At 72.0% G+C, this 56,881-nt stretch carries 51 protein-coding genes, 1 tRNA gene and 1 pseudogene (1 of these 53 running past the window's edge); 33 read left to right on the top strand and 20 right to left on the bottom strand.

Annotated features, from left to right (window positions below):
• A protein-coding gene (locus tag ACZ4V1_RS13155) for a hypothetical protein (RefSeq protein WP_468334816.1) crosses the window boundary here: on the bottom strand, window positions 1-740 show its 5' portion. Its footprint begins 286 nt before the window's first position; 740 of the gene's 1,026 nt are visible here — the first part of the coding sequence; the start codon lies at window positions 738-740; its stop codon lies beyond the left edge, outside the window.
• A 401-nt stretch (window positions 741-1,141) separates the two neighbouring features.
• A complete protein-coding gene (locus tag ACZ4V1_RS13160) occupies window positions 1,142-2,719 on the bottom strand; it encodes an oxidoreductase (RefSeq protein WP_468333839.1) in 1,578 nt (525 codons plus the stop codon).
• A 221-nt stretch (window positions 2,720-2,940) separates the two neighbouring features.
• On the opposite strand from ACZ4V1_RS13160, the gene hisD reads away from it, so the two are divergent.
• The 11 genes from hisD to ACZ4V1_RS13215 all read left to right on the top strand — a co-directional run bounded on the left by hisD (window position 2,941) and on the right by ACZ4V1_RS13215 (window position 10,642).
• Window positions 2,941-4,266 carry a histidinol dehydrogenase gene (gene hisD / locus ACZ4V1_RS13165; RefSeq protein WP_468333842.1) on the top strand — a complete coding sequence of 442 codons (1,326 nt, stop codon included), beginning with the start codon at window positions 2,941-2,943 and terminating at the stop codon, window positions 4,264-4,266.
• On the top strand, window positions 4,263-5,375 hold the full coding sequence (locus ACZ4V1_RS13170; RefSeq protein WP_468333845.1) for a histidinol-phosphate transaminase: 1,113 nt from the start codon (window positions 4,263-4,265) through the stop codon (window positions 5,373-5,375). Before hisD ends, ACZ4V1_RS13170 begins: the two co-directional genes overlap by 4 nt.
• Window positions 5,372-5,965, top strand: coding sequence for an imidazoleglycerol-phosphate dehydratase HisB (gene hisB, locus ACZ4V1_RS13175; RefSeq protein WP_031031032.1), 594 nt, complete (start codon window positions 5,372-5,374; stop codon window positions 5,963-5,965). The genes ACZ4V1_RS13170 and hisB overlap by 4 nt, the downstream gene beginning before the upstream one ends.
• 3 nt (window positions 5,966-5,968) lie before the next feature.
• Window positions 5,969-6,133, top strand: a complete 165-nt coding sequence (locus tag ACZ4V1_RS13180) for a hypothetical protein (protein WP_031031034.1) — start codon at window positions 5,969-5,971, stop codon at window positions 6,131-6,133.
• Window positions 6,130-6,783 carry an imidazole glycerol phosphate synthase subunit HisH gene (hisH, locus tag ACZ4V1_RS13185; protein ID WP_468333850.1) on the top strand — a complete coding sequence of 218 codons (654 nt, stop codon included), beginning with the start codon at window positions 6,130-6,132 and terminating at the stop codon, window positions 6,781-6,783. Before ACZ4V1_RS13180 ends, hisH begins: the two co-directional genes overlap by 4 nt.
• 35 nt (window positions 6,784-6,818) lie before the next feature.
• Entirely contained in the window at window positions 6,819-7,544 is a 726-nt protein-coding gene (gene priA, locus ACZ4V1_RS13190) for a bifunctional 1-(5-phosphoribosyl)-5-((5-phosphoribosylamino)methylideneamino)imidazole-4-carboxamide isomerase/phosphoribosylanthranilate isomerase PriA (RefSeq protein WP_307653596.1), read from the top strand.
• Window positions 7,541-7,936 (top strand): RidA family protein, encoded by a 396-nt coding sequence (locus ACZ4V1_RS13195; protein WP_468333853.1) that lies wholly within the window; start codon window positions 7,541-7,543, stop codon window positions 7,934-7,936. Before priA ends, ACZ4V1_RS13195 begins: the two co-directional genes overlap by 4 nt.
• A 25-nt stretch (window positions 7,937-7,961) precedes the next feature.
• Entirely contained in the window at window positions 7,962-8,717 is a 756-nt protein-coding gene (gene hisF / locus ACZ4V1_RS13200; protein ID WP_468333856.1) for an imidazole glycerol phosphate synthase subunit HisF, read from the top strand.
• A 67-nt stretch (window positions 8,718-8,784) separates the two neighbouring features.
• Window positions 8,785-9,003 carry a hypothetical protein gene (locus tag ACZ4V1_RS13205; RefSeq protein ID WP_468333859.1) on the top strand — a complete coding sequence of 73 codons (219 nt, stop codon included), beginning with the start codon at window positions 8,785-8,787 and terminating at the stop codon, window positions 9,001-9,003.
• Window positions 9,000-9,374, top strand: a complete 375-nt coding sequence (locus ACZ4V1_RS13210) for a hypothetical protein (protein ID WP_468333862.1) — start codon at window positions 9,000-9,002, stop codon at window positions 9,372-9,374. Before ACZ4V1_RS13205 ends, ACZ4V1_RS13210 begins: the two co-directional genes overlap by 4 nt.
• Window positions 9,371-10,642 carry an MFS transporter gene (locus ACZ4V1_RS13215; protein WP_468333865.1) on the top strand — a complete coding sequence of 424 codons (1,272 nt, stop codon included), beginning with the start codon at window positions 9,371-9,373 and terminating at the stop codon, window positions 10,640-10,642. The genes ACZ4V1_RS13210 and ACZ4V1_RS13215 overlap by 4 nt, the downstream gene beginning before the upstream one ends.
• A 90-nt stretch (window positions 10,643-10,732) precedes the next feature.
• Here the strand turns inward: ACZ4V1_RS13215 and ACZ4V1_RS13220 are convergent, their stop codons facing one another.
• Complete coding sequence (locus ACZ4V1_RS13220) at window positions 10,733-11,368, bottom strand: TIGR03085 family metal-binding protein (RefSeq protein ID WP_468333868.1); 636 nt, start codon at window positions 11,366-11,368, stop codon at window positions 10,733-10,735.
• Between the two features lie 81 nt (window positions 11,369-11,449).
• Here ACZ4V1_RS13220 and hisI point away from each other — a divergent pair, with 81 nt between their 5' ends.
• The 11 genes from hisI (at window position 11,450) to lgt (ending at window position 20,505) form a co-directional block, all read left to right on the top strand.
• Window positions 11,450-11,869, top strand: a complete 420-nt coding sequence (hisI, locus tag ACZ4V1_RS13225) for a phosphoribosyl-AMP cyclohydrolase (RefSeq protein WP_468333871.1) — start codon at window positions 11,450-11,452, stop codon at window positions 11,867-11,869.
• Between the two features lie 20 nt (window positions 11,870-11,889).
• The gene (locus tag ACZ4V1_RS13230) at window positions 11,890-13,380 is read left to right on the top strand and encodes an anthranilate synthase component I (RefSeq protein ID WP_468334819.1); all 1,491 of its coding nucleotides are present in this window, start codon (window positions 11,890-11,892) and stop codon (window positions 13,378-13,380) included.
• Between the two features lie 106 nt (window positions 13,381-13,486).
• The gene (locus ACZ4V1_RS13235) at window positions 13,487-14,128 is read left to right on the top strand and encodes a TIGR02234 family membrane protein (RefSeq protein WP_468333874.1); all 642 of its coding nucleotides are present in this window, start codon (window positions 13,487-13,489) and stop codon (window positions 14,126-14,128) included.
• A gap of 173 nt (window positions 14,129-14,301) precedes the next feature.
• Window positions 14,302-14,553, top strand: a complete 252-nt coding sequence (locus ACZ4V1_RS13240; protein WP_468333877.1) for an HGxxPAAW family protein — start codon at window positions 14,302-14,304, stop codon at window positions 14,551-14,553.
• Window positions 14,554-14,648: 95 nt separating this feature from the next.
• Window positions 14,649-15,107: a DUF2752 domain-containing protein gene (locus ACZ4V1_RS13245; RefSeq protein ID WP_468333880.1), complete on the top strand. Its 459-nt coding sequence runs from the start codon at window positions 14,649-14,651 to the stop codon at window positions 15,105-15,107.
• A gap of 164 nt (window positions 15,108-15,271) precedes the next feature.
• Complete coding sequence (gene trpC, locus ACZ4V1_RS13250) at window positions 15,272-16,081, top strand: indole-3-glycerol phosphate synthase TrpC (protein ID WP_468333883.1); 810 nt, start codon at window positions 15,272-15,274, stop codon at window positions 16,079-16,081.
• Between the two features lie 21 nt (window positions 16,082-16,102).
• Window positions 16,103-16,297 carry a tryptophan biosynthesis modulator TrpM gene (gene trpM / locus ACZ4V1_RS13255; protein ID WP_468333887.1) on the top strand — a complete coding sequence of 65 codons (195 nt, stop codon included), beginning with the start codon at window positions 16,103-16,105 and terminating at the stop codon, window positions 16,295-16,297.
• 114 nt (window positions 16,298-16,411) lie between these two features.
• Window positions 16,412-17,695, top strand: a complete 1,284-nt coding sequence (trpB, locus tag ACZ4V1_RS13260; RefSeq protein ID WP_468333890.1) for a tryptophan synthase subunit beta — start codon at window positions 16,412-16,414, stop codon at window positions 17,693-17,695.
• A complete protein-coding gene (trpA, locus tag ACZ4V1_RS13265; protein WP_468333893.1) occupies window positions 17,692-18,507 on the top strand; it encodes a tryptophan synthase subunit alpha in 816 nt (271 codons plus the stop codon). The genes trpB and trpA overlap by 4 nt, the downstream gene beginning before the upstream one ends.
• Window positions 18,508-18,593: 86 nt before the next feature.
• Window positions 18,594-19,367: a DsbA family protein gene (locus tag ACZ4V1_RS13270; RefSeq protein ID WP_468333896.1), complete on the top strand. Its 774-nt coding sequence runs from the start codon at window positions 18,594-18,596 to the stop codon at window positions 19,365-19,367.
• A gap of 127 nt (window positions 19,368-19,494) precedes the next feature.
• A complete protein-coding gene (lgt, locus tag ACZ4V1_RS13275) occupies window positions 19,495-20,505 on the top strand; it encodes a prolipoprotein diacylglyceryl transferase (protein WP_468333899.1) in 1,011 nt (336 codons plus the stop codon).
• A gap of 60 nt (window positions 20,506-20,565) precedes the next feature.
• On the opposite strand, the gene ACZ4V1_RS13280 is transcribed toward lgt, so the two are convergent.
• From ACZ4V1_RS13280 to ACZ4V1_RS13305, 6 genes and pseudogenes are all read right to left on the bottom strand, one after another.
• Window positions 20,566-21,390: an HpcH/HpaI aldolase/citrate lyase family protein gene (locus ACZ4V1_RS13280; RefSeq protein WP_468333902.1), complete on the bottom strand. Its 825-nt coding sequence runs from the start codon at window positions 21,388-21,390 to the stop codon at window positions 20,566-20,568.
• Window positions 21,387-22,610, bottom strand: coding sequence for a CaiB/BaiF CoA transferase family protein (locus tag ACZ4V1_RS13285; RefSeq protein WP_468333905.1), 1,224 nt, complete (start codon window positions 22,608-22,610; stop codon window positions 21,387-21,389). The genes ACZ4V1_RS13280 and ACZ4V1_RS13285 overlap by 4 nt, the downstream gene beginning before the upstream one ends.
• Window positions 22,592-23,965 (bottom strand): ADP-ribosylglycohydrolase family protein, encoded by a 1,374-nt coding sequence (locus ACZ4V1_RS13290; protein ID WP_468333908.1) that lies wholly within the window; start codon window positions 23,963-23,965, stop codon window positions 22,592-22,594. The genes ACZ4V1_RS13285 and ACZ4V1_RS13290 overlap by 19 nt, the downstream gene beginning before the upstream one ends.
• On the bottom strand, window positions 23,953-25,131 hold the full coding sequence (locus ACZ4V1_RS13295) for an ADP-ribosylglycohydrolase family protein (protein ID WP_468333911.1): 1,179 nt from the start codon (window positions 25,129-25,131) through the stop codon (window positions 23,953-23,955). Before ACZ4V1_RS13295 ends, ACZ4V1_RS13290 begins: the two co-directional genes overlap by 13 nt.
• Window positions 25,128-26,318, bottom strand: a complete 1,191-nt coding sequence (locus tag ACZ4V1_RS13300; RefSeq protein WP_468334822.1) for an ADP-ribosylglycohydrolase family protein — start codon at window positions 26,316-26,318, stop codon at window positions 25,128-25,130. Before ACZ4V1_RS13300 ends, ACZ4V1_RS13295 begins: the two co-directional genes overlap by 4 nt.
• Window positions 26,319-26,983: 665 nt before the next feature.
• Window positions 26,984-27,982, bottom strand: a pseudogene (locus ACZ4V1_RS13305) (ADP-ribosylglycohydrolase family protein); the annotation flags it as partial.
• Window positions 27,983-28,227: 245 nt separating this feature from the next.
• Between ACZ4V1_RS13305 and ACZ4V1_RS13310 the strand changes: the two are divergent.
• The 3 genes from ACZ4V1_RS13310 (at window position 28,228) to ACZ4V1_RS13320 (ending at window position 35,398) form a co-directional block, all read left to right on the top strand.
• Window positions 28,228-28,959, top strand: a complete 732-nt coding sequence (locus tag ACZ4V1_RS13310; RefSeq protein ID WP_468333914.1) for a VIT1/CCC1 transporter family protein — start codon at window positions 28,228-28,230, stop codon at window positions 28,957-28,959.
• Between the two features lie 429 nt (window positions 28,960-29,388).
• On the top strand, window positions 29,389-33,942 hold the full coding sequence (gene gltB, locus ACZ4V1_RS13315; RefSeq protein WP_468333916.1) for a glutamate synthase large subunit: 4,554 nt from the start codon (window positions 29,389-29,391) through the stop codon (window positions 33,940-33,942).
• Window positions 33,935-35,398 (top strand): glutamate synthase subunit beta, encoded by a 1,464-nt coding sequence (locus ACZ4V1_RS13320; RefSeq protein WP_468333919.1) that lies wholly within the window; start codon window positions 33,935-33,937, stop codon window positions 35,396-35,398. The genes gltB and ACZ4V1_RS13320 overlap by 8 nt, the downstream gene beginning before the upstream one ends.
• Before the next feature lie 103 nt (window positions 35,399-35,501).
• Here ACZ4V1_RS13320 and ACZ4V1_RS13325 read toward each other — a convergent pair whose 3' ends face one another.
• Window positions 35,502-36,404 (bottom strand): chitosanase, encoded by a 903-nt coding sequence (locus tag ACZ4V1_RS13325; protein ID WP_468333922.1) that lies wholly within the window; start codon window positions 36,402-36,404, stop codon window positions 35,502-35,504.
• Window positions 36,401-37,330 carry a rhomboid family intramembrane serine protease gene (locus tag ACZ4V1_RS13330; RefSeq protein WP_468333925.1) on the bottom strand — a complete coding sequence of 310 codons (930 nt, stop codon included), beginning with the start codon at window positions 37,328-37,330 and terminating at the stop codon, window positions 36,401-36,403. The genes ACZ4V1_RS13325 and ACZ4V1_RS13330 overlap by 4 nt, the downstream gene beginning before the upstream one ends.
• 152 nt (window positions 37,331-37,482) lie before the next feature.
• Between ACZ4V1_RS13330 and ACZ4V1_RS13335 the strand changes: the two genes are divergently transcribed.
• Window positions 37,483-38,208, top strand: coding sequence for a VWA domain-containing protein (locus ACZ4V1_RS13335; protein WP_468333928.1), 726 nt, complete (start codon window positions 37,483-37,485; stop codon window positions 38,206-38,208).
• A gap of 7 nt (window positions 38,209-38,215) precedes the next feature.
• Here the strand turns inward: ACZ4V1_RS13335 and ACZ4V1_RS13340 are convergent, their stop codons facing one another.
• Both ACZ4V1_RS13340 and ACZ4V1_RS13345 read right to left on the bottom strand, forming a co-directional pair.
• On the bottom strand, window positions 38,216-38,851 hold the full coding sequence (locus ACZ4V1_RS13340) for an SIMPL domain-containing protein (protein WP_468333931.1): 636 nt from the start codon (window positions 38,849-38,851) through the stop codon (window positions 38,216-38,218).
• A 40-nt stretch (window positions 38,852-38,891) separates the two neighbouring features.
• Entirely contained in the window at window positions 38,892-39,794 is a 903-nt protein-coding gene (locus ACZ4V1_RS13345) for a hypothetical protein (protein ID WP_468333934.1), read from the bottom strand.
• A gap of 138 nt (window positions 39,795-39,932) precedes the next feature.
• On the opposite strand from ACZ4V1_RS13345, the gene ACZ4V1_RS13350 reads away from it, so the two are divergent.
• The 5 genes from ACZ4V1_RS13350 (at window position 39,933) to ACZ4V1_RS13370 (ending at window position 46,456) form a co-directional block, all read left to right on the top strand.
• On the top strand, window positions 39,933-40,406 hold the full coding sequence (locus ACZ4V1_RS13350; protein ID WP_468333937.1) for a GNAT family N-acetyltransferase: 474 nt from the start codon (window positions 39,933-39,935) through the stop codon (window positions 40,404-40,406).
• Window positions 40,407-40,450: 44 nt separating this feature from the next.
• Window positions 40,451-40,807 carry a chorismate mutase gene (locus ACZ4V1_RS13355; protein ID WP_468333940.1) on the top strand — a complete coding sequence of 119 codons (357 nt, stop codon included), beginning with the start codon at window positions 40,451-40,453 and terminating at the stop codon, window positions 40,805-40,807.
• A 144-nt stretch (window positions 40,808-40,951) separates the two neighbouring features.
• Complete coding sequence (gene pepN / locus ACZ4V1_RS13360) at window positions 40,952-43,450, top strand: aminopeptidase N (protein ID WP_468333943.1); 2,499 nt, start codon at window positions 40,952-40,954, stop codon at window positions 43,448-43,450.
• A gap of 193 nt (window positions 43,451-43,643) precedes the next feature.
• Window positions 43,644-45,002 (top strand): pyridoxal phosphate-dependent decarboxylase family protein, encoded by a 1,359-nt coding sequence (locus ACZ4V1_RS13365; protein WP_468333946.1) that lies wholly within the window; start codon window positions 43,644-43,646, stop codon window positions 45,000-45,002.
• Window positions 44,999-46,456 carry a lysine N(6)-hydroxylase/L-ornithine N(5)-oxygenase family protein gene (locus tag ACZ4V1_RS13370; protein ID WP_468333949.1) on the top strand — a complete coding sequence of 486 codons (1,458 nt, stop codon included), beginning with the start codon at window positions 44,999-45,001 and terminating at the stop codon, window positions 46,454-46,456. Before ACZ4V1_RS13365 ends, ACZ4V1_RS13370 begins: the two co-directional genes overlap by 4 nt.
• A gap of 22 nt (window positions 46,457-46,478) precedes the next feature.
• Here the strand turns inward: ACZ4V1_RS13370 and ACZ4V1_RS13375 are convergent, their stop codons facing one another.
• Complete coding sequence (locus tag ACZ4V1_RS13375; protein WP_468333952.1) at window positions 46,479-48,284, bottom strand: bifunctional metallophosphatase/5'-nucleotidase; 1,806 nt, start codon at window positions 48,282-48,284, stop codon at window positions 46,479-46,481.
• Between the two features lie 213 nt (window positions 48,285-48,497).
• Between ACZ4V1_RS13375 and pyk the strand changes: the two genes are divergently transcribed.
• Window positions 48,498-49,934, top strand: coding sequence for a pyruvate kinase (gene pyk / locus ACZ4V1_RS13380; protein ID WP_468333955.1), 1,437 nt, complete (start codon window positions 48,498-48,500; stop codon window positions 49,932-49,934).
• A 196-nt stretch (window positions 49,935-50,130) separates the two neighbouring features.
• Here pyk and ACZ4V1_RS13385 read toward each other — a convergent pair.
• Window positions 50,131-50,213 (bottom strand) — tRNA-Leu (locus tag ACZ4V1_RS13385).
• Between the two features lie 97 nt (window positions 50,214-50,310).
• On the opposite strand from ACZ4V1_RS13385, the gene ACZ4V1_RS13390 reads away from it, so the two are divergent.
• Entirely contained in the window at window positions 50,311-50,967 is a 657-nt protein-coding gene (locus tag ACZ4V1_RS13390; protein ID WP_468333958.1) for an ANTAR domain-containing response regulator, read from the top strand.
• A gap of 75 nt (window positions 50,968-51,042) precedes the next feature.
• Here the strand turns inward: ACZ4V1_RS13390 and ACZ4V1_RS13395 are convergent, their stop codons facing one another.
• From ACZ4V1_RS13395 to ACZ4V1_RS13415, 5 genes are all read right to left on the bottom strand, one after another.
• Window positions 51,043-51,759 carry an ABC transporter ATP-binding protein gene (locus ACZ4V1_RS13395; protein ID WP_468333961.1) on the bottom strand — a complete coding sequence of 239 codons (717 nt, stop codon included), beginning with the start codon at window positions 51,757-51,759 and terminating at the stop codon, window positions 51,043-51,045.
• Window positions 51,756-52,688, bottom strand: coding sequence for an ABC transporter ATP-binding protein (locus ACZ4V1_RS13400; protein WP_468333964.1), 933 nt, complete (start codon window positions 52,686-52,688; stop codon window positions 51,756-51,758). The genes ACZ4V1_RS13395 and ACZ4V1_RS13400 overlap by 4 nt, the downstream gene beginning before the upstream one ends.
• A 5-nt stretch (window positions 52,689-52,693) precedes the next feature.
• Window positions 52,694-54,520 carry a branched-chain amino acid ABC transporter permease gene (locus tag ACZ4V1_RS13405; protein WP_468333967.1) on the bottom strand — a complete coding sequence of 609 codons (1,827 nt, stop codon included), beginning with the start codon at window positions 54,518-54,520 and terminating at the stop codon, window positions 52,694-52,696.
• A gap of 5 nt (window positions 54,521-54,525) precedes the next feature.
• Window positions 54,526-55,458 carry a branched-chain amino acid ABC transporter permease gene (locus tag ACZ4V1_RS13410; RefSeq protein WP_468333970.1) on the bottom strand — a complete coding sequence of 311 codons (933 nt, stop codon included), beginning with the start codon at window positions 55,456-55,458 and terminating at the stop codon, window positions 54,526-54,528.
• A 116-nt stretch (window positions 55,459-55,574) separates the two neighbouring features.
• Window positions 55,575-56,813: a branched-chain amino acid ABC transporter substrate-binding protein gene (locus tag ACZ4V1_RS13415; RefSeq protein WP_468333973.1), complete on the bottom strand. Its 1,239-nt coding sequence runs from the start codon at window positions 56,811-56,813 to the stop codon at window positions 55,575-55,577.
• Window positions 56,814-56,881 lie beyond the last annotated feature (68 nt).

Below are 56,881 nucleotides of genomic sequence, written 5' to 3' on the forward strand. Positions count from 1 at the left end.
AGGGCGATCGCGCGGTCGGCCGCCGCGTCCAGGCGGGCCCGGTGCGCGCCGGCCGCGACGCCGTCGTCGTCCGCGGTCAGGCAGGTGAAGGCCGCCCGTACCGGCAGCGCCCGCACGAGCGAGTCCTCGGGCGCGTCCTGCGCCGCCGTCTCCGCGAAGTCCAGGCACTCGCGGTGGGCGGCGGGCGAGGCGGCCGCCAGGTACTCCAGGGCGGCGACGTGGCAGCCGTAGTGGTGTGGGGAGCGGCGGACCGCCTGCGCCCACAGCCGCTCGAACTCCGCGTGTCCGGCGTGCGCGCCGCGAGCGGCGTCCAGTGCGGTCCGCCACGGCACCGGATCGCGTCCCGCGGCCTCGGCGGCGGCCGTGACCGCGGGGGCGACCTGGCGCAGCAGTTCGGCGCGGGCCGGCGAGTCCCAGTGGCGGCTCACCGTCAGGCGGGCCGCGACCAGCAGGGCGTCGGGGTCGTCCGGGGCGGTGGCGCGCCAGTTCTCGAGCCACTCGGCGCGGGAGCGCGCGAAGGCGGCCAGCCGGTTCGCGTAACGGTCGCGGTGCTCCCATTCGGCCCTCTCGCGGGTGCCGGCGAGGAGCCCGGCCGCGGGGGCGTACTCGCCGCGGGCCGCCGCGACCAGGGCGGGGGCGAGGCGGTCGTCGGGGGCGTCGAGGAGCACGTCGTCGTCTTGGGCGGGCCGTGACGTCCGGGAGCGGGCCCGGGCCGCCGTCCGGAGGAGGGCACGCAGCATGGCCAGTACGACGGCCGACGGTTCACGATGGTTGTGCGGCTCGGCGCCGCCTTCGGCCGTCCGGGTTCCCACCCGAACCGTCCGTGCGGGAATCGCGGCCGGGTGCGGGCGGCCCTGCCGGCCCTCCCGACGTCGGCGGCTGCCGACGGTTCGGTGGGCGCGGGGAGGCCCCGACAGGACCGGACCCGGAGCGGGACCCGTCTTCGGCCCGGGCTTCGGCCCGGGACCCGACCCGAGACCGGGCCGCCCCGAGACCGACCCGAGACCGGGCCGACCCGCCCCGAGACCGCCCCGAGATCGGGCCGAACCGAGACCGGGCCGGACCCGGATGGGAACGGCCCCGTGCAGGACCGGCCCCCTGCAGGACCCCGGCCCGGGACGGGAATCTGACCCCCGAGCCCTCAGCCCCGGCGGAGCAGACGCGTCGCTCCCGCCGCGACCGTCGTCGCCAGGACCCAGCCCAGCAGGATCAGGGCCGTCGCCAGCCACTGCCAGCCGTCGTGGAGTTGCCAGGAGCCGGCCTGGCCGAGGTCGATGACCGGCAGCAGGAGGTCGAGGGCGAAGAGGGCGGGGTTCCAGTCCGGATGCTCGCCGCGCTTGAGCGGTGGCGGGTCGGCGCGTGCGAAGGCGAGTGAGCCGGCCGCCCACAGCACCGCCATCCACACCGCCGCCCGGCCCGGCCGGTAGCCGTAGGCGACCGTCCAGTCCTGCGCGTATCCCACCAGCTTCGCGGCGAGCGGCAGGCTCTCGCGGCGTCGGCGGTGCTTGGCGAGGAGCACCTCGCGCGCGTCCTCGTCCTCACCGCCGGCCCGCAGCACCGCGGCGAGGCGCTCGTACGGCTCCGGGTTGTACTCGGCGGTCGCGGCGCCCACCCACCGCAGCCGCTTCGCCAGCGGGAACGGCCCCCGCGGCACCAGGTTCTCGTAGGCGAAGCCGCCCATGTGCAGGCGGCCGGGGCCAGGCCAGCTGTCCGCCCGGTCCATCAGGTTGACCACTCGCGCCCCCGACAGCACCACTCGCCCGCGCGCCGGCCGCTCGCCCAGGAACCGCAGCTCGGGCGTCTGCACCCGGCGCAGCGACAGCTCCTGGTCGTCGGTGAAGGTGAACCGGGCGTGCTCGAAGTCGACCGCGTCGCCGAACCGCCCGTCGTCCAGCCGCACGCCGCCCTCGCACTCGAAGCGCTGGATCCGCGTGCCCTGCGCCGGGGTGGTGCCCCGGAGCAGCGGGCTGCCCAGGCCCGCCGGCGTGAGGTACAGCGTGCGCTCCACCGTCAGCTGCGGGGCATTCAGCGCGTGCCGTGTGTACGGGTTCAGGAGCCGGGCCCCGCGCAGGCTCAGCGAGACGCCCACCTGGGCGCTGCGCAGGCTCACCTCGCCGTACGACTCCAGCATCTCGGCCTGGAGGTCCTGCCCGACCGTCATCCCGTCCGCGGCGATGGAACGGCCGCTGCGGTCCCGGTGCACGATCGCCTGGTTGAGCAGCAGGTCGGTGCCTATCTGCGCGTCGGTGAGCCGGATGCCGGACCGGAACCGGCACCGCGGCAGGTGCAGGTCGCCCTCCGTCTGCAACCGGGCCGCCTCCAGCCGGGGCACCGCGCAGTCCACCAGCCGCACCGTCGTGAAGCGGGTCTCCGGCAGCAGCACCTCCCGCTCGAAGCGGCAGCCCCGCAGCTCGACGTACGGCACCACCGTGCCGCCCGCGAGATCCATCGTGTCGCTGATCCGCACGCCCACGAGCTGCAGCGAGGACACCCGGCCCGCGAGCGCCGGCGGACCGTCGAGAAGCAGCCAGCACACGATGCGGGCCCGCACCGTCCGCTCCGGACCCCACGCATGCCCGCCGTGCGGGTCGTCGGCCGGCGCGTCGCCGCTGCGCAGGTCGTACACGCTGCCGTTCCGGAAGGCCTGCCACATGCCCGCCTCGGTGGCGGTCAGGTCGTCCGGCAGCTCTCCGTCACGGTGGCCGGCCCCCTCGGTCACGGCGCTTCACTCCCTCCCCAACTACTCGCCGGTCACTCACTCTTCGTACAACCGTTCATGCCCATTGGGTGACCATCTGAACACTCAAAGTGAGAACCAACCGCCGCGGACCGCCGCGGACCGCCGCGGACCGCCGCGGCCCCGCGAGGGCCCGTCGCGTTCTGTATCAGCCATTGATACGCGCGGACGGTGCCCGACGCGGGTCTGAGAGAATTGGTTCCGTGATCTCCCGAATCGATCTGCGCGGCGACGCCCTCCCCGAGGGCCCCGCCCTGCGCGACCTGCTGCCCCGAGCCGACTTCGACGTCTCGGCCGCCCTGGAGAAGGTGCGTCCGATCTGCGAGGCCGTGCATCATCGTGGCGACGCGGCGCTGATCGACTTCGCCGAGCGGTTCGACGGTGTCAGGCTCGACCGGGTACGGGTCCCGGCCGCCGCGCTCACGCGCGCGCTGGAGGAGCTCGACCCGGCCGTGCGCGCGGCCCTGGAGGAGTCCGTCCGCCGCGCCCGTCTCGTCCACCGCGAGCAGCGCCGTACGACCCACACCACCCAGGTGGTGCCCGGCGGCTCGGTCACCGAGAAGTGGGTGCCGGTCGAGCGGGTCGGGCTGTACGCGCCCGGCGGACGCTCGGTCTACCCGTCGTCCGTGATCATGAACGTCGTGCCCGCGCAGGAGGCCGGTGTCGAGTCGATCGCGCTCGCCTCCCCGGCGCAGGCCGAGTTCGACGGGCTCCCGCACCCCACGATCCTCGCCGCCTGCGCCCTGCTCGGCGTCGACGAGGTGTACGCGGCCGGCGGCGCCACCGCCGTCGCGATGTTCGCGTACGGCACCGAGTCCTGCCCGCCCGCCAACATGGTCACCGGCCCCGGCAACATCTGGGTCGCGGCCGCCAAGCGGTACTTCACCGGCAGGATCGGCATCGACGCCGAGGCCGGCCCGACCGAGATCGCCGTCCTCGCCGACTCCACGGCCGACCCGGTGCACGTCGCCTCCGACCTGATCAGCCAGGCCGAGCACGACCCGCTGGCCGCCGCCGTCCTGGTCACCGACTCCGCCGAGCTCGCCGACGCGGTCGAGAAGGAGCTCCAGCCGCAGGTCGAGGCCACCAGGCACGTCGAGGACCGCATCCGCCCGGCCCTCGCCGGCCGCCAGTCCGCGATCGTCCTGGTCGACGGCCTGGAGGAGGGCCTGCGCGTCGTCGACGCCTACGGCGCCGAGCACCTGGAGATCCAGACCGCCGACGCCGCCGCCCTCGCCGACCGTGTGAGGAACGCCGGCGCGATCTTCGTCGGCCCCTGGGCGCCCGTCTCGCTCGGCGACTACGCGGCCGGGTCCAACCACGTCCTGCCCACCGGTGGCTGCGCCTGCCACTCCTCGGGCCTGTCGGTGCAGTCCTTCCTGCGCGGCATCCACATCGTCGACTACACGCGGGACGCGCTGGCCGAGGTCGCGCACCACGTGGTGACGCTGGCGGAGGCCGAGGACCTGCCCGCGCACGGCGCGGCGATCAAGGCACGGTTCGAGTGGAAGGTTCCCGAGGGCAAGTGACCGACGTACGCATCGACGACCTCCCCGTGCGGGACGAGCTGCGCGGCAAGTCCCCCTACGGCGCGCCGCAGCTGGACGTGCCCGTGCGGCTGAACACCAACGAGAACCCGTACCCGCTGCCCGAGGCGCTGGTCGAGCGGATCACCGAGCGGGTCCGGGAGGCCGCCCGCCACCTCAACCGCTACCCGGACCGGGACGCGGTCGAGCTGCGCACGAAGCTCGCCGAGTACCTGACGGAGACCTCCGGCCACGCCCTGGACGTGCGCAACGTCTGGGCGGCCAACGGCTCCAACGAGGTCATCCAGCAGCTGCTGCAGGCCTTCGGCGGGCCGGGCCGTACCGCGATCGGCTTCGAGCCGTCGTACTCGATGCACGGCCTCATCGCACGCGGCACCGGCACGGGCTGGCTCTCCGGCCCGCGCCACGACGACTTCACGATCGACGTGCCCGCCGCCGAGCGGGCCATCGCCGAGCACCGCCCGGACGTCGTCTTCATCACCACCCCCAACAACCCCACCGGCAACGCGGTCCCCGCCGAGACGGTCCTCGCCCTCTACGAGGCGGCGCAGGCCGCGAAGCCGTCCATGGTCGTCGTGGACGAGGCCTACATCGAGTTCAGCCACGGCGCCTCGCTGCTGCCGCTGCTGGCGGGCCGGCCGAACCTCGTCGTCTCCCGCACGATGTCGAAGGCGTTCGGCGCGGCGGGCCTGCGCCTGGGCTACCTCGCCGCGCACCCGGCCGTCGTCGACGCCGTCCAGCTCGTACGACTGCCCTACCACCTGTCGGCCGTCACCCAGGCGACCGCGCTGGCCGCCCTGGAGCACACGGAGACGCTGCTGAAGTACGTCGAGCAGCTGAAGGCCGAACGGGACCGGCTCGTCGCCGAACTGCGCGCCATCGGCTACGAGGTGACCGAGTCCGACGCCAACTTCGTCCAGTTCGGGCGGTTCGCGGACTCCCATGAGGTCTGGCAGAAGATCCTCGACCGGGGCGTCCTGGTCCGGGACAACGGCGTACCGGGCCGGCTGCGGGTGACCGCCGGCACCCCGGAGGAGAACGACGCGTTCCTCGACGCGGTCCGTGAACTGAAGAAGGAGCAGAACGCATGAGCCGCGTAGGGCGCGTGGAGCGCACCACCAAGGAGACCTCGGTCCTCGTCGAGATCGACCTCGACGGCACCGGCAAGACCGACATCGCCACCGGCGTCGGCTTCTACGACCACATGCTCGACCAGCTCGGCCGGCACGGTCTGTTCGACCTGACCGTGAAGACCGACGGCGACCTGCACATCGACTCCCACCACACCATCGAGGACACCGCCCTCGCGCTGGGCGCCGCCTTCAAGCAGGCGCTCGGCGACAAGGTGGGCGTCTACCGCTTCGGCAACTGCACGGTTCCGCTGGACGAGTCCCTCGCCCAGGTCACCGTCGACCTGTCCGGCCGCCCCTACCTCGTGCACACCGAGCCCGAGAAGATGGCGCCGATGATCGGCGAGTACGACACCACGATGACCCGGCACATCCTGGAGTCCTTCGTCGCCCAGGCGCAGATCGCGCTGCACGTGCACGTGCCGTACGGGCGCAACGCGCACCACATCGTGGAGTGCCAGTTCAAGGCGCTGGCCCGGGCCCTGCGCTACGCCTCGGAGCGCGACCCGCGCGCGGCCGGCATCCTGCCTTCCACGAAGGGCGCGCTGTAACCCATGAACGGTACGTCCACCGCACTGATCGTCGTCGGCCTCTTCTTCCTCGGCGGCATCTACTCCTTCGCCAAGCAGCAGATGCCCAAGGGCCTGATCGTGCTGCTGTCCATCGGCGCCGCGATGTGCCTCTTCGCGGGCGTCCTGAGGCTGGAGGTGTGGAATTGACCTCTGTGAACTCCGCCGCCAAGCGTGTCGTCGTCTTCGACTACGGCTTCGGCAACGTCCGCTCCGCCGAACGTGCCCTCGCGCGTGCGGGAGCCGACGTCGAGATCACCCGTGACTACGACAAGGCCATGAACGCCGACGGGCTGCTGGTCCCGGGTGTCGGGGCCTTCGCCGCCTGCATGGACGGCCTCAAAGCCGCCCGCGGCGACTGGGTCGTCGAACGCCGGCTGGCCGGCGGGCGCCCGGTGATGGGCATCTGCGTCGGCATGCAGATCCTCTTCGCGCGCGGCATCGAGCACGGCGTCCAGGCCGAGGGTCTGGACGAGTGGCCCGGCACGGTCGGACCGCTCCAGGCCGACGTGGTGCCCCACATGGGCTGGAACACCGTCGAGGCACCGGCCGGCTCACAGCTCTTCGCCGGCCTGGACACGGACGCCCGCTTCTACTTCGTGCACTCCTACGCCGTCCACGACTGGTCGCTGGAGTCGCACAACCCGCTGATCGCCGCTCCCAAGGTCACCTGGTCCACGCACGGCAAGCCCTTCGTGGCCGCCGTGGAGAACGGCGCCCTGTGGGCCACCCAGTTCCACCCCGAGAAGTCCGGCGACGCCGGCGCCCAGCTCCTCACCAACTGGATCGAGACCCTGTAGAGATGAGCCCGGTAGAAGAGATGAGCCCGGTAGAGATGAGCAAGCTCGAACTCCTCCCCGCCGTCGACGTCCGCGACGGCCAGGCCGTCCGTCTCGTGCACGGCGAGTCCGGCACCGAGACCTCCTACGGCTCCCCGCTGGAGGCCGCCCTCGCCTGGCAGCGCTCCGGCGCCGAATGGCTGCACCTGGTCGACCTGGACGCCGCCTTCGGCACCGGGGACAACCGCGAGCTGATCGCCGAGGTCGCCAAGGCCATGGACATCAAGGTGGAGCTGTCCGGCGGCATCCGCGACGACGACACCCTCGCCGCCGCGCTCGCCACCGGTTGCACCCGCGTGAACCTCGGCACGGCCGCCCTGGAGACGCCCGAATGGGTCGCCAAGGTCATCGCCGAGCACGGCGACAAGATCGCGGTCGGCCTGGACGTACGCGGCACCACGCTCCGGGGCCGCGGCTGGACCCGCGACGGCGGCGACCTCTACGAGACGCTGGAGCGCCTCAACCAGGAGGGCTGCGCCCGGTACGTCGTCACCGACATCGCCAAGGACGGCACCCTCCAGGGACCCAATCTCGAGCTCCTGAAGAACGTCTGCGCGGCGACCGACCGCCCGGTCGTGGCGTCGGGCGGCGTGTCGTCCCTGGACGACCTGCGCGCGATCGCCGGTCTCGTCCCGGCCGGTGTCGAGGGGGCCATCGTCGGGAAGGCCCTGTACGCGAAGGCGTTCACCCTGGAAGAAGCCTTGGAGGCTGTGTCGCCATGACATCCGAAGCCGTACGGCGCGTGCAGAGCGGAAGTCCCTGGGAAGAGTCCTTCGGTTTCGCACGGGCCGTGGCGGCGGGTGATCATGTCATCGTGGCGGGCACGACCGCCTTCAAGGGCGACCTGCTGTACGGCGACGGCGATCCGTACGAACAGACCAAGGTGGCCTTCGGCTCCGCCGTCGAGGCGATCGGCGAGTTCGGGCTGGGCATCGAGTCCGTCATCCGGACGCGTGTGTATCTGGCCCACTCCCGGGACGTCGACGAGGTGGGCCGCGCCCACAAGGAGCTGTTCGACTCCGTACGCCCGGTCACGACCCTGCTGGTCGTGGAGGGCTTCATGGACTCGCGGGTCCTGGTGTCGGTGGAGCTGGAAGCATTCAGAGAGCAGTAAGAGGCATCGAAGGAGCCGTGGATTCATGACCCTGGCGGTCCGAGTCATCCCCTGCCTGGACGTGGACGACGGCCGGGTCGTCAAGGGCGTCAACTTCCAGAACCTGCGCGACGCGGGCGACCCCGTCGAGATGGCCAAGGTGTACGACACCGAGGGCGCCGACGAGCTGACGTTCCTGGACATCACCGCCTCGTCGGGCAACCGCGAGACGACGTACGACGTGGTGCGCCGCACCGCCGAGCAGGTGTTCATCCCGCTGACCGTCGGCGGCGGCGTGCGCACCGCCGACGACGTCGACAAGCTGCTGCGGGCCGGCGCGGACAAGGTGGGAGTGAACACGGCCGCCATCGCCCGCCCCGACCTGATCCGCGAGATCGCCGAGCGCTTCGGCCGCCAGGTGCTGGTCCTGTCGGTCGACGCCCGCCGCACCGAGGCGGGCGCCTTCGAGGTGACCACCCACGGCGGCAGGCGCGGCACCGGCATCGACGCGGTGGAGTGGGCACACCGGGCCGCCGAGCTGGGCGCGGGGGAGATCCTGCTGAACTCGATGGACGCGGACGGCACGAAGGACGGCTACGACCTGGAGATGATCGCGGCGGTCCGGAAGCACGTGACCGTCCCGGTCATCGCCTCCGGCGGCGCCGGCCGCCTCGCCGACTTCCCCCCGGCCGTCGAGGCGGGCGCGGACGCGGTGCTGGCGGCGTCCGTCTTCCACTTCGGCGACCTGCGGATCGGGCAGGTGAAGGAGACGCTGCGGGGGGCGGGGCATCCCGTGCGCTAGTTCGAGCTTTCGCTCTTGGTAGTGAGCGTGGTAGTGATCACGGTTCCGCATTGGCTAACGTGCTCATATGCCTGGAATCACGATTGAGTTCACTGAGGAAGAGCTGGCCGAACTGCGCGCTGAGGCCAAGGAGCAGGGCGTCGCGATCAAGCGGCTGGCGCACGACATACTGACCGAGGACGTGGTGCGGCGGCGGCAGAAGCAGCGGTTCGTCGAAGGGGCCACGCGGTACGCCCGCGAAATCATGGCCGACTTCGAAGAGCGCTTCCCGGCGGGACTCCGGTGACGCTCTACGTCGACACAGGATGGGTCCTCTGCGTTCAGGTCGAGGTCTCACCGCCCAATACCCCCATCCGGGATTGGGGCGCGCTGCACTGCATGGCCGAGAGGCACAGATACGAGCGCGTGGCAGGAGAGCCCTACTACGAGGAGATCGCGGCCCGAGCGGCCACGTTCCTGCACACCGCGCTCCGACTCCGGCCGTTCACGGACTACAACGCCTCGATCGGGATCGGCTGTGTCCGCGCATACATGGAGGCTTCGGGGACGCCGCTCGATCCAGGCCCCGGCGACTGGGCCAAGCTCGTCGCCGACATCCGCAGCGACGAGTCCGACCTCACCGAGACGGCCCGTCTTCTCCGCGGTTGGGCCGAGTGAGCGATGCCACGGGCATAGCGACCGCCCCACCGTGCCGCACCCCCGACCGCCCCGCCCACCGCGACGCCAACGTCCTGCGCTGGGTCGCCGCCTACACCGCCTCCATGGTCGGCGACATGGTCTTCTACCTCGCGCTGTCCTGGGCCGCCGTACAGAACGGCACCCCCGCGCAGGCCGGCATCGTCACCGCCGTCAGCGCGGTGCCCCGCGCGCTGCTGATGCTCGGCGGGGGAGTGGTCGCCGACCGGCTGGGGCCGCGCAAGGTCGTCATCGGCAGTGACGCCGTAAGGTGCGCCACGGTGCTGGCGGTCGCCGTGGTGCTCTTCGCGACCGACCCCGGCCTGTGGCTGCTCGCCCTGCTCGCCGTCGTCTTCGGCACCGTCGACGCCGTCTTCATGCCCGCCGTCGGGGCGCTCCCCGCACGTATCACCGGCACGGACCAGCTCGCCCGCGTCCAGGGCATGCGCGGCCTCTCCGTGCGCTTCGCCGCCGTCGTGGGCCCTCCGCTCGGCGGGCTCGGCGTGGCGGTCGGCGGCGCGGCGGCCGCCTTCGCGTTCGCGGGACTGCTGATCGCCGTGTCGGTGCCGCTGCTGATCTCCGTACGGATGCGCGAACTGCCGACCGGCGACGCGACCGGCACGCCCGCCGCGCGGGACACGACCGCCTGGCGGGATCTGGTGGGGGGGATCCGCTACGTACGCCGGCACCGCGTCCTCGGTCCGCTGATGGTGGCCATCGCCCTCGGTGACCTCGGCTTCGTCGGCCCCCTCAACGTCGGTCTGACCCTGCTCGCGGACGAGCGGGGCTGGGGAGCCTCCGGGATGGGCTGGGTGCTCGCGGGGTTCGGCACGGGGGCGGGGGGCGCCGCCATGCTGCTGACCGTGCGGGGGCGCCTGCCGCGCGCCGGATGTGTCGCTGCCGGCGCCATCATCCCCGGCGCGGCCGCGATCGGCGCCCTGGCGCAGGCCCCCGGACTCCCCGCGGCGGTCGGTATCGCGGTGCTCGTCGGGCTGCTCACGGGGCTCAGCGGCGCCATGTGCGGGGCCCTGTTGCAGACCCAGTCCGAACCCGCCTACCTGGGGCGCGTCACCGCGGTCGGCGGAATCGTCAGCCTGGGCATCGCACCCCTGAGCATGCCGATGTCCGCCGCCGCCATCGGCGTCTGGGGCACCGGCCCGGTCTTCGCCGTCAGCGCCGCGGTCTGCGCGCTCGGCGGGGTCGTCGCCCTGTGCGCGCCGGGCGTACGGCGGGCCGAGCTGCCGAAGTAGCGGCCCGGCCCTCGGCTCCGAGCCGCTCGTGTCCCGGGCCGATCGGATCCCGGGCCGATGGGATCCCGGGCCGATCGGATCCCGGGCGGCTCAGATCCCCAGCTGCTTGGTCTCGTGCAGCCTCGCGATCGCCTCCTTCTCGCCCTCCAGCTCCACCTTCGCGGCACTCTGCCGGCCGTACGCGAACAGCAGCAGCTCGGACGGTTCGCCCGTCACCGTCACCACCGGCGTCCCCCGGTGGGCGACCGTCGTCTGGCCGTTCGGGCGGCGCAGGACCAGGCCCGTCGGAATGCCGCGGCCCATCAGGCGGGCGGTGCGCTCCAGGCGTGACCACAGGCCGTCCTGGAAGACCGGGTCCAGCTCGCGCGGCGACCAGTCCGGCTGGGCACGGCGGACGTCCTCGGCGTGGACGTAGAACTCCACCGTGTTCGCCGCCTCGTCGACCTGCTTGAGCTGGAAGGGCGAGAACCGCGGCGGCCCGGTGCGGATCAGCTGGATCAGCTCCTCGTACGGCTTGGCGCCGTACTCCTCCATCACCCGGTCGAGCCGGGACGCGAGCTGCTTGATCAGAGTGCCCCCGGCGGCGTCCGGCCGACGCTCGCGCACCACCACGTGCGCGGCGAGGTCACGGGTCCGCCAGCCGTCGCACAAGGTCGGGGCGTCCGGACCCGCCGTCTCCAACAGGTCCGCGAGCAGAAGTCGTTCACGCTTGGCGAAAGTCGACATGCAGTCAGCCTACGGCGGCCGGCCGGGTCCGCCCAATGGACAGGGCCGGGGCGTGTCCGTCCCGCGCGGCACAATGGGCACATGACCAGCAGCTCCCCCCGGCGGCCCAGCCCGCTCGCCCCGGAGATCGCCGACCGCCTCAAGCGCAGCGCCGACGGCCTCCTGCCCGCCATCGCCCAGCAGTACGACACCGGGGAGGTGCTGATGCTCGGCTGGATGGACGACGAGGCGCTCCATCGCACGCTGACGACGGGACGCTGCACCTACTGGTCGCGCAGCCGCCGGGAGTACTGGGTCAAGGGCGACACCTCCGGGCACTTCCAGTGGGTCAAGTCCGTCGCCCTGGACTGCGACGCCGACACCGTCCTGGTCAGGGTCGACCAGGTCGGCGCCGCCTGCCACACCGGCGCCCGCACCTGCTTCGACGCGGACGTGCTCCTCGCGGACGGCGTGGACGGCGTGGACGGCGCGGACCGCGGCGCACCCGGCGCGGATCAGTAGGGTCTGCCGCCATGGACGTCATGGACCTCGAGACCTTCCGCAAGCTGGCCGCCGACCGCCGGGTGATCCCGGTCAGCCGCAAACTCCTCGCCGACGGCGACACCCCGGTCGCGCTGTACCGCAAGCTGGCCGCCGACCGCCCCGGCACCTTCCTGCTGGAGTCCGCGGAGAACGGCCGGTCCTGGTCCCGGTACTCCTTCGTCGGCGTCCACAGCGCCGCCACCCTCACCGAGCGGGACGGACAGGCCCACTGGCAGGGCACCCCGCCCGTCGGCGTCCCCACCGACGGCGACCCGCTCGCCGCCCTGCGCGCCACCGTCGAGGCCCTGCACACCCCGCGCGACCTCGCCCACGACCTGGGCCTGCCGCCCTTCACCGGCGGCATGGTCGGCTACCTCGGCTACGACATCGTGCGCCGCCTGGAGAAGGTCGGCCCGGGGGAGCGCGACGACCTGAGGCTCCCCGAGCTGACCATGCTGCTCACCAGCGACCTGGCCGTCATGGACCACTGGGAGGGCTCGGTCCTGCTGATCGCCAACGCGATCAACCACAACGACCTCGAAACCGGCGTCGACGAGGCCTACGCCGACGCCATCGCCCGCCTGGACGCCATGGAGGCCGACCTCACGCGCGCGGTGGCCCAGCCCCCGGCCGCGCTGCCGCCCTCCGAGCTGCCCGAGTACACCGCGCTGTGGGGCGGCCCCGACTTCCAGGAGGCCGTCGAGGACATCAAGGAGCGCATCCGCGCGGGCGAGGCCTTCCAGGTCGTGCCCTCCCAGCGCTTCGAGACGCCGTGCACGGCGAGCGCGCTGGACGTCTACCGGGTGCTGAGGGCCACCAACCCGTCCCCGTACATGTACCTGCTCCGCCTCGACGGCTTCGACGTCGTCGGGTCGTCCCCCGAGGCGCTGGTCAAGGTCGAGGACGGCCGGGCCATGGTCCACCCCATCGCCGGCACCCGCCCCCGCGGCGCCACCCCGCAGGAGGACCAGGCCCTCGCCGACGAACTGCTCGCCGACCCCAAGGAACGCGCCGAGCACCTCATGCTCGTCGACCTCGGCCGGAACGACCTGGGGCGGATCTGCGAGCCCGGCTCGGTGGAGGTCGTCGACTTCATGTCCGTCGAGCGGTACTCGCACGTCATGCACATCGTCTCGACGGTCACCGGACGGGTCGCCCCGGGCCGCACCGCCTTCGACGTCCTCACCGCCTGCTTCCCGGCCGGCACCCTCTCCGGCGCGCCCAAGCCACGCGCCCTGCAGATCATCGACGAACTCGAACCGTCCCGGCGCGGCCTGTACGGCGGCTGCGTCGGCTACCTCGACTTCGCGGGCGACTCCGACACCGCCATCGCCATCCGCACGGCACTGCTGCGCGGCGGCACGGCCTACGTCCAGGCGGGCGCCGGCGTCGTCGCCGACTCCGACCCGGTCGCCGAGGACACCGAGTGCCGCAACAAGGCGGCGGCGGTGCTGCGGGCGGTGCACACCGCCAACAGGCTGGGGCGGTAGGGCCGGCCGGCGGGGGCAGCGGGGCCAACCGGCCGGGGCGGTAGGGCGATTCTCACGCCCGCCAATCCCAACCCCGGGTGACGGTTCGCCCGGGGTTCGGGTGATAGTGGAGTACGTGACAGCTGTTCCTCACCCCCGTACCCCAGCCGCAGGACCCGCCCGGGCCGGCCGCCGGAGCCTCGCCGCCGCGCTGCTGTGCGGCGCGCTCGGCGCCGCCGTCGCCCTGCTCGCCACCCGGCAGGAGTGGGCGGAGGGCACCGCGACGGTGGCCGGCGGCGCGTTCCCCCTCACCGTCAAGGGCAGCGACGTCACGGGCGTACCCGCGGCGCTCGCCATAGTGGGCCTCGCCGCGCTCGTCGCCGTCTTCGCCGTCCGCCGCGCCGGCCGGTTCGCCGTCGCCGCCCTGCTCGCGCTGAGCGGCGCGGGCACCGTCGCCGCGGCCCTGGCCGGCGCCTCCGACAGCTCCGCGCTGGACGACAAGGCCGCGAAGGCCGCCGGCGACACCTCGGCCACCGTGGACGCCCTCTCCCACACCGCCTGGCCGTACGTCGCCGCCGTGGGCGGCGCCCTGCTCCTGCTGGCCGGGCTGCTCGCCCTGCGCTACGGCCGCCTGTGGCCCGCGATGTCCGGCCGCTACGAGCGCGACGGAACCCCGCGCCCGCGCCGCAGGCCGCAGACCGTCGACCCGGACCGCCCCGAGGACCTCTGGAAGGCCCTCGACCGCGGTGAGGATCCGACCGGCACCTGACGACCGGCGGTTCACCCGTGCGCACGCGGTCACCCGCCGACGCGACACGCGCCGGGCCCCGGCGGCCGGCACGCGCGCGTGGGCGGCACCCCGACTCACCCCGTGCGCGCCGGTGCGGGACAATGGGCACGAGCGTCCTGCTCAGACACGTACACAGCAACGAGGAGCAAGCAATGGCGGGCAGCAGCCACGGTCACACCCCGGCCGCCTGGACGGGTGTCATCATCGCCTTCATCGGTTTCTGCATCGCGGGCGTGTTCATGGTGGCGGCCCAGCCGGTGGGCTTCTGGGCCGGCATGGTGGTCGTGCTCCTCGGCGGTGCCGTGGGCGGCATCATGCGCATGATGGGCCTCGGCCAGCCGAAGACGAACCACCCCGTGCACCAGGTCGCCGGCGAGCGCGAGCCGGCCGACGCCAAGGGCTGACCGGGCACGGCGGTCGCGGTAATACCCGAGGGGCGGATCGGCACGAGCACGCCGGACCCGCCCCTCACGTGCGCGCACGGCCCGTCAGGTGCAGAATGCGGAGCGTGGACGCCGAGACCGGGAAGCCGATGCGGAGCAGGACCGAGACGCGTGGTGCGCCCGCCCTCCTGCGGCTGGCCGTCCCCGCCGGAGTGCTCGCGGCCGTCGTCGGCGCCTTCGCGTACGTGGGGAGCGTGGATCCGGGCGAACCCGGCCACTACCCCGTCTGCCCCCTGCTGCGCTTCACCGGCGTCTACTGCCCCGGCTGCGGTGGTCTGCGCAGCGCCCACGCGTTCGTCCACGGGGACCTGCTGACCGCGCTGCACGCCAACGCACCGGCCGTCCTCGGCTATGTGGGCTTCGCCGTGCTGTGGACCGTCTGGGTGATCCGCGTGGCGCGCGGCCGGCCCGTACGGGTCGAACTCGGCCCGGTCCACCTGTGGACGCTGGGGGCGCTGCTGCTGGTCTTCACGGTGGTCCGGAACCTGCCGTTCGGGGGCTGGCTCATCCCGTGATCACCCGGCCGGGGCGCAGGACCGGGGGCACCTCCCGGCACTGGCGTGCGAAGCTGGTTCGAGGGCGGGGAGGGGCCGGCGTCAACCGGATGCGGGGCCGCCGCCCCGCTCCGGATACCATCACAGTGACCACAGGTTTCGCCGTCTGAAAGGGGGCCGCTCGCGTGAGTGTGCTCGACGAGATCATCGACGGAGTCCGTGCCGACCTCGCGGAGCGGCAGGCGCGCGTCAGCCTCGACGAGCTCAAGGAGCGCGCGGCCAAGGCCCGCCCCGCCAAGGACGGCGTCTCCGCCCTGCGCGGCGACGGCGTCAAGGTCATCTGCGAGGTCAAGCGCTCGAGCCCGTCCAAGGGCGCGCTGGCGGCCATCGCCGACCCGGCCGGACTCGCCGCTGACTACGAGGCGGGCGGCGCCGCCGTCATCTCCGTCCTCACCGAGGAGCGCCGCTTCGGCGGCTCGCTGGCCGACCTTGACTCGGTCCGTGCGCGCGTGGACATCCCCGTGCTGCGCAAGGACTTCATCGTCACGTCCTACCAGCTGTGGGAGGCCCGCGCGCACGGCGCCGACCTCGTGCTGCTGATCGTGGCGGCCCTCGAGCAGCCGGCGCTGGAGTCGCTGATCGAGCGCGCCGAGTCCATCGGTCTGACCCCGCTCGTCGAGGTGCACGACGAGGACGAGGTCGAGCGCGCGGTGGACGCCGGCGCCAAGGTCATCGGCGTCAACGCGCGCAACCTGAAGACGCTGGAGGTGGACCGCGGCACGTTCGAGCGGGTCGCCCCGGAGATCCCGGCGCACATCGTCAAGGTCGCCGAGTCCGGCGTCCGCGGCCCGCACGACCTCATCGCCTACGCCAACGAGGGCGCCGACGCCGTCCTGGTCGGCGAGTCCCTGGTCACCGGCCGCGACCCGAAGACGGCGGTCTCCGACCTGGTGGCGGCGGGCGAACACCCGGCATTGCGGCACGGGCGCGGCTGACCCCCGGTAGGCTTGCCGGTGATGACACTCCCGCTCGCCCTGACGACCAGGGACCCGTACGCGCGTCTGGCCCGAGGCTGCCGCCCGCGCGGCTGCCGCGCGCCCGCGCGCCGGATCCACGGACGCCGGGTGCGCTACGTCATCGGTGACGAGCCGGGCCAGGTAAACGGCATGCGATGGCCTCAGCGCCCCGTAAGGGGCGCGGGGCCGTACTGATTCCGCGACTGCGTCGCGTGCGCGCGAGCAACCGGAGACGGTTCGCGGCGGCCTGACCACCCGCGCCCCCACGGCGAACGTGCCCACACCAGACACTCACCGTGAGGTTCACGCATGCCCAGCAACTTCTTCATCCCCGACCCGGAGGGTCGAGTCCCCAGCGCCGAAGGCTACTTCGGCGCGTTCGGCGGCAAGTTCATCCCCGAGGCCCTCGTCGCGGCGGTCGACGAGGTAGCCGTCGAGTACGACAAGGCGAAGGCCGACCCCGAGTTCGCCCGTGAGCTCGACGACCTGCTGGTCAACTACACGGGCCGCCCCAGCTCCCTCACAGAAGTACCCCGCTTCGCCGAGCACGCCGGAGGCTGCCGCGTCTTCCTCAAGCGCGAGGACCTCAACCACACCGGCTCCCACAAGATCAACAACGTGCTCGGCCAGGCCCTGCTGACCAAGCGCATGGGCAAGACCCGCGTGATCGCGGAGACCGGCGCCGGCCAGCACGGCGTCGCGACGGCCACGGCCTGTGCGCTCTTCGGTCTCGACTGCACGATCTACATGGGCGAGATCGACACCCGGCGCCAGGCCCTCAACGTGGCCCGCATGCGCATGCTCGGCGCCGAGGTCATCGCCGTGAAGTCCGGCAGCCGCACGCTCAAGGACGCGATCAACGAGGCCTTCCGCGACTGGGTCGCCAACGTCGACCGCACCCACTACCTGTTCGGCACCGTCGCGGGCCCGCACCCCTTCCCGGCGATGGTGCGCGACTTCCACCGCGTCATCGGCGTCGAGGCCCGCCGCCAGCTCCTGGAACAGGCCGGACGCCTCCCCGACGCCGCGATCGCCTGCGTGGGCGGCGGCTCCAACGCCATCGGCCTCTTCCACGCCTTCATCCCCGACGCGGACGTCCGCCTCATCGGCTGCGAGCCCGCCGGGCACGGCATCGACAGCGGCGAGCACGCGGCCACCCTGAGCGCGGGCGAGCCGGGCATCCTGCACGGCTCCCGGTCCTACGTCCTCCAGGACGACGAGGGCCAGATCACCGAGCCGTACTCCATCTCGGCCGGCCTGGACTACCCGGGCATCGGCCCCGAGCACGCCTACCTCAAGGACTCCGGCCGAGGCGAGTACCGCGCGGTCACCGACGACGCCGCCATGCAGGCCCTGCGCCTGCTGTCGCGCACCGAGGGCATCATTCCGGCGATCGAGAGCGCCCACGCGCTGGCCGGTGCCCTGGAGGTCGGCGAGGAGCTGGGCAAGGACGGGCTGATCGTCGTCAACCTGTCCGGCCGCGGCGACAAGGACATGGACACCGCCGCCCGCTACTTCGGGCTGTACGACACCGACGCCGAGGTCGCCGCCGACGAGGCCGGCACCGCAGAGATCGAGGGGGACGCCAAGTGAGCGGGAACGTACAGCTGCTGAACGACACCCTCGCCGCGGCGAAGGCCGAGGGCCGCTCCGCCCTCATCGCCTACCTCCCGGCCGGGTTCCCGACCGTGGACGGCGGCATCGAGGCGATCAAGGCCGTGATCGACGGCGGCGCCGACGTCGTCGAGGTCGGTCTGCCGCACAGCGACCCGGTCCTCGACGGTCCGGTCATCCAGACCGCCGACGACATCGCCCTGCGCGGCGGCGTGCGCATCGCCGACGTGATGCGCACCGTCCGGGAGGCACACGCGGCCACCGGCAAGCCGATCCTCGTCATGACGTACTGGAACCCCATCGACCGCTACGGCGTCGAGCGCTTCACCGCCGAGCTGGCCGAGGCGGGCGGCGCCGGGTGCATCCTGCCCGACCTGCCCGTCCAGGAGTCGGCCCTGTGGCGGGAACACGCCGACAAGCACGGCCTCGCCACCGTCTTCGTGGTCGCGCCGAGCAGCAAGGACGCGCGGCTCGCCGAGATCACCGCGGCCGGCAGCGGCTTCGTCTACGCCGCCTCCCTCATGGGCGTCACCGGCACCCGCGAGTCGGTCGGCGCGCAGGCCGAGGACCTGGTGCGGCGCACCCGCGCCACCACCGGCATCCCCGTCTGCGTCGGGCTCGGCGTCTCCAACGCCGCGCAGGCCGCCGAGGTGGCCGGCTTCGCCGACGGTGTGATCGTCGGCTCGGCGTTCGTCAAGCGGATGCTGGACGCCCCCGACGACGCGGCCGGCCTGGAGGGCGTCCGCACGCTCGCCGCCGAACTGGCGAAGGGCGTGCGCGGACAGGCGTGAGGACCGGCATGTGACAGAGGTCCCTCGTACGGGTGGACCTGGGACCGGGGAGGCGCGCTGCGCCTCCCCGGTTCGTTCTGCGGGGTGTGAGCGAGAAGAACCGAGAGGGAAAGCGCACCGCCCGTCAGAAGCTGGCGGCCGAGCGCGAGAAGCAGAAGTCCAAGGACAAGCGCCGGCGCGCGCTGATCGTCGGCGCGAGCGTGGTCTGCGTCCTGGGCCTCGCGGCGGTGATCGGCGTGGTCGCCGCCAACGCGGGCAAGGACGACGGCAGCGAGTCGGCCGGCCCGATCGTGGCGCCCTCGGGCGCGCAGGGCAAGGACGGCCTCGCGATCCCCGTCGGCGAGGAGAGCGCCAAGTCGACGCTCGTCATCTGGGAGGACTTCCGCTGCCCGGCCTGCAAGGCCTTCGAGCTGGCGTACCGCGACACGATCCACGAGCTCACCGAAGCCGGGCAGCTCAAGGTCGAGTACCACCTGGCGACGATCATCGACGGAAACATGGGCGGCACCGGCTCCCGCAAGTCGGCCAACGCCGCCGCCTGCGCCCAGGACGCGGGCAAGTTCACGCCGTACCACGACGTGCTGTTCACCAATCAGCCGGCGGAGACCGACGACGCCTTCGCCGACGAGAACAAGCTGATCGACCTGGCGGGCAAGGTCGACGGCCTCGACACCGCCCTCTTTCAGGAGTGCGTCGAGGGCGGCACGCACAACAGCTGGGTGGAGAAGTCCAACGAGGCCTTCCGCGCCGGCGGCTTCAGCGGCACGCCGACCGTCCTGCTGGACGGCAAGAACATCTACCAGGACCGCTCCATGACACCGGCGAAGCTGAAGCAGCTGGTGCAGGACGCCGACAAGTAGCGCGCCGAGGGGCGGCGGAGCGCCCGCGGGGTTCGTCCCCGGGGCGCTCTTCCCGTCCGCCCGTTACGGACCCGTAGCCGGGCTGCCCGTCGCGGGTACCGTCCGACACGGTAGCGTCGACCCTGCCATGGAACTTGCCTTCATTCCCAGCCCGTCCAGCGGGGTGCTGCACCTCGGTCCCATCCCGCTGCGCGGCTATGCGTTCTGCATCATCATCGGCGTCTTCGTCGCCGTCTGGCTCGGCAACAAGCGCTGGATCGCCCGGGGCGGGCGGCCCGGCACGGTGGCCGACATCGCGGTCTGGGCCGTTCCCTTCGGTCTGATCGGCGGCCGGCTCTACCACGTGATCACGGACTACCAGCTGTACTTCAGCGAGGGCCGTGACTGGGTCGACGCCTTCAAGGTCTGGGAGGGCGGTCTCGGCATCTGGGGCGCGATCGCGTTCGGCGCGGTCGGCGCCTGGATCGGCGCCCGCCGCCGGGGCGTCCCGATGCCCGCGTACGCCGACGCCGTCGCCCCCGGCATCGCCCTCGCGCAGGCCATCGGCCGCTGGGGCAACTGGTTCAACCAGGAGCTGTACGGCAAGGCCACCGACCTGCCCTGGGCCGTGGAGATCACCTCGTCGGCCGACGGCCGGGTGCCGGGCACCTACCACCCGACCTTCCTGTACGAGTCGCTGTGGTGCATCGGCGTCGCCCTGCTCGTCATCTGGGCCGACCGCCGCTTCCGGCTGGGTCACGGGCGGGCGTTCGCGCTCTACGTCGCCGCGTACTGCGCGGGCCGGTTCTGGATCGAGTACATGCGCGTCGACGACGCCCACCACATCCTGGGCCTGAGGCTGAACAACTGGACCGCGCTCTTCGTGTTCCTGCTCGCCGTGGTCTACATCGTGCTCTCGGCGCGGACGCGTCCGGGCCGGGAACCCGTGGTCGAGCCGGGCGCGCCGGCCCCCGACGGCGACGCCGGGGACGACGCGGACGCCGGCTCCGAGGCTGCCGGGGGCGGCAAGGAGGCCGGTGACGCCGGTGACGCCGGCACCGTGGAGGACGAGAAGGACAAGAAGGACAAGAAGGACGTGAAGGAAGAGAAGGACGTGAAGGGGCTGAAGGACGGGGCAGACTCGGCCAAGAAGGGCTGACGGCCCGCCGCCGTATGTCGCCGAGGGCGCCCGGGACCGGCCGGGCGCCCTCGGCGTGTGTCAGGACAGGGTGGGCCGCCGGGCCAGTGACAGGGTGCGCTGCGCCGTCGCCACCACCGCCGCGTCGACGAACCGTCCGTCCGGCAGTGCCAGCGCGCCCGGCTGCGCGGTGGCCGCCTTGACGATCGTCTCCGCCTCCTCCAGCTCCCGCTCGGTCGGCAGATACGCCCGCTCGATGATCGGCAGCTGACGGGGGTGGATCGCGGCCCGCCCGAGGAACCCCAGGGCGCGGCCGTGGGCACAGGACGCCGCCAGGCCCTCCAGGTCCCGGGTGTCCGGATGCACCGTCTGCGACGGCGGCGCCAGGCCCGCCGCCCGCGCGGCCACGACCACGCGCGAGCGCGACCAGTCCAGACCCGTGTCGCCGCGTACGCCCAGGTCGGCGCGGAGATCGGCCTCGCCGAGGGCGACGCCGCGCAGTGCCGGGTGGGCCGCGGCGATCCGGTACGCCCGCTCCACGCCGAGGGCCGTCTCCAGGAGCGCGTACAGGGGCGGGCCGCCGGTGGCCGCCGCGACGCCCGTGATCTGCTCCGGGGACGTCACCTTGGGCAGCCGCAGCCCGGACAGTCCCGGCAGCGCGGCCAGCGCCGTCAGGTCCGCCTCGGCGAGCGGACCGTCCAGGGCGTTCACGCGGACGTGGACCGGCACCGGCTGCGGCTCGGTGAGCAGCTCGGCGGTGGCCTTCCGGGCGTACTCCTTGCGGTCCGGGGCGACCGCGTCCTCCAGGTCGATCACCACGACGTCGGCACCGGCGGCCAGCGCCTTGGCGACCACCCGGGGCCGGTCGCCGGGGGCGTACAACCAGGTCAGCGGAGGTGCGGTCATACGACGCCCGCCTCACGCAGCTCCTTCACATCCGCCGGGGACAGGCCCAGCTCGGTCAGCACCTCCTCGGTGTCCGCGCCGTGCGGACGGCCCGCCCAGCGGATCGCGCCGGGGGTCGCGGAGAGCCGGAAGAGGACGTTCTGCATGCGCAGCGGGCCCAGCTCGGGATCGTCGACGGTGGTGACGGTGTCGAGGGCCTGGTACTGCGGGTCGGCCATCACGTCCCGTACGTCCTGGACCGGCGCGACGGCGGCCTCGGCCTTCTCGAACTCGGCGAGTACGTCGGCGCGGCCGTGCCGGGCGATCCACTCGCCGACCGCCGCGTCGAGCACGTCGGCGTGCCGGGCCCGGTCCGCGCCCGTGGCGAACCAGGGCTCGTCGATCAGCTCCGGGCGGCCCACCAGGCGCAGCACGCGCTCGGCGACCGACTGGGCCGAGGTGGAGACGGCGACCCAGGTGCCGTCGGCGGTGCGGTACGTGTTGCGCGGGGCGTTGTTCTGGGAGCGGTTGCCGGTGCGGGGCTGGACGTGGCCGAGCTGGTCGTACCAGGTCGGCTGCGGGCCCAGCACGGTCAGGATCGGCTCGATGATCGCCATGTCCACGACCTGGCCCTCGCCGGTGCGGTCCCGGGCGGCCAGCGCGGTCATCACGGCGTACGCCGTCGCCAGTGCGGCGATCGAGTCCGCGAGGCCGAACGGCGGCAGCGTCGGGGGCGCGTCCGGCTCCCCGGTCATCGCGGCGAAGCCGCTCATGGCCTCGGCGAGCGTGCCGAAGCCCGGGCGGCGCGCGTACGGGCCGAACTGGCCGAAGCCGGTGACCCGGGTGAGGACCAGGCGCGGGTTGACGGCGGACAGCTCGTCCCAGCCCAGGTCCCACTTCTCCAGGGTGCCGGGGCGGAAGTTCTCGACGACGACGTCGGCGGTCGCGGCGAGGCGGAGCAGGGTGGTGCGGCCGGCGGGCTTGGACAGGTCCAGGGTGATCGTGCGCTTGTTGCGGCCCAGCAGCTTCCACCACAGGCCGATGCCGTCCTTGGACGGGCCGTGGCCCCGGGAGGGGTCGGGCCGGTCGGGGTGTTCGACCTTGACCACCTCGGCGCCGAAGTCGCCGAGCATGGTGGCGGCCAGCGGGCCCGCGAAGAGGGTGGCGAGGTCGAGGACCCGCAGCCCGGCCAGCGGAGCGGCCGAGGCGGCGGGGGCAGGGGTCACGAGGGGCTGGGGCATGGGCGGGCGGCCTCCCTGTGGGTGAGGTGGGCGAGGGTGTCGAAGCCGGTGCCGTCGAAGTCGCCGATCGAGGTGGCCAGGCGGTTCTTCAGCGGCGCCGTCCAGTGCTCGGGCAGCGCGGCGGGAGATCCGGCGAGCAGACCGGCGACGCTGCCGGTGGTGGCGCCGTTGGAGTCGGTGTCCCAGCCTCCCGAGACCGCGCGGGAGACCGAGCCGGTGAAGTCGCCGTCCGCGTGGGTGAGGGCGGCGGCGATCAGAGCGGTGTTGGGAACGGCGTGGACCCAGTGGTGGGTGGGGGAGTGGCGGGCGTGGAGCGCGTCCACGACCGAGTCGAAGTCGGCGTGCGTCTCGGCCAGGCGGACGGCATGCCGGACGGCCTCGGCGAGGCGGGAGCCGGGCGGTACGACCGCGAGACCGGCGCGCAGACAGGCGTGGACGTCGTGCGTGCCGGTGGCGGCGGTGGCGATGACGGCCGCCGCGAACATGGCCGCGTAGACGCCGTTGGCGGTGTGGGTGAGGGTCGCGTCGCGGTGTGCCTGTTCGGCGGCCGCGGCCGGGGCGCCGGGGTTGGTCCAGCCGTGCACGTCGGCGCGGATCAGGGCGCCGATCCACTCGCGGAAGGGGTTGCGGTGGCGGGCGGTGTGCGGGGGTTCGAGGCCGGTGAGGAGATTGCGGTAGGCGATGCGCTCGGCGGTGAAGGCGCGGCCGGCGGGGAGCTCGTCGAGCCAGACGCGGGCCACGTCGGCGGTGGTGAAGGCCCTGCCGTGGCGCTGGAGCAGCAGGAGGCCGAGGACGGGGTAGTCGAGGTCGTCGTCCTCGGGCATGCCGTCGATGTTCTCGGCGAGGGAGGTGGGCGCGGAGCGGCGGTTCCAGGGGTACCTGGCGGTGAGGTCCGCCGGGAGGCCGCGGGCGGTGAAGTAGGTGGTCGGGGGCCAGTTGCCGGTGGCCCGGGCGAGGAGGCGGATGCCGGTCAGGGGAAGCTTCTCGACGGGCTTGCCCAGGAGGCAGCCGACGGCCCGGCCGAGCCAGGCGGCTTCCAGGCGGGCCGGGGAAACGGCCGCGGGGCGGGGTGCGGGCCAGTCGGGACACAGGGGTCTGATGCGGTCGAGCTCCGTCGGTTCGGCTTCCGCCAAGGCGCTGGGCAGGGCGGCCAGTTCGTCCAGCAGGTCGTCCGCCAGGAGGCGGAGGCCGGGGGAGCCCGGCTGCGCGGACGCGCCCGCTCGGGCGGGGGCGTCCGAGCCGCCCGCGGCTCTCCAGCGGGCCGCGACCGCCGACGGGTCGCGGCCGTCCTGCGCCGCCTGGCGCAGTTCGTGGCCGATCAGGTCCTCGGGCTGGACCCAGGTCAGCCGGAGCATCCCGCGCCTCCGATCGCGGCGAACGCCCGCTCGTGGACACGGCGCCGCTCCACGTCGCGCTCGAAGACCTCCCGGGCCACGGTGGTGAGCGCCGCGGCCGGTTCCCACAGGTCGAGGCGGCTCGCCTCCGCGACCTGCTTCGCCCAGTCCTCCGGGACCGGTGAGCCCAGCGCACCGGCCAGCGCGCCCGCCATCGTGGCGATGGAGTCGCAGTCGCGGCCGTAGTTCACCGAGCCGAGCACCGCGTGCCGGTAGTCGCCGCCGGAGACGAGCAGCATGCCGAGGGCGACGGGCAGTTCCTCGATCGCGTGCAGGCGGGACGGGCGGCGGGCGCCGAGCGAGGGCGCGCGATAGTCGGGGCCCACGGTGTCGTACGGTGCCACCGCCTCCCGCAGCGGCACGAGCGCCGACTCGAAGTCCGAGTAGCGGGAGGCCGCTTCGCAGACCGCCTCGATCGCCGCCCGGGTGCCGTCCTTCGCCAGGGCCAGGCACGCCGCCACCACCGAGTCCGGCGTCGCCCCGGGCACGCACGCCGCGGCCACCGCCGCCGCGAGGACACCGGCCGCCTCACGGCCGTACGACGACTGGTGCGCGCCCGCGACGTCCAGTGCCTCGGCGTAGGCGCCCGCCGGGTTGGCCGCGTTGACCAGGCCGACGGGCGCCGTGTACATCGCGGCGCCGCAGTTGACGATGTTGCCGGTGCCCGCCTCGCGCGGGTCGGCGTGACCGTAGTGGATCCTCGCCACCAGCCACTTCTCCGCCAGGAAGATCCGCTGGAGGGGAAGTGCCGCTGCCTCCAGTTCCGGGATCCAGCGCGGGGTGGTCATCAGGTCCGGCACCAGGTGCTCGGCGACCGCGTAGGCGTCGAGGTGGTCGCGGACGGTGCCGTACACCCGTACCAGCGCGTGGGTCATCAAGGTGTCGTCGGTGACGTGGCCGTCGCCCTTGTGGTACGGCGCGATGGGGCGTGCGGTGCGCCAGGCCTCGCCGTTCCAGGGGCCGACGACGCCGTGGACGCGGCCGCCGTGGCGTTCGAGGATCTGCTCGGGGGAGTAGCCCTCGACCGGGCCGCCTAGCGCGTCACCGACGGCCGCGCCGACGAGGGCGCCGGTGACGCGTTCCTCCAGGGTCGCCGTGCCGTTTTCCGCCGTGCCGGTTGTCCTCATGTCGCGAGTCGCCCTTCTTTCGCTTCTTGCCCTTCTTGTCCTTCTCGGTCTTCTCGGCCTTCTGGGTCTTCTTCTCGTCGGGAAGGCTGCGTGGCGTGCAGGAGTCCGGCGAGTTCGACCAGGTCGGTACCGGTGAGGCGGGGGAGCACGCAGCCGGGGAGGGTGCGGCAGGTCTCCCGCCAGGACGCGGGGATCGCCATGCCGCCGCCCAGCGCGCCGGTGAGCGCGCCGGCCAGCGCGGGAGCGGAGTCCGCGACCCTGGAGAGACAGGCGGCGGCCGGTACCGCCTCCGCGATGCGGCCCCGGGCGGCGGTGGCCAGGGCCAGGGCGACCGGGACGGTTTCGGCGGCGGCGATGCCGTAGCTGTACACATGGTCGACGATCTGGTGCTCCAGCAGCGGGACGAGGGCGAAGGTGCTCTCGGCGTCCGCGGCCAGGGCCAGTGCCTGCCGGGCGTTGCGGCCGATCTCCGTCTCCTCGGGGAGCTCGGCGAGCGCGGCCGTCACACAGGTGCGTACACCGGCGCCGTCGAGGGCGCACGCCACTGCCGCCGCCATGGCCCGGGCGCCGTGTACGCCGTCGCCGTCCTGGGTGTAGCGGGCGTCGAACTCGGCCAGGTCGGCGGCGAGTCGCGGGTCGCCGGGGTGGGCGACGGCGAGAACGCAGGCCCGGACGCAGGCGGCGTCGTCGAAGTAGTGCGGGTTGTCGTGGCCGGTGGCGGGCGGGCGCAGGCCGGTGGCGAGGTTGCCGAGCCCGGCCCGTACCGAGATGCGGGCCCGCAGCGGCAGTACCGCCGACTCGGTCTCCGGGGCGCGCTCCGTCGCCGCGGCCACCTCGCTGGCGACGGCGTTCCAGGTCAGGTCGATCGCCGCCCGCATCCGGCGTTCCCGGCCGAGCTCCCCGAGCACGCTGCCGTCCCCGGCCCGCAGCACCGCCTCCGCGGCGAACGCGGCCCACTCGGCGTCGTCGGAGGGGCCGAGGCGCAGCGGCTCCGGGGGCTGGTTCAGGGCGATGGGGACGGGGAGGGTGGTGGTGGCGTTCTGCTCGGCGAAGGTGTCCAGCTCGCGGGTGAGGCGGCGCGTCCACTCGGGCATCCGGGCGGCCCGGTGCCGGGCGGCGGGCCAGCCGGCGGCGTCCCCCGCGGCGAGGCCGAGGAGAAGCCCTTCGATGCGATCGGGCCGCGTCACCGTGTGGAGCGGTGCGGTGGTCTCGGTCCCGGGTGTGGTGTGGAGCGGTGCGGTGGTCTCGGTCCCGGGTGGGGTGTGGGGCGGTGTGGTGGTGTCGGTCCCGGGTGTGGTGTGGGGCGGTGCGGTGGTGTCGGTCCCCGGCGCGGTGGCTTCGCTCCCCGGCCGGTGCCCGCTCCCGGCGGACGGGGCCTCCTCCGGTGCGCCGGGCGGGGCGACGTACGCGGTGGTGACCGGTTCCTCACCGCCGGGACGTGCCCTGCTCACGGTGCCACCCCCGCCGCCATGTCGTCGTCCGGCACCGGCTCGCGCCCTGCACGCCCTGCGGTGCTCGCCTCCGGGTCGGTCGGGCCGGGCTGCGCCGGGTGTCGGCCCGCTGCCGCCGGGGCGTCTGCGTGTACCGAGTCGCTGCGCCGTGTGAGCGCGCGGTGCGGGCCCTGGTGCGTGTGCCCGTCGCCCGGTACCGGAGCGAGTCGACCGCCCGGTGCGGGCCCTGGCTCGTGCCCCGGCGTGGGCCCCGGCCCGGCGGGGACCGTGTCGGCGGGGTACGGCACGGGACCGGTGTGCCGTGTGGTGGGTTCGGCCGGGGGCGGGGCGACGCCCCGGTGCGGGGGCTCGTCCTGTGGGATCTCCCCGGGCCGGGTGGTGTCCGCGCGGTCCTTCGAGGGCTCCGTGCCCCCCGTCAGGAGGTCGGCCACCTCGAGCACGTGGTGGCCGGCCATCGCCGGGAGGCAGCTGCCGCGGGCCGGGCCGATGGCCGACGCCCACTCGGCCGGGATGGCGGCGGCCCCCTGGGTCGCGCCGGCCAGGGCACCGGCGACCGCCGCCGTGGTGTCGGCGTCGCGGCCCATGTTGACGGCCGTCAGCACGGCGTCCGTGAAGTCGCCGTCGGCCGCCGCGTACGCGCCGAAGGCGAGGGCGACCGCCTCGGGTGCCAGGTCGGTCCAGGGGTAGCCGCCGATGACCACCGCGGAGCGGACGGCGCGTTCCCCGAGGTGGGACGCGTTCATCGCGCGGCGCAGACAGCGAGCCGTCCAGGAGTCGTCCGGGACGACGGCCAGCGCGGAGGCCACGACCGCGACGGTCGGCGCCCCCGCCATCGCCGCCGCGACACCCGCCGCCACCGCCTGGCCGCCGTAGATGCCCTCGCCCTCGTGGCTGACCGAGCCGTCGATCGCCACCAGCCGGGCCGCCTCGGCGGGACGGCCCGCGGCGAAGACGCCGTAGGGCGCGGCCCGCATGGCCAGCCCGTCGCTCCAGGCATGGCGGTGCTGGGCCGAGATGGGGGCGGCCAGGCCCCGGCGCAGGTTCTCCAGGGTGCCGCGTTCGCTGAAACCCGCGCCCCGGAACGGGCCCTCCTCACGGTCCGCGATCCACTCGTGCCAGGCCGTCTCCACATCGGCCGGGGTCAGCGCGGAGCCGTACCGGGCCAGCAGCAGGCCAGAGAAGATCGCGTACTCGGTGTCGTCGGTGCCGGCCGGCTTCTCGGCCACGTACCCCGTGATGCGGCCCCAGCGGGCGCGGATCTCGGAGGGCTTCATGTTCTCGGCCGGCGCCCCGAGGGCGTCACCGACGGCCAGTCCCAGCAGCGCGCCCCGGGCCCGTTCGCGGAGCCCGACGGCGTCCCCGTGCGCGGCGGCCGGGGGAATGCAGGCGGTGGATGCCATGCGGCCTCTCCTCTCCCTTTGCGCATCTGTCCCCGGTGCGGTGCGGCGCGCAGCCTCACAGGGCTCAGCGTCACCCGGTCGACATCTGCGCGGGCATGATCACGAATGAGCACAGGAGGGTAAACCCGCAGGTAAGCCCAGCCTTTCCTTGCTGGCGAGGCGGAAATGACCGACGTAGATTGGGTGTTGTCGAGAAGTAGAAACTGTCCAAACTGGCTCCGAAATCAATCTCCCGGGGGACCCTCATGGCCATCATCGAGACCGAGGCGCCGCTGCACGAGGCGCACCGCGACAACCACACGCACCGCGACGTGAACGGCGGCTGGCTGCGCCCCGCAGTCTTCGGCGCGATGGACGGACTGGTCTCCAACCTCGCCCTGATGACCGGTGTCGCCGGCGGCACGGCGAGTCAGCAGACCGTGGTGATCAGCGGGCTCGCCGGTCTCGCCGCCGGCGCCTTCTCCATGGCCGCCGGCGAGTACACCTCCGTCGCCTCGCAGCGCGAGCTGGTCGAGGCCGAGCTGGACGTGGAGCGACGGGAGCTGAGGAAGCACCCGGCGGACGAGGAGGCCGAGCTGGCCGCGCTCTACGAGGCGCGGGGCGTCGAGCCGAAGCTCGCGCGTGAGGTGGCCCGGCAGCTGTCCCGCGACCCCGAGCAGGCGCTGGAGATACACGCCCGTGAGGAGCTGGGCATCGATCCCGGTGACCTGCCCTCACCGACGGTCGCGGCCGTGTCGTCCTTCGGTTCCTTCGCGCTGGGCGCCCTGCTCCCCGTGGCGCCCTTCCTGCTGGGTGCCGGTGCGCTGTGGCCCGCGGTCGTGCTCGCGCTGGCCGGGCTCTTCCTGTGCGGCGCGGTGGTGGCCAAGGTGACGGCACGCAGCTGGTGGTACAGCGGGCTGCGGCAGCTCGCCCTCGGCGGTGCGGCGGCCGGTGTGACGTACGCCCTGGGCAGCCTGTTCGGAACGGCCGTAGGATAGTCCGGCTCGAACTTATGCGGCAGCACGCATAAGTAGCCGTTACTCGCTGGTTTCGAGTGCGTAATCTCCGGGCATGAGCCGTAAGCGCTGCGGGCAATGACGCCTGCCGCGCACCCGCGGGGCGAGCGACGGTGCTCCCTCCGCGCCTTCGGGCCGACGGGCATCGATCTGTCCGCTTCGGCCTCCATAGCCTCCACCGCCGGGCGCGGTACCCCCGCCGCGAACCGCTCGGCGTCCGCATGTTGGAACGGATTATCCCGCTTCCCGAGAAACGCTCCATCATGTAGCCTGCACCAAATTTTGCACTCACGCAGAGGGCCAACGTCGTCCCTCGGCAGCCGCACATGCCAGATGACGACGACGGGAGAGCCGATGCGTACGCCGCGCCAGCCGTCCCAGCACTCCGCGAATGGCCAGAACCGGTCCTTCATGGATGCTCGCCCTGCCGCGCAGGGTATGTACGACCCCCGCAACGAGCACGACGCCTGCGGCGTCGGTTTCGTCGCCACTCTCACCGGCGAGGCGTCCCACACCCTGGTCGACCAGGCACTCACCGTGCTGCGCAACCTGGAGCACCGCGGTGCCACCGGCTCCGAGCCCGACTCGGGCGACGGCGCGGGCATCCTCTCCCAGGTGCCGGACGCCTTCTTCCGCGAGGTGGCCGGATTCGAGCTGCCCGAGGCCGGGGCGTACGCCGTCGGTATCGCCTTCCTGCCGGGGGACGGCACCGAGGACGTCGTCTCGCAGATCGAGACGATCGCGACCGAGGAGGGCCTCACCGTCCTCGGCTGGCGCGAGGTCCCGGTCGCCCCGGAGATGCTGGGCACCACGGCCCGTTCGACGATGCCGGTCTTCCGCCAGATCTTCGTGGCCGACGGGGAGTCGCGGGGCATCGCCCTCGACCGCCGCGCCTTCGCGCTGCGCAAGCGCGCCGAGCGCGAGGCCGGCGTCTACTTCCCGTCGCTGTCCGCGCGGACGATCGTCTACAAGGGCATGCTGACCACCGGCCAGCTGGAGCCCTTCTTCCCCGATCTGTCCGACCGCCGCTTCGCCTCCGCGATCGCGCTCGTGCACTCCCGGTTCTCGACGAACACCTTCCCGGCCTGGCCGCTCGCCCACCCGTACCGCTTCGTCGCGCACAACGGCGAGATCAACACGGTCAAGGGCAACCGCAACTGGATGGTCGCCCGCGAGTCCCAGCTCGTCTCCGACGTCTTCGGATCGTCCTCCGACCTGGACCGGATCTTCCCGATCTGTACGCCGGACGCCTCCGACTCCGCCTCCTTCGACGAGGTCCTCGAACTGCTGCACCTCGGCGGGCGCTCGCTGCCGCACTCCGTGCTGATGATGATCCCGGAGGCGTGGGAGAACCACGACTCGATGGACGCGGCCCGGCGCGCCTTCTACCAGTTCCACTCCACGATGATGGAGCCCTGGGACGGACCCGCCTGCGTCACCTTCACCGACGGCACCCAGGTCGGCGCCGTCCTCGACCGCAACGGCCTGCGCCCCGGCCGCTACTGGGTCACCGACGACGGACTCGTCGTCCTCGGCTCCGAGGTCGGCGTCCTGGACATCGACCCCGCGAAGGTCGTCCGCAAGGGCCGCCTGCAGCCCGGCCGCATGTTCCTCGTGGACACCGCCGAGCACCGCATCATCGAGGACGACGAGATCAAGGCCCAGCTCGCGGCGGAGCAGCCGTACGCCGAGTGGATCGAGGCCGGCGAGATCGAACTGTCCGACCTGCCCGAGCGCGAGCACATCGTGCACACCCACGCCTCGGTCACCCGCCGCCAGCAGACCTTCGGATACACCGAGGAGGAGCTGCGCGTCATCCTCGCGCCGATGGCCAAGGCCGGCGCCGAGCCGATCGGCTCCATGGGCACCGACTCGCCGATCGCGGCGCTCTCCGACCGCCCCCGGCTGCTCTTCGACTACTTCACCCAGCTCTTCGCGCAGGTCACCAATCCGCCGCTGGACGCGATCCGCGAGGAACTGGTCACCTCCCTGCGCTCCTCGCTCGGCCCGCAGGGCAACCTGCTCGAGCCCTCGGCCGCGTCCTGCCGCAGCGTCCTGCTGCCCTTCCCGGTGATCGACAACGACGAGCTGGCCAAGCTCATCCACATCAACGCCGACGGCGACATGCCCGGCTTCAAGGCCGCGACCCTCTCCGGTCTCTACCGGGTGCACGGCGGCGGTGACGCGCTGGCCGCGCGCATAGAGGAGATCTGCGCCGAGGCCGACGCCGCGATCGAGAACGGCGCCCGGCTGATCGTCCTCTCCGACCGCCACTCGGACGCCGAGCACGCCCCGATCCCGTCGCTGCTGCTCACCGCGGCCGTCCACCACCACCTCATCGGCACCAAGCAGCGCACCCAGGTGGGCCTGCTGGTCGAGGCCGGCGACGTCCGCGAGGTGCACCACGTCGCGCTGCTCATCGGCTACGGCGCCGCGGCGGTCAACCCGTACCTGGCCATGGAGTCCGTCGAGGACCTGGTCCGCGCGGGCACCTTCCTGCAGGCCGTCGACGGCGAGCCCGAGCAGGCCATCCGCAACCTGATCTACGCCCTCGGCAAGGGCGTCCTCAAGGTCATGTCCAAGATGGGCATCTCCACCGTCGCCTCCTACCGCGGCGCCCAGGTCTTCGAGGCCGTCGGCCTCGACGAGGCCTTCGTCGCCAAGTACTTCAACGGCACCGCCACCAAGATCGGCGGCGTCGGCATCGACGTGATCGCCGAGGAGGTCGCCGCCCGCCACGCCAAGGCCTACCCGGCCAGCGGCATCGCGCCCGCCCACCGGGCGCTGGACATCGGCGGCGAGTACCAGTGGCGCCGCGAGGGCGAGCCGCACCTGTTCGACCCGGAGACGGTCTTCCGCCTCCAGCACTCCACCCGCTCCGGCGAGTACGACATCTTCAAGAAGTACACCGAGCGCGTGAACGAGCAGTCCGAGCGGCTCATGACGCTCCGCGGGCTCTTCGGCTTCAAGGCCGGAGCCGACGGCCGGCAGCCGATCCCCATCGACGAGGTCGAGCCCGTCTCCGAGATCGTCAAGCGCTTCTCCACCGGCGCCATGTCGTACGGCTCCATCTCCCAGGAGGCGCACGAGACCCTCGCCATCGCCATGAACCAGCTGGGCGGCAAGTCCAACACCGGTGAGGGCGGCGAGGACCCGGAGCGCCTGTACGACCCGGCGCGGCGTTCGTCGATCAAGCAGGTCGCCTCCGGCCGCTTCGGCGTCACCAGCGAGTACCTGGTCAACGCCGACGACATCCAGATCAAGATGGCCCAGGGCGCCAAGCCCGGCGAGGGCGGCCAGCTGCCCGGCCACAAGGTGTACCCCTGGGTCGCCAAGACCCGGCACAGCACTCCGGGCGTCGGCCTGATCTCCCCGCCGCCGCACCACGACATCTACTCCATCGAGGACCTGGCCCAGCTGATCCACGACCTGAAGAACGCGAACCCGCAGGCGCGGATTCACGTCAAGCTGGTCTCCGAGGTCGGCGTCGGCACGGTCGCGGCGGGTGTGTCCAAGGCGCACGCGGACGTCGTCCTCATCTCCGGCCACGACGGCGGCACCGGCGCCTCCCCGCTCACGTCGCTCAAGCACGCGGGCGGTCCCTGGGAGCTGGGCCTCGCCGAGACCCAGCAGACCCTGCTGCTCAACGGCCTGCGCGACCGGATCGTCGTCCAGACCGACGGGCAGCTCAAGACCGGGCGGGACGTCGTCATCGCGGCCCTGCTCGGCGCCGAGGAGTTCGGTTTCGCGACCGCGCCGCTCGTCGTCTCCGGCTGCGTCATGATGCGCGTCTGCCACCTGGACACCTGCCCGGTCGGCATCGCCACCCAGAACCCGGTGCTGCGCGACCGGTTCTCCGGCAAGGCCGAGTACATCGTGAACTTCTTCCGGTTCATCGCCGAGGAGGTCCGCGAGATCCTCGCCGAGCTGGGCTTCCGCTCCATCGAGGAGGCCGTCGGCCACGCCGAGACCCTCGACGTCACCCGCGCCGTCGACCACTGGAAGGCACAGGGCCTCGACCTGGAGCCGCTGTTCCACGTGCCCGCGCTGCCCGAGGGCGCGGTGCGCCACCAGGCCGTCGGCCAGGACCACGGCCTGGAGAAGGCGCTCGACAACCAGCTGATCAAGCTCGCGTCGGACGCGCTGGCCGCCTCCGAGGCCACCGACGCCGCGCCGGTGCGCGCCCAGGTCGCGATCCGCAACATCAACCGCACGGTCGGCACCATGCTCGGCCACGAGGTGACCAAGAAGTTCGGTGGCGCGGGCCTGCCCGACGACACCGTCGACATCACCTTCACCGGCTCCGCCGGCCAGTCCTTCGGTGCCTTCGTCCCGCGCGGCATCACGCTGCGCCTGGAGGGCGACGCCAACGACTACGTCGGCAAGGGTCTCTCCGGCGGCCGCATCGTCGTCCGCCCCGACCGGGGCGCCGACCACCTCGCCGAGTACTCCACCATCGCCGGCAACACCATCGGCTACGGTGCCACCGGCGGCGAGATGTTCCTGCGCGGCAAGGTCGGCGAGCGCTTCTGCGTCCGCAACTCCGGCGCGCTGGTCGTCTCCGAGGGCGTGGGCGACCACGGCTGCGAGTACATGACCGGCGGCCACGCGGTCGTCCTCGGCGAGACCGGGCGCAACTTCGCGGCCGGCATGTCCGGCGGCATCGCGTACGTCGTCGACCTGCGCCGCGACAACGTCAACGCCGGCAACGTCGGCGCGATCGAGGCCCTCGACGACGCCGACAAGCAGTGGCTGCACGACGTGGTGCGCCGGCACCGGGAGGAGACGGGCTCGACCGTCGCCGAGAAGCTGCTCGCCGAGTGGCCCGCCGCCGTGGAGCGCTTCAGCAAGATCATCCCCAGTACGTACAAGGCAGTGCTCGCCGCCAAGGACGCCGCCGAGCGAGCCGGTCTCTCCGAGACCGAGACCACCGAGAAGATGATGGAGGCGGCGACCAATGGCTGATCCCAAGGGCTTCCTGAACCACGGGCGCGAGGTCGCCAAGACCCGCCCCGTCGAGGAGCGCGTCAAGGACTGGAACGAGGTCTACGTCCCCGGCTCCCTGCTGCCGATCATCAGCAAGCAGGCCAGCCGGTGCATGGACTGCGGAATCCCGTTCTGCCACAACGGCTGCCCGCTCGGGAACCTGATCCCCGAGTGGAACGATTACGCCTACCGCGAGGACTGGCAGGCCGCGCAGGAGCGCCTGCACGCCACCAACAACTTCCCGGAGTTCACCGGCCGCCTGTGCCCGGCTCCGTGCGAGTCGGCGTGCGTGCTCGGCATCAACCAGCCGCCGGTCACCATCAAGAACGTCGAGGTCTCGATCATCGACAAGGCGTGGGAGACCGGGGACGTCGCCCCGCAGATCCCCGAGCGCCTGTCGGGCAAGACCGTCGCCGTCATCGGCTCGGGCCCGGCGGGCCTGGCCGCGGCCCAGCAGCTCACCCGGGCCGGACACACCGTCGCCGTCTACGAGCGCGCGGACCGCATCGGAGGCCTCCTCCGCTACGGCATCCCCGAGTTCAAGATGGAGAAGCGGCACATCAACCGCCGTATCGAGCAGATGCGCGCGGAGGGCACCCGCTTCCGCACCGGCGTCGAGATCGGCCGCGACCTCAAGGCCGGCGACCTCAAGAAGCGCTACGACGCCGTGGTCATCGCCGCCGGTTCCACCACCGCCCGCGACCTGCCGGTCCCCGGCCGCGAGCTGAACGGCATCCACCAGGCGATGGAGTACCTGCCCCTGGCCAACAAGGTCCAGGAGGGCGACTACGTGGCGCCCCCGATCTCCGCCGAGGGCAAGCACGTCGTCGTCATCGGCGGCGGCGACACCGGCGCCGACTGCGTGGGCACCGCCCACCGCCAGGGCGCGGCCTCCGTCACCCAGCTGGAGATCATGCCCCGGCCGGGCGAGGAGCGGGACGCGGTGCGCCAGCCGTGGCCGACCTTCCCGATGCTCTACAAGGTCACCTCGGCCCACGAGGAGGGCGGCGAGCGGGTCTACGCCGTCTCCACCACCCACTTCGAGGGCGACGAGGACGGCAACGTCCAGTGGCTGCACATGAGCGAGGTCGAGTTCGTCGACGGCAAGCTCACCCCGAAGCCGGGCACCGAGCGCAAGATCCCGGCCCAGCTGGTCACCCTCGCCATGGGCTTCACCGGCACCGACCGGGAGAACGGGCTGGTGGACCAGTTCGGCCTGGAGCTCGACGCACGGGGTAACATCGCCCGGGACGCCGACTTCCAGACCAACGTGCCGGGTGTGTTCGTCGCCGGTGACGCCGGCCGCGGCCAGTCGCTCATCGTCTGGGCGATCGCGGAGGGCCGCTCGGCCGCCCGCGGCGCCGACAGCTTCCTGACCGGAGCCAGCGAACTGCCGGCCCCGATCCGGCCGACGGACCGCGCCCTCGCGGTCTGACGGACGGACAACCGAAGAACGTCCCGCACAAAGGCGTGCGGAACACTGATGGCGCCTGCCCCGTCCCCGACCGGACAAAGGGCAGGCGCCGTCGCATGCGCGCCTACGGCAGCCGGTAGGTCTCCCCGTACATCTCCCACACCAGAGGCGTGTCGAGCCTCATGTTCCCGGCCTCCAGGAACCGGCGCTGCGCCGTGTCCACTCGCGAGGTGTCGATACCCGGACGCTTCGCCCTCATGGCCTCCCGGCGCACGTCCAGGAAGGCATCCAGGTAGGCCTTCTCGGAGCCGCCCTGCCCCGGCGTCTTCGCCTTGCGCATGGCCTGCTCGCGCAGCCCGTAGAAGCCCTCGGCGTCCGTGTCGGGGCCGTGGAAGACCATCGCGTCGAAGTACACGAACTGGCCCAGCGTGCCGAGGCCGTCCAGCTTGGCCAGGCGGACGGCCGGTTCGAAGTAGACGCGGTCGCGCTCCTCCTCCTGGGCCTCGCGGAACGCCGGGAGCTCCGCCTCCGCCTGCCAGGCGGCCGTGAAGCCCGGGTCCAGCCCCTCGTGGGAGTCGCTGCCGTCGACCTCGCGCAGAGCGGGCAGGTACTTCGCCAGGCCGTTGCCCGGATGGGCCTCGGTGTAGCGCTCGACCAGGTTGAGCAGATCGTGGGTGCCGGAGCAGAAGCCGATGATGCCCGCCGTGTAACCGCACCCGTCGCCCAGATCCTCGATGGCGCCGTACGAGGTGCGCCACTTCGTGGTCGAGTTCTCGGCGCTGGACACCAGCTGCTGGGCCAGCTCCTTCTTCGCGGGGGCGGCGAGCCCCGGCGGCAGGCCGGCGATCAGCGCGTCGTCCGCCTCCCGCTCCTGCTCGGCCCGGCTCTTGGCGTCCTCACGGGACGACTGGGTGGTGGCCGCGGGCGGCGTCACGGGGGCGTCGGCCGAGTCCGTCGGCATCACGAAGTACACCCCCGTGGCGATCACGGGAACGGCCGCGAGGAGCAGCACACCGGCACGTTTCACTGGGGGATCCCTCCACCTGACATCTCCGACACCTTGACCGCCGCCGTCACCGCCAGCAGCACCACCAGCCCCGCGCAGGCACCCGCCTGCACCGCCACCCGGCGCCCGTCCCGGGGCGCGTACGCGTACGCCGACGCCACCACACCGCCCGCCAGCAGTCCGCCGAGGTGGCCCTGCCAGGAGGTGAGCCCGGCGGAGAGCACCAGCCACAGCAGCAGGAACGCCATGAAGCGGTTGACGGAGGCCATGTCCGCGCCGACCCGGCGGGCCAGCACGTAGTACGCGGCCCCCAGGCCGAAGATCGCGCCGGACGCGCCGACCGAGGGCTGACCGGGGTCGGCGAGCAGCAGTTCGAGTACCGAGCCGCCGAGCGCCGACAGCAAGTAGAGCACGGCATGGCGGATACGGCCGAGCATCGGCTCCACCACACGCCCCAGCTGCCACAGCGCGACCATGTTCATCACGATGTGGAGGATCCCGAACGTGCCCTCGGTCGGCTCCAGGTGCAGGAAGGCACTGGTCAGCATCCGCTCCCACTCGCCGGCGACGACCCCCTCGGCGTGGAAACCGCCGACGTGACCGCTTTGGTAGACGTAGTGGCCGCCGTCCGGGCCGACCAGCCGCGCCCCGACCATCTCGAACCGGTCCACGACCTGCGGACGCACCGACTCCGCCAGGTAGGCCAGGACGTTGAGCCCGATCAGCACGTACGTGACCACGGGCGTCGTCGAGACCCGCCCGCCGACGATCGTCCTGGCCTGCCGTACGGACCGCGCCCCCGCCTTCACGCAGTCGGGGCAGTGGTGCCCCACGGACGCCTCGCGCATGCAGTCGGGACAGATGCGGCGCTCGCAGCGGGTGCAGCGGACATGGCACTCCACCGCGGGATGGCGGTAGCAGGTGGTGACGGTGGACTCGGAATCCACGGCCGGCTCCTCGGGACGGGACGGACGGTGAGCCGGTGGGGACGGCGGCGAACAAAGTAGCGAACGCCGGTGGACGAGCTGAGAGGCGGGGTGCGCCGTGCCGTAACCTCGGCAGCCAGATGCCGTACGTACGGGGTGACGGGGGAGTCCGCATGGCCGCGATCAGTCTCACCAAGGTGCGGGAGACCGCGCCGGCGCTGGTCGATCTCTACAAGAGCGCCGGGGTGTCGCTGACCAAGCACGGGCTGGAGGGGGCCCGGGCGGCGGTCTACCTCGTCGTCGACTACTCCGGGTCGATGAAGCCGTACTACAAGGACGGCAGCGTGCAGGCGCTCGCCGACCGGGTGCTCGGGCTGTCCGCGCACCTCGACGACGACGGCACCGTGCCGGTGGTGTTCTTCTCCACGGACGTCGACGCCGTCACCGAGATCGCGCTCGCCGACCACCGGGGACGGATCGACCGGATCGTGGCCGGCCTCGGGCACATGGGCAAGACCAGCTACCACGTGGCCATGGACGCCGTCATCGACCACTACCTCGACAGCGGCGCCCGCCACCCCGCCCTGGTCGTCTTCCAGACCGACGGCGGCCCCATCAACCGGCTCGCCGCGCAGCGGTACCTGTGCAAGGCGGCACACCTGCCGCTGTTCTGGCAGTTCGTCGGCTTCGGCGACCCGGACAGCCGCCAGTTCGAGTACCTGCGGGGGCTCGACGAACTGGCGGTACCGGAGAAGCGGGTCGTCGACAACGCCGGGTTCTTCCACGTGGGCCGCGACCCGCAGAAGGTGACCGACGCCGAGCTGTACGACCGCCTGGTGGACGAGTTCCCCAGGTGGCTGACGGCCGCACGCGCGCAGGGCATCGTGCGGCCCGCCTGAGACGGCGTCAGTGCGTCAGGGAGTACCCCAGCACCACGCCCGCCGACACCTCCACCATCCCCGGCGCCAGGTCGCCGGCCGAGCTGCCGCCCCCGCCGCCGTGGCCGCGGTACTGGGCGAAGGACTCGGCGTCCACGTCCTGGACGTGCACCACCGGGCCCAGCCGCACGCCCGCCGCCTCCGTGTACACCTCGGCCTTCCGGCGGGCGGCGGCCACGGCCCTGCGGCGGGCCTCGTCGCGCATCGCCGGCTTGTCGTGCACGTCGAACTCGACGCTGTCGATCCGGTGCGCCCCCGCGTCGACCGCGTCCACGATCAGCCGCTGGAGATCGTCCAGCGCCCCGGTCTCCACGGAGTACGAGGCCTGACAGCGGTAGCCGGCGAACGTCCGCTCACCGCCGTAGCCGTTGTACTCCGAGCTGAGCGTGAGCCGGGACCCCGAGACCGAGGTGTCCGGTATCCCGTGGCGGCGCAACACGTCGCGCAGCCGCGCCACGGCCGTGCCCGCCTCCCGGAAGGCCCGGTCCGGCGAGGGCTCCAGCACGTCCACCGCCAGCTTCACCCGCACCAGCTGCGGTTCGACCCGCACACTGCCCGCACCGAACACACTGAGCCCCCAGGGCTCCCTGATCGTCTCCGTCATGCGCGCATTGAAGCACCGTCCGCCCCGTCCGCGTGTCCACTCAGGTGTCGCACTCCAGCACCGTCCGGCACAGCCCGCACCGTGCCCGTACCCGCCCCCGCACCGGCACCCGGATCCGCTGATGACAGGTCGGGCAGGGGAACGAGACCCGCAGCGGTCCACGCTCCTCGGGAGTGAAGGAGTACGGGCCGCCGTCCGTCCGCGGAACGGAGGCGGCGTGCGGGTCCTGGGCGTGGCGGCGGTCCCGGGCGTACCGGCGGCGGCCCGCCCAGCCGGCCGCGGTGAGCGGCGGCTGCTGCTCGTCCCGGCGGGCCCGGGCCATGCCCTTGACGTACGCCGTGTAGGCCTGCGGACTGGTGAACCACACCGACGGGTCCTCCCCGAAGACCAGCGCCCGCTTGGCCAGGACGTAGCCGAACTCCTCCGGTGTCAGATACCCGAGCTTCTGCGACGACGCCGAGTCCTCCCGGTAGGCGTCCAGCAGCAGCCAGCCGGCGCCCAGGTACGCCGCCGCGGTGTCGGTGAGGATCTCGTTGTCCCGGGTGCCGGGGAAGGACAGGTCGAGGCGGTGCAGGTACACGTGCATCACCTCGTGCGCGAGGGCCGCGCCGATGTCCCGGCGGTGGGTGCGGAAGCGGTCGTTCAGCTCGATGAAGTACTCGGGGCCCGCCGCGAGCTCGACGGTCGCCGCGTGCGTCATCTCGCGGAAGGAGACGATCATCCGGGCATCGGGGAGGTGATAGTGACGCACCAGCTCGTGAGCCACCCGCTGTGCGCCCAGATACAGGTCGTCGGTGTCACAGAACGCCACGTCGCCCGGGGCCACGCTGGCCGAGAACGTCCGCACGGTGTCGTACGACAGCCGTCTGTAGAGCGCGGTGACGGCGGCCCGCACCGTCTCCAGGTGCGGGTAACCGTGCTCGACCGGTCCGCCGTTCGCCACGTCTGAACCCCCAAGACGCCTGAACCCTTCTCCCACTGTACGAGGAGCGCCACCGTACGGGGAGCGTCGCACCGCCACCCGCGCCGCCCGGCGGAAACCGTTCGCCCCGCGCTCCGGCCTACGGCACAATCCGGGACCGTGACCAGCGAACAGCGCCCCGCCGCCACCGCCTCCCTGCACGTCGGCGGCGCGGACGACGACCTGGAACAGCGGCTCGACGCCGAGCTGACCGCCTTCAACACCGCGGCCGCCGACGGCGCGCGGACCGAACCCCTCACCGTGCGCGTCACCGACGAGGCGGGCGTCCTGGTCGGCGGCCTCACCGCCTGGACCTGGGGCACTCTCGCCTCCGTGGACATGCTGTGGGTGCGCGAGGACCGGCGGCAGGCCGGCTGGGGGAGCCGGCTGATGCGGGCGGCGGAGGAGGAGGCCGTCCGGCGCGGCTGCACCGACATGATCGTGTCCACCTACAGCTTCCAGGCGCCCGGCTTCTACCCGACGCTCGGCTTCCGCGAGCGGGGCCGTATCGAGGGCGTGCCCGGCGGACACGAGGACGTGTACTTCCACAAGCGCATCGGCGCCGGCGGCACCGGCGGGCTTCTCGGGGCCTGAGACGGACTGCGGCGGCCCGGCGTCCGCCCGTAGGGTTGGCGCTCATGACCACCAGCAACGCCGGAACCGGTGCCGTCGACCCCGCCGTCCGCGAAGAGCTGGCCCGGCTGCGGGACAGCATCGACAACATCGACGCGGCCGTCGTCCACATGCTCGCCGAGCGCTTCAAGTGCACCCAGCAGGTCGGCCACCTCAAAGCCGGGCACCAGCTGCCGCCCGCCGATCCGGCCCGTGAGGCCAAGCAGATCGCCCGGCTGCGCGCCCTCGCCGAAAGTGCCAAGCTGGACCCGGCGTTCGCCGAGAAGTTCCTGAACTTCATCATCGCCGAGGTGATCCACCACCACGAGCGCATCGCCGAGAGCAACGGCAACGGCAACGGCACGGCCCCGGCCTCCGGCTGAGCCGAGTCCCGCGAGCGCGCGCCCCCGCGTCCCCGGCCCACCGGGGCGCACGCCGGGGGCGCGGCGGCCTCGTACGGACCGGACATAATCCGCGTACCGATCCGCCTCTGTGCCGTGCCGACCCCATCAGGCAGCATGTCGTGCATGTCCGTACTGACGCGCGACGAAGCGCAGACCCGAGCCCGGCTCCTCGACGTCCACCACTACGCGATCGACCTCGACCTGACCCGTGGGGACGAGACCTTCGACTCCCGCACCGTCATCCGGTTCACCGTCCGCGGCGAGGCGGACACCACGGACACCTTCGTCGAGGTCAAGCCCGCCGAGCTGCGCACCGTAACCCTGGACGGACACCCCCTCGGCCCGGACACCCTGGACGAGAACCGGCTGGCGCTCAAGAACCTCACCCCCGGCGAGCACGAACTGCGCGTCGAGGCCGCCATGCGCTACTCCAGCACCGGCGAGGGCATGCACCGCTTCACCGACCCCGCCGACGGCGAGACCTACGTCTACACCCAGCTGTTCCTGGACGACGTCCAGCGCGTCTTCGCCGCCTTCGACCAGCCCGACCTCAAGGCCGTCTTCGACCTGACCGTCACCGCGCCCCAGGGCTGGACCGTCCTCGCCAACGGCATCACCGAACACACCGGCGACGGCCACTGGAAGGCCGCCACCACCCCCCTCATCTCCACCTACCTCGTCGCCGTCGCCGCCGGTCCCTGGCACTCCGTGCGCACCGAACACCGCGGCCTGCCCTTCGGCATCCACTGCCGCCGCTCACTCGCCCCGCATCTGGACGCCGACGCCGACGAACTCTTCGAGGTCACCCGCGGCTGCTTCGACCGCTACCACGAGAAGTTCACCGAGCCCTACCCCTTCGACTCCTACGACCAGGCGTTCGTCCCCGAGTTCAACGCCGGCGCCATGGAGAACCCCGGACTGGTCACCTTCCGCGACGAGTTCGTCTTCCGCTCCGCCGTCACCGCCACCCAGCGGCAGACCCGCGCCATGGTCATCGCGCACGAGATGGCCCACATGTGGTTCGGCGACCTCGTCACCCTCCGGTGGTGGGACGACATCTGGCTGAACGAGTCCTTCGCCGAGTACATGGGCTACCAGACCACCGCCGAGGCCACCCGCTTCACCGACACCTGGACCGACTTCGGCGTCACCCGCAAGCCCTGGGGCTACGACGCCGACCAGCGCCCCTCCACCCACCCCGTCGCCCCCGAACACGTCGAGGACACCGCCTCGGCCCTCCTCAACTTCGACGGCATCTCCTACGCCAAGGGCGCCTCCGCCCTGCGCCAGCTCGTCGCCTGGCTCGGCGAGAAGGACTTCCTCGCCGGCATCAACACCCACTTCGACCGGCACAAGTTCGCCAACGCCGACCTCGCCGACTTCATCGACTCCCTCGCCGCCGCCACCGACCGCGACGTCCACGCCTGGGCCGACGCCTGGCTGCGCACCACCGGCGTCGACACCCTCGCCCCACGCGTCACCGGCGACAACGGCAGCCGCGCGCTCACCGTCGACCGCACCGGCACCCGCCCCCACCGCATCGCCGTCGGCCTCTACGACCAGGACCTCACCGACGAGGGCCGGCTCACCCTGCGCGAACGACTCGACCTCGACGTCCCCCAGGCCGAGCCCCGGCCCATCGGCAAGCGCCCCGCCCTGGCCGTCCTCAACGACGGCGACCTGAGCTACGCCAAGATCCGCTTCGACGCCGAGTCCTTCGCCGCCCTGCGCACCGGCCTGTCCGGCCTGCCCGACCCGCTCACCCGGGCCGTCGTCTGGAACGCCCTGCGCGACGCCGTCCGCGACGGCGAACTCCCCGCCGGCGCCTACCTGGACATCGCCCGCGCCCACCTGCCTCACGAGACCGACCTCGCCCTCGTCGACGGCGTTCTCGCCTTCGCCGCCGGCCAGGTCGCCGACCGCTACGTCACCCCCGAGCAGCGGCCCGCCGCCCTGACCACCCTGACCGACCTGTGCCGCGACCTCATCCGCCGCACCGAGGACGGCGACCACCCCGGACTGCGCCTCATCGCCGTACGGCACCGCATCGCCACCGCCGCCCACCCCGACACCATCGCCGCCTGGCTCGCCGACGGCACCGTCCCCGGCGGCCCCGAACTCGACCCCGAGCTGCGCTGGCGCATCCTCACCCGCCTCGCCGTCCTCGGCGCCGCCGACGAGGCCGCCATCACCGCCGAGCTGGAACGCGACCCGAGCGCCAGCGGCCAGGAGGGCGCCGCCCGCTGCCTGGCCGCGCTGCCCCACCCCGAGGCCAAGAGCCGCGCCTGGGAGACCATGTTCTCCTCCGACGACCTCTCCAACTACCTGTTCACCGCCACCGCCCAGGGCTTCTGGCAGCCCGAACAGGCCGACCTCGTGCGCGACTACGTGCCGCGCTACTACCCCGAGGCGGTCGCCGTCGCCGCCCGCCGCGGCCCCGCCATCGCCGACGCCGCCGGCCGCTGGGCCTTCCCCGCCCACGCCGTCGACGCCGACAACCTGCGCCTCGGCCGGGAATGCCTGAGCGACGCCGACCCGGTCCCCGCCCTGCGCCGCAAGCTCGCCGACCAGCTCGACGACCTGGCCCGGGCCCTGCGGGTACAGGAGACGGACGCGGACTGACGTCAGACGCGGCCGGTCCCCCGCTTCGGGGACCGGCCGCGCGCATACCCCTTTCGGGTTGTGATCGTTGGGCTGTCCGGCGCACGCGCGCGACCGCGTTCAAGCTGGAACCCCCGCCCACCCGTCACCCGGCCGCCGCCCCTCGTCGAGGTGCCGCGCGCCGCCGCGACGCATCGCGCCCGGAGGACAGCCCATGGGCCTGCCGCCCCTAGCCTCGGGCCCGCACGGCCCCGACGCCCTGCGGACCCCGCTCGACACCGTGCTCGACGCGCTGCGCACCGGCGCGGCGGCACGCGGAGGCCCCCTGCCCGCGGGCGGCCCCGACGCCGTCACCGCCCGGGTCGCGGAAGCGGTCGGCGAAATCCTGCCCGACCGGGGCGAGACCGAGGCGCTCCGCGTCCTGGTCACCGCCCTCGCCGAGGGCGCCGCCGACCCCGCCCACCCGCTGTGCGCGGCCCACCTGCACGGCCCGCCGCTCGCCGTCGCCGCCGCCGCCGACCTCGCGGCCAGCGTCCTCAACCCCTCCCTCGACTCCTGGGACCAGGCCCCCGCCGCCACCGCGCTGGAAGCCCTGGTCACCCGCGCCCTGGCCCGGGAGACCGGCGCCGCCGACGCCCTCGTCACCACCGGCGGCACCGAGTCCAACCAACTCGCCGCCCTACTCGCCCGCGAGAGGCACGGCGCGGGCCTGCGCCTGGTCCACGGAGCGGGCGCCCACCACTCGGTGCCCCGCGCCGCCTGGCTGCTGGGCCTGCCCGAACCCGTCACCGTCCCCGCCCCGGCCGGCACCCTCGACCCCGCCGCCCTCGACGAAGCGCTGACCCAGGTCCCCGGCCCGCACCTCGTCGTCGCCACCGCCGGCACCACCGACGCCGGCCTCATCGACCCCCTGCCCGACATCGCCGACCGCTGCGCCGCCCACCACGCCCGCCTCCACGTCGACGCCGCCTACGGCGCGGGCCTCCTCTTCAGCGAACGGCACCGCGCCAAACTCGCGGGACTGGAAGCCGCCCACACCGTCGCCCTCGACCTCCACAAACTCGGCTGGCAACCGATCGCCGCCGGCCTCCTCACGGTCCAGGACCCCGACGACCTCGCCGCACTCCACCACCGCGCCGACTACCTCAACGCCGACGACGACACCGACGCCGGCCTCCCCGACCTCCTCGGCCGCTCCCCGCGCACCAGCCGCCGCCCCGACATCCTCAAGATCGCCGTCACCCTCAAAACCCTGGGCCGCACCGGACTCGGCGCCCTCGTCGACGAGGTCTGCGCGCTCGCCGGCCAGTTCGCCGCCCTGGTCCACGACCACCCCGCCTTCGAACTGCACGCCCCACCCACCATCAGTACGGTCCTGTTCCGGCCCACCCACGCCACCGACGACGCCGTCGCCGCCACACGCCGGGCCCTGCTCACCACCGGCCGCGCCGTCCTCGGCCGCGCCCGCGCCGACGGCCGGCTCTGGCTCAAGGCGACCCTGCTCAACCCCCACACCCGGCCCGACGACCTGGCCGCCCTCCTGGCCCTCGTGGAAGGACACGTCCCGCGATGAACACCCCCGCGCACCACACCCCCGCGCACCACACCCCCGCGCACCACACCCCCGCGCACCACACCCCCGACGCCACCCGCGACCTCGTCGGCATCGGCATCGGCCCCTTCAACCTCTCCCTCGCCGCCCTCGCCGACCCGCTGACCGGCCTCGACGCCGTCTTCTACGACCAGCGCACCGCCTTCCACTGGCACCCCGGCCTCCTGATCGACGGCGCGCGCGTCCAGGTGCCCTTCCTCGCCGACCTGGTCACCCTCGCCGACCCCGCCAGCCCCTGGACCTTCCTCAGCCACCTCAGGGCCCGCGAACGCCTCTTCCCCTTCTACTTCGCCGAACGCTTCCACATCCAGCGCGCCGAATACGACGCCTACTGCCGCTGGGTCGCCGAGAACCTCCCCTCCCTCCGCTTCCACCACCAGGTCGACGCCGTCCGCTGGAACCCCGAACGCGGCCTCTTCGAGGTCGACTACACCCAACTCGACGCCGACGGGGAGGCCGAGGCACTCGGCCGCACCCACGCCCGCAACGTCGTCCTCGGCGTCGGCACCGAGCCCTACGTCCCCGACCCGCTCAAACCCCTCGCCGACGCCCCCGGCGTCCCCGTCGTCCACGCCGCCCACTACCTCGACCACCGCGAGACACTCCTCGCCGCCGAACACGTCACCGTCATCGGCACCGGCCAGTCCGGCGCGGAGGTCTTCCTCGATCTGCTCCGCCACCGGCCCCCCGGCCGCGAGAAGCTGCACTGGCTCGGCCGCACCGAGGCCTTCGCGCCCATGGAGTACTCCAAACTCGGCCTAGAGCACTTCACCCCCGACCACACCCGCTACTTCCACGGCCTCGCCGAGCCCGTCCGCGACCGGCTCGTCGCCTCGCAGTGGCAGCTCCACCGGGGCATCGACGCCGACACCGCCGCCGCCATCCACGACGAGCTCTACCGGCGCACCCTCGACGGCGGCTGGCCCGACACCGTCCTCACCCCCGGCGTCCACGTCCGCACCGCCGGCCGCATCGCCACCACCCAGGTCGAACTCCACCTGGAACACACCCAGCAGAAAACCCGCTCCCGCCTCACCACCGACGCCGTCGTCCTCGCCACCGGTTACCGCGAACGCCCCCTCGGCCGCGTACTCGCCGGCCTCGACCCCTACATGCGGCGCGACAGCCGCGAGCGCCCACGCGTCGACGAGCGCTTCCGCCTCGTCCTCGACCCCTCCGTCACCGGATCGGTCTACGTCCAGAACGCCGAGACCCACACCCACGGGGTCGGCGCACCCGACCTCGGCCTCGCCGCCTGGCGCAGCGCGACGATCCTCAACGACCTGACGGGGCGGGAACCGTACCCGCTGCCGAACCGCACCGCCTTCACCACCTTCGGCCTGGAACGCGGACAGCCCCGGATCCCGTCCGCGCGCGACCACCGGACACTGACCCCGCTGGCGGAGGGAATCTGAGGCCGCCTCAGCAGGTACGGCCTCAGAACACCGGCGTGCCGTTCCGCGTCAGCGACCAGTCCACGGACGCGAAGTCCTCCGGGTCCAGCACACCCCGCGCCGTCGCCCACTCGGCGATCCGGGTGCGGATCTCCGTCGACTCCGACCACAGCTCCCGGGCCGACGCCACGTGCGGGAAGGCACCGCCGCCGTTGGCCCGGTAGTTGTTCACCGCCAGCACGAACTCCTGGGCGTCGTCCAGCGGAGCACCGCCGTGCGCGAGGTTCTTGACGCGCGAACCGGGCGCCTCGGCGATATCGATCTCGTACGTCAGCCCCGACACGTAGTCGTAGTTGTAGTCCGGGCGGCCGTTCGCGTTGGTCAGCCTGTCCACGTCCACCGGCGCACCCGCCGCCGTCCGCACGTAGTACTCCGCCGAGTACTCCAGATACGCCCGCAGCTGGGCGCCCGTCATCAGCTTCGCCACCAGGGTGTTGTCGTACACGTACAGACTCGACAGATCCCGGATCGTCACTTCGCCGGCCGGGATCTCCGAGGTCCGCGAGAAGGGCGACGCCTGCGCCAGCACCGGCAGCGCGGCGTACTCCGTGCCGGCCAGCGCCTCCTTGACCACGTCCTCCTGCACCTTCGTGATCAGATCGATGACGGGAGCGTCCTTGTACCGCGCCTCCACCGTCGTCAGCGTCTCGGTGGCGGTGCCGACGACCTGGTTGACGTACGCCACGACCTTCGCGTGCTCGTCCGTCAGCAGCTGGGTGATCCTCGGATCGTCCTCGACCGTGTTGGAGTTCCGCAGCGACGCCCTGACCGACTCCACGTGCCAGCGGCCTCGCCGGAAGACCAGCTCGAAGTCGAACAAGGTGAGCCGCTCGGCGTAGCACAGCGGCTCCGACAGCACCACGGTCCTGCCGGTCTCCTCGTTGACGACCTTCAACTCGGCGATCTCCGTGTGCGCGTGCCCGACCAGGATGGCGTCGATGCCCGGCACCTGCCTGGCCACGTTGGCCGCGGCGTTCTCGACATACGGGATCTGGTCACCGTAGGAGGACGTACCGGACGACCCGGAGTGCGCCGACACGACGACCACGTCCGCGCCCATCGAACGCAGCTTCGGCACCCACTTCGCCGCCTGCTCCTCGAGTCCCGGGAAGGCCAGCTTCCCCTGCACGTACGCCTTGTCCCAGATCGCGATCCCCGGGTTGGTCAGCCCCAGCACCGCCACCTTCACCGGCGGCGCGCCCTTCACCCGGAACGTCTTCATGAAGTACGGCGGGAAGGCGGGCTTCAGCGTCTTCGCGTCCACCGCGTTCGCGCCGAGCAGCGGGAAATCGCACTGCTCCTCGAACTTGCGCAGCGTCTCGATGCCGTAGTTGAACTCGTGGTTGCCGAGCGCCACCGCGTCGTACCCGATCGCGTTCATCGCCTGCGCCATCGGGTGCACCGGACCGCCCTCGGCGGTGATCGGGTCGACCTTCGCGTAGTAGTAGGCCAGCGGGGTGCCCTGGATGGTGTCGCCCGCGTCCAGCAGCAGCGTGTTGTGGCGGCCCTTCTCCTCGCGGACCTGGTTCACCAGCGTGGACACGCGGGCCAGGCCCTGGGCGTTGCCCGCCGCGTCCGCGTACTCGGCATCTTTGAAGTAGTCCCAGTTGAAGACGTGTCCGTGCAGGTCGGTGGTGCCCAGCACCGTCAGCGCGTACCGCTTGGACCTACGCCGGCCCTTGTGCGCGGGAGCGGCCTCGGCGGCCGGCGCCACCGCCGCGCCGGCCAGCGCCACCCCCGCCCCCGTCACGGCGGATCTGCTCAGGAACTTCCGGCGGTTCAACGGCATGGCTGACTCTCCTTGGTGACCCGTCACATCACTGACAACGCGCGTAGATTCCGCCCTGAACACGACGCCTGTCAAGGGCGGCGGACCGGTGAAATGCTCATCGGAGCGGCCCGTCGCACAATTCAACACTTGTCAATAGCCCTTTACTCAAAGGTTGTTGAGTGGTCATGCGTGGCCAATTAACTACCGGTCGGTAAGTCTTAGGCTCGACCCATGCGCCGAGCAAAGATCGTCTGTACCCTTGGGCCCGCCACCGACTCGTACGACCAGATCAAGGACCTGGTCGACGCCGGAATGGACATCGCCCGCTTCAATTTCAGTCACGGCACCCACGCCGAACACGAAGAGCGCTATCACCGTGTCCGCAAGGCGTCCGACGAGACCGGCCGCAGCGTAGGCGCCCTCGCCGACCTTCAGGGTCCGAAGATCCGGCTCGGCCACTTCGCCGAAGGCCCCGTACTCCTTGAACGCGGCGACACCTTCACCATCACCGTCGAAGAGGGCGTCGACGGCGACCGCCACGTCTGCGGCACCACCTACGCCGGCCTCGCCGCCGACGTCACTCCCGGCGAACGCGTCCTCGTCGACGACGGCAAGGTATGCCTGGAGGTCACCGACGTCGACGGCCCCCGCGTCCGCACCACCGTCATCGAGGGCGGCATGGTCTCCGACCACAAGGGACTCAACCTCCCCGGCGTCGCCGTGTCCGTCCCCGCCCTCTCCAAGAAGGACCAGGACGACCTCCGCTGGGCCCTGCGCGGCGGCTTCGACGTCATCGCGCTGTCCTTCGTCCGCAGCGGCCGGGACGTCCTCGACGTCCACCGCATCATGGACGAGGAAGGCCGCCGCCTCCCCGTCATCGCCAAGGTCGAGAAACCACAGGCCGTGGAGAACATCGAGGACATCGTCGCGGCCTTCGACGGCATCATGGTCGCCCGCGGCGACCTCGGCGTCGAGATGCCGCTGGAGCAGGTCCCCATCGTCCAGAAACGCGCGATCAAACTCGCGAAGCGCAACGCCAAGCCGGTCATCGTCGCCACCCAGATGCTCGACTCCATGATCGACAACGCCCGCCCGACCCGCGCCGAGGCCTCCGACGTCGCCAACGCCGTCATCGACGGCACGGACGCCGTCATGCTGTCCGGCGAGACGAGCGTCGGCAAACACGCGACCGACACGGTGCGGACGATGGCCAAGATCGTCGAGGCGGCCGAGGAGGACATCCTCGCCAAGGGCCTGCCCCCGCTGACCGAACGCAACAAGCCCCGCACCCAGGGCGGCGCCGTCGCCCGCGCGGCCGCCGAGATCGGCGACTTCCTCGGCGCGAAGTACCTCGTCGCCTTCACCCAGTCCGGCGACACCGTCCGCCGTCTCTCCCGCTACCGCTCACCCATCCCGCTGCTCGCCTTCACCCCCGAGCCGGCGACACGTTCGCAGCTCAGCCTGACCTGGGGCGTGGAGACCTTCCTCGGCCCGCACGCGGACTCCACGGACGCGATGGTCGACCAGGTGGACGAACTGCTCACCCGCTACGGGCGCTGCGAGAAGGGCGACGTCGTGGTCATCACCGCCGGCTCGCCGCCCGGGGTGTCGGGCACGACGAACCTGGTCCGGGTGCACCACATCGGAGAGGACGACAGTCTCCGGTAGGCCGGTCGTCGGTACTCGGGGCCGACGTGGGCGTCCATGAGGGCTACGGAGGCTTTGCGGGCTACGGAGGTGTTGAGTGGGCCCTGTGTCGTACGTCAGTGCTGTGGAGGTTCGCGCGATCACTGTGCGTCACCGAGGAGTGTGGTGTGCAGCGAAAAGCGGAGGTTCACGAGAACGTGAGCCTCCGCTTCAAAGGTGCCGGGTGCGGGATTCGAACCCGCACGCCCTTTCAGGCAATCGCTTTTGAGGCGATCATGTCTGCCCTTCCATCAACCCGGCGACATGGCTGATCGGAGTGTACCGGTTCCCTGTGCGCAGCCGCAGCTAGGTACCCTGCTGGAAGCAGTACCGCCTGCCCCGGAACAAGGAGCGCCACGTGACCGCCCCCGAGTCGCCCCAGCCCGTAGACGTGCCCGAAGACGACCAGTCGCACGTGCCTCCGCTGACGACCCGTGTGGTCATCGCCGAGGACGAGGCCCTGATCCGGCTGGATCTCAAGGAGATGCTGGAGGAGGAGGGGTACTCCGTCGTCGGTGAGGCCGGTGACGGTGAGGAGGCCGTGGAGCTGGCCCGGGAGCACAAGCCGGACCTGGTGATCCTCGACGTGAAGATGCCCAGGATGGACGGCATCTCCGCGGCCGAGAAGATCGCCGAGGAGAGTATCGCGCCGGTGCTGATGCTGACCGCGTTCTCGCAGCGCGACCTGGTGGAGCGGGCGCGGGACGCCGGGGCCATGGCGTACCTCGTGAAGCCGTTCAGCAAGAGTGACGTCGTTCCGGCGATCGAGATGGCCGTCTCGCGGTTCACGGAGCTGAAGGCGCTGGAGAAGGAGGTCGCGGATCTCAGTCTGCGGCTGGAGACGCGGAAGCTGGTGGACCGGGCGAAGTCGGTGCTGCAGACGGAGTACGGGCTGACCGAGCCGGCCGCGTTCCGGTGGATCCAGAAGACGTCGATGGACCGGCGGATGTCGATGCAGCAGGTGGCCGAGGCGGTCATTCAGGACGCCGAGGAGAAGAAGGCGTCCAAGGGCTGAGTCCCGGGACCACGCACGAGGCCCGCGTCCCCGTCGGGGGCGCGGGCCTCGTCGTACGGCCGGGCCGGTCCTCGCTCAGTCCTCGCCGAGGTAGGCCTTGCGGACCGACTCGTCGTGGAGGAGGTCCTGGCCGCTGCCGGACAGGACGATGTTGCCGACCTCCATGACGTGGCCGTGGTCGGCCAGGGAGAGGGCCGCTTGGGCGTTCTGCTCGACGAGCAGGATGGTGGTGCCCTGGGATTTGAGCTCGGCGATGGTCTGCATGATCTTCTGCATCATGATCGGTGAGAGGCCCATGGAGGGTTCGTCGAGCATGAGGAGCTTGGGCTGGGACATGAGGGCGCGGCCCATGGCGAGCATTTGCTGCTCGCCGCCGGAGAGGGTGCCCGCGGCCTGTTTGCGGCGCTCGCCGAGGATCGGGAAGAGGTCGTAGGCGCGCTGGATGTCTTTCTCGATGCCCGGTTTGTCGTTGCGCAGGAAGGCGCCGAGGCGGAGATTGTCCTCGATGGACATGCGCGGGAAGATGTGCCGTCCCTCGGGCGAGTGGGCGAGGCCCAGGGAGACGATCTGGTGGGCGGGGACCTTTTTGAGGGACTTGCCCCCGAACTTGATCTGTCCGCCGACGGGCTTGAGGAGGCCGGACAGGGTGCGCAGGGTGGTGGTCTTGCCGGCGCCGTTGGTGCCGATGAGTGTGACGACCTCGCCGGCGTCGACCTTGAACGAGATGCCCTTGACGGCTTCGATCTTGCCGTAGGCGACGCGGAGGTCCTCGACCTCGAGCAGTGCGGTCATCGGTCGTTCTCCTTGCCGGCCGCGGTGTCCGTGGTGGTGTCGGCGGCTTGGGCGGCGTTGGCGGCCTCCACCTCGGCGGCCTCCACCTCGGCGGCCTCCGCCGCGCCGGGGTCGTTCTCGAGGGGTTCGCCGAGGTAGGCGGCGATGACCCGCTCGTCGCCCTGGACGGTCGCGCTGTCGCCCTCGACGAGCTTCTCGCCCTGGACGAGGACGGCGACGCGGTCGCAGAGGTTGAAGATGAAGCGCATGTCGTGCTCGATGACGAGGACGGCGATGCCCTTGTCGCGGATGGCGAAGACGAGTTCCTCGGTGGCCCGTGTCTCCTGCGGGTTCATGCCGGCTGTCGGTTCGTCCAGGAGCAGCAGGCCGGGCTCGCTGGCGAGGGCGCGGGCGATTTCCAGCTTGCGCTGTTCGCCGTAGGGCAGGTTCCGGGCGAGGTGTTCGGCCTTGGCGGCGAGGCCGACGAATTCCAGCAGTTCCATGGCGCGTTCGCGGGAGGTCGCTTCGGCCTTGTGGAAGCCGGGGCCGCGCAGGACGGCGGACCAGAAGCCTTCCTTGGTGCGGGTGTGGCGGCCGACGAGGACGTTCTCCAGGACCGTCATGTTGGCGAACAGGCGGATGTTCTGGAAGGTTCGGGCGATGCCGGCGGCGGTGACCTTGAAGGACTTGGCCGGCAGGACGTGGCCCTTGAAGCGGACCTCGCCCTCGGTGGGGATGTAGAGGCCGGTCAGGCAGTTGAAGAAGGTGGTCTTGCCGGCCCCGTTGGGGCCGATGAGGCCGACGATCTCGCCGCTGTTGACGGTGAGGTCGACGCCGTTGACGGCGGTCAGGCCGCCGAAGCGCATGGTGACGCCGCGTGCGTCGAGGACGGTGGTGCCGGGGGCGGGGGCGCCCGGGGCGGTGTCCTTGGTGGTGGTGTCGGTGGTCATGGTGGTCAGGCCCCTGTCTTGCTCAGGGTGGTGGGCGCTTCGGCCTCTTCGTGGAATTCCAGCTTGCGGCGCCTGTTGGCGATGAGGCCTTCCGGACGGAAGCGCATGAGCAGGACGAGCGCGAGTCCGAAGGCGAGGAGCTGGTAGTCGTCGAGGAACTGGAGCTTGTTGGGGATCAGGAAGAGCAGTGCGGCGCCGATGAGCGGCCCGGCGATGGTGCCCATGCCGCCGAGGACGACCGCGGCCAGCAGGAAGGCCGAGTTGGGCGGGGTGGTGCCGGCGAAGAGGTACTGCTCGGGTGTGACGGTGTAGGTGACGTGTGCCTGGACGGTGCCGGCGAGTCCGGCGAGGGTGGCGCCGACGGCGAAGGCGATGAGTTTGACGCGGAATCCGTTGATGCCCATGGCGAGGGCGGCGGTCTCGTCTTCGCGGATGGCGACCCAGGCGCGGCCGATCCGGGAGTCGCCGCTGCGCCGGAAGACGAGGACGACGACGGCCGTGATGATGAGCATCAGGAAGAAGTAGTTGGCGAACCGGCCGATGGTGAAGCCGCCGACGTCGTGCGCGATCCCCATGTCCAGGCCGAGGATCTTGAGGTCGGGGATGGACGAGATGCCGTTGGAGCCGTTGGTGACGTCCGGGCCCGAGGTGCCGTCCAGGTTGTTGGCGGTGATGCGGAAGATCTCGCCGAAGCCGAGGGTGACGATGGCGAGGTAGTCGCCGCGCAGTCGCAGGGTCGGGGCGCCGATGAGGACGCCGAAGACGAGGGAGGCGGCGGCACCGACGAGGACGGCGGCCCAGAAGGGCAGGTGCAGGTCGAAGGGGGAGCTGGGGGAGCCGGAGACCATGGAGGCGGCGTAGGCGCCGACGCCGAGGAAGGCGACGTAGCCGAGGTCGAGCAGGCCCGCGAGGCCGACGACGATGTTCAGTCCGAGGGCGACTGTGGCGAAGATGAGGATGTAGACGCCGAGGGTGGCGTACCGGTCGTCGGACTGGGTGAAGGGGAAGCAGGCCGCCGCGATGAAGGCGCCGCAGATGGTGATGTTCTGGTGCCGTGCGGTGATTTCGGTGGCGTGGGCGATCAGGCCGGCTCGGTGGAGGGCGGCGAAGCCGAAGCCGGCGATGACCAGGAAGCCGACGAAGAGTTCGTCGTACTCGGTGCCGATCCCGTAGGTGAAGACGATCAGGGCGACGGCGAGGATTCCGACGATGATCAGGATTTCGGCGTAGGAGGACAGGGCCGGGACGCGGCGGGGGCTGCCGGCGGCGAAGGCCGCCCTGACGGTCTGCCAGTTGTGGGAGGTGGTGTGCTTGAACTGCTCCCAGCCGGTGTCGTCGGGGTCGATCGGGTCGGGCTCGGGGCGTTGGAAGGGGAGGGAGAGCGCGCCCAGGAAGGCGATGAGCGTGACGGTGGCGGCGATGTAGGCGCCGGGCTCGAGGTTGACGAGGCCGCCGAGTTGGGCGCTGATCGCGATGACCGTGTACCAGGTGGTGGCGAAGGCGGCGAGGGCGGCGAACTTGAGTGCCGCGTCGGCACCGGCGGGTACGAGCCAGCGAAGGCCCTTCACGTCGTACGAGGCGAGGCCGAGGAGGGTGGTGAGGGCGCCGGCGATCAGTACCAGGACCTGGAGTCCGCCCGGGTAGCCGTAGACGGTGAGGTCGCCGGGGAACTCGGCGGTCCAGGTCCAGGCCAGGAATGTGGAGACGATGGTGAGGACACCGCCGCCGGTGGCGAGGGCGCGTCCGATGTGGGGCGGTATGCCGATGAGGCCGGAGGTGTCGTCCGCGGTGGAGCCGGCGGCGGTCTTCGCAGTGGTGGTCTGTGTGGTCATCGGTGTCACGCCCTGTCCGCAACGCGTTCGCCGAGCAGGCCCTGGGGCCTGAACAGCAGCACGAGGATGAGGAGGATGAAGGCCCAGACGTCGGACCAGGACTGGCTGCCGAACTGGTCGAGGCCGGGGATGTCGGCGATGTAGGCGGTGGCGAGGGTCTCGGCGACACCGAGGACGACGCCGCCGATCATGGCGCCGTAGATGTTGCCGATGCCGCCGAGGACGGCGGCGGTGAAGGCCTTCAGGCCGAGGATGAAGCCCATCTTGAAGTCGATCTGGCCGTACTTGAGGCCGTTGGCCACGGCTCCGACGGCGGCGAAGACGGCGCCGAGCGCGAAGGCGACCACGATGATGCGGTCGGTGTTGACGCCCATCAGTTTGGCCGTGTCCGGGTCTTGCGCGGTTGCCTGCATGCCGCGTCCGGTGCGGGTGCGCATCACGAAGAAGCCGAGGATGGCCATGCTGACGGGGGCGGCGATGAACAGGAAGATGTCACCGGTCTGGAGGGTGACGTTGCCGATGTGGAAGGGGCCGCCGTCGATCTGCGGGAACGTGCGCGCGGACTTGGCCTCCGGGTACCAGGCCCACACCGCCTGCTGGAGGGCGAGGGAGAGGCCGATGGCGGTGATGAGGGGTGCGAGGCGGGGGGCGCCGCGCAGCGGACGGTAGGCGAACCGTTCCGCCCCGACCGCGACGGCGACGGAGACCACCATGGCGCCGAGGAGCATCAGAGGCAGGGCGATCAGCATGGAGGTGCCGTCGGGCAGGATGTATATGTAGACCGTGAGCGCGCCGAAGGCACCGGTCATGAAGATCTCGCCGTGGGCGAAGTTGATGAGCTGGACGATGCCGTAGACCATTGTGTAGCCGATGGCGATCAACCCGTACATGGATCCCAGTAGCAGGCCGTTGACCAGCTGCTGCGGCAGTTCGTTCACCGCATGTCCTCCGAGACGTTCGGAACTATCGACGGATGTGGCCGGATGCGAGTCCGCGCGGGGCGCCTGTGGAACAGCGCCCCGCGCGGCTCTTGATCAGTGGTGCGGGTGGTGGGTCAGCCGGTGTAGGTGCCGGACTTCACGTCCTTCCAGGCACCGTTCTCGACGGCGTACACGGTGAGCTGCTTGTTGGTGGCGTCACCGAACTCGTCGAAGGCGACCTTGCCGGTCACACCGTCGAAGGAGACGTTCTGCATGGCATCCACGACCTTGGCGCGGGCGTCGTCGGGCAGTTTCCCGTCGTTGGCCTCGACGACCGCCTTGACGGCCTCGATGATCGCCCAGGCGGAGTCGTAGGAGTAGCCGCCGTACGCCTCGTAGGCCTCCTTGTAGCCCTCGGCCTTGTAGTTGGCGACGAATTCCTTGGCGGAGGGGAGTTCCTCCACCGGTGCGCCGACGGAGGTCGCGAGGTCACCGGTGCCGCTGGCGCCGGCGAGCTTGATGAAGTCGGCGCTGTAGATGCCGTCACCGCCGACCAGCGGAATCTTTGCCCCGGCGGCCTTGATCTGCTTGCTGAGCGGACCGGCCTGCGGGTATTCGCCGCCGTAGTAGACGACGTCGGCGCCGGAGTTCTTGACCTTGGTGGCGACCGCGTTGAAGTCCTTGGTGTCCGGGTTGATGTGCTCCGTGCCGACGACCTGGCCGCCGAGCCTCTTGAACTCCTCGGTGAAGGTCTTGGCGAGACCTGCGCCGTAGGTCTTCTTGTCGTCGATGACGAAGACCTTCTTCTTCTTGGAGTCGTTGTAGACGTACTGCGCTGCGAACGGGCCCTGGATGGCGTCCGTGGTCGCGGTGCGGAAGTACGACTTGTAGGGCCGGACCTTCTTGGTCTGCCAGTCCACGCCCTGGGTGAGCGCGGGGTTGGTGTTGGCCGGGGAGACCTCGACCAGTTTGGCCGTGTCGAAGACCTTCTGCATGGACTCGCCGACCGAGGAGTTCAGCGGGCCGACCACGCCGAGGACGTCGTCGTTGGCGACGAGCTGGGTGGCGTTCTGCTGGCCGACGGAGGGCTGTCCCTGGTCGTCGAGGGCCTTGATCTCGAACTTGATGCCGTCGACGTAGTTTTCCTTGGTGGCGGTCTTGGCCGCGAGGTCCACCGAGTTCTTGATGCCGAGGCCCAGTGCGGACAGGTCGCCGGTCAGCGGGGCGTCGACGCCGATGACGACGGTGGTGCCACCGCCGCCGCCGTTGCCGGAGTCCGAGCCGCCGTCGTCGTCGCGCGAGCCGCAGGCGGTGAGGGTGAGTGCTCCCGCCGCCAGAGCGGCGGTGATGGCGATGAGCGAACGTTGACGCACGATCAGTCCTTTCCCTGGCACAGCCGCTTCCCCGTGGAGGCGGCCGAGTCGAGCGCTGGGCCGAAGTG

Source organism: Streptomyces sp. NPDC028991, from assembly GCF_055564775.1.

Bases quoted from the DNA above. Each gene is read 5' to 3' on its own strand.
- ACZ4V1_RS13355 (WP_468333940.1), top strand. From the start codon at position 40,451: ATGACCACCAGCAACGCCGGAACCGGTGCCGTCGACCCCGCCGTCCGC.
- hisI (WP_468333871.1), top strand. From the start codon at position 11,450: ATGACCAGCAGCTCCCCCCGGCGGCCCAGCCCGCTCGCCCCGGAGATC.
- pepN (WP_468333943.1), top strand. From the start codon at position 40,952: ATGTCCGTACTGACGCGCGACGAAGCGCAGACCCGAGCCCGGCTCCTC.
- ACZ4V1_RS13375 (WP_468333952.1), bottom strand. From the start codon at position 48,284: ATGCCGTTGAACCGCCGGAAGTTCCTGAGCAGATCCGCCGTGACGGGG.
- ACZ4V1_RS13335 (WP_468333928.1), top strand. From the start codon at position 37,483: ATGGCCGCGATCAGTCTCACCAAGGTGCGGGAGACCGCGCCGGCGCTG.
- ACZ4V1_RS13180 (WP_031031034.1), top strand. From the start codon at position 5,969: ATGAACGGTACGTCCACCGCACTGATCGTCGTCGGCCTCTTCTTCCTC.
- ACZ4V1_RS13230 (WP_468334819.1), top strand. From the start codon at position 11,890: ATGGACCTCGAGACCTTCCGCAAGCTGGCCGCCGACCGCCGGGTGATC.
- ACZ4V1_RS13340 (WP_468333931.1), bottom strand. From the start codon at position 38,851: ATGACGGAGACGATCAGGGAGCCCTGGGGGCTCAGTGTGTTCGGTGCG.
- ACZ4V1_RS13310 (WP_468333914.1), top strand. From the start codon at position 28,228: ATGGCCATCATCGAGACCGAGGCGCCGCTGCACGAGGCGCACCGCGAC.
- ACZ4V1_RS13280 (WP_468333902.1), bottom strand. From the start codon at position 21,390: ATGACCGCACCTCCGCTGACCTGGTTGTACGCCCCCGGCGACCGGCCC.
- pyk (WP_468333955.1), top strand. From the start codon at position 48,498: ATGCGCCGAGCAAAGATCGTCTGTACCCTTGGGCCCGCCACCGACTCG.
- hisF (WP_468333856.1), top strand. From the start codon at position 7,962: ATGACCCTGGCGGTCCGAGTCATCCCCTGCCTGGACGTGGACGACGGC.
- ACZ4V1_RS13400 (WP_468333964.1), bottom strand. From the start codon at position 52,688: ATGACCACCGACACCACCACCAAGGACACCGCCCCGGGCGCCCCCGCC.
- gltB (WP_468333916.1), top strand. From the start codon at position 29,389: ATGGATGCTCGCCCTGCCGCGCAGGGTATGTACGACCCCCGCAACGAG.
- hisB (WP_031031032.1), top strand. From the start codon at position 5,372: ATGAGCCGCGTAGGGCGCGTGGAGCGCACCACCAAGGAGACCTCGGTC.
- ACZ4V1_RS13195 (WP_468333853.1), top strand. From the start codon at position 7,541: ATGACATCCGAAGCCGTACGGCGCGTGCAGAGCGGAAGTCCCTGGGAA.
- ACZ4V1_RS13365 (WP_468333946.1), top strand. From the start codon at position 43,644: ATGGGCCTGCCGCCCCTAGCCTCGGGCCCGCACGGCCCCGACGCCCTG.
- ACZ4V1_RS13240 (WP_468333877.1), top strand. From the start codon at position 14,302: ATGGCGGGCAGCAGCCACGGTCACACCCCGGCCGCCTGGACGGGTGTC.
- ACZ4V1_RS13370 (WP_468333949.1), top strand. From the start codon at position 44,999: ATGAACACCCCCGCGCACCACACCCCCGCGCACCACACCCCCGCGCAC.
- ACZ4V1_RS13405 (WP_468333967.1), bottom strand. From the start codon at position 54,520: ATGACCACACAGACCACCACTGCGAAGACCGCCGCCGGCTCCACCGCG.
- ACZ4V1_RS13220 (WP_468333868.1), bottom strand. From the start codon at position 11,368: ATGTCGACTTTCGCCAAGCGTGAACGACTTCTGCTCGCGGACCTGTTG.
- ACZ4V1_RS13395 (WP_468333961.1), bottom strand. From the start codon at position 51,759: ATGACCGCACTGCTCGAGGTCGAGGACCTCCGCGTCGCCTACGGCAAG.
- ACZ4V1_RS13295 (WP_468333911.1), bottom strand. From the start codon at position 25,131: ATGAGGACAACCGGCACGGCGGAAAACGGCACGGCGACCCTGGAGGAA.
- ACZ4V1_RS13205 (WP_468333859.1), top strand. From the start codon at position 8,785: ATGCCTGGAATCACGATTGAGTTCACTGAGGAAGAGCTGGCCGAACTG.
- ACZ4V1_RS13290 (WP_468333908.1), bottom strand. From the start codon at position 23,965: ATGCTCCGGCTGACCTGGGTCCAGCCCGAGGACCTGATCGGCCACGAA.
- ACZ4V1_RS13320 (WP_468333919.1), top strand. From the start codon at position 33,935: ATGGCTGATCCCAAGGGCTTCCTGAACCACGGGCGCGAGGTCGCCAAG.
- priA (WP_307653596.1), top strand. From the start codon at position 6,819: ATGAGCAAGCTCGAACTCCTCCCCGCCGTCGACGTCCGCGACGGCCAG.
- trpM (WP_468333887.1), top strand. From the start codon at position 16,103: ATGACACTCCCGCTCGCCCTGACGACCAGGGACCCGTACGCGCGTCTG.
- ACZ4V1_RS13245 (WP_468333880.1), top strand. From the start codon at position 14,649: ATGCGGAGCGTGGACGCCGAGACCGGGAAGCCGATGCGGAGCAGGACC.
- trpB (WP_468333890.1), top strand. From the start codon at position 16,412: ATGCCCAGCAACTTCTTCATCCCCGACCCGGAGGGTCGAGTCCCCAGC.
- ACZ4V1_RS13285 (WP_468333905.1), bottom strand. From the start codon at position 22,610: ATGCCCCAGCCCCTCGTGACCCCTGCCCCCGCCGCCTCGGCCGCTCCG.
- lgt (WP_468333899.1), top strand. From the start codon at position 19,495: ATGGAACTTGCCTTCATTCCCAGCCCGTCCAGCGGGGTGCTGCACCTC.